This window comes from Aphanizomenon flos-aquae FACHB-1287 (assembly GCF_014698755.1).
GTDB lineage: Bacteria > Cyanobacteriota > Cyanobacteriia > Cyanobacteriales > Nostocaceae > Dolichospermum > Dolichospermum flosaquae.
Genome location: NZ_JACJTO010000038.1, coordinates 1 through 43,182, shown reverse-complemented (window position 1 = coordinate 43,182; position 43,182 = coordinate 1). Strand labels below are relative to the sequence as shown.

The window sequence follows — 43,182 nt, the reverse complement described above, 5'->3', positions numbered from 1 at the left end:
GGTTAATGCTATTACTGATGAAAATGCTCTCAATTGGTTTAATCATTGTGGATTGTTTTTTGACCCTATTTAGATAGCTATTCTTGTACTGGACTTGATATCAAACTGCTGTAAGTATTGAGAAATTTATGAATATTCAACGTTGGATAGGAAGACGAGAGCCTAATTGGCAGCGGTTAGATGCTTTATTAAAGAAAGTAGAACAAAAACGGTTAAAATCCCTGGGTTCTACGGAAATTAGGGAATTAGCGAGTTTATATCGGTCTGTGGCCGCCGATTTAGCTAGGGCACGGACTCAACAAGTAGGTAAAACTCTGATTCAAAGTTTACAATCTTTGACGACTCGCGCCTATACACAAATTTACCAGGGTTCGCGGCGACAGGAATGGCAAGCAGCTAAGAAATTTTACCTGTGGGGATTTCCTCAAGTTGTACAGCAAACCTTCCTGTACATTGCCACAGCCACTGCTATGTTTATTTTTGGAGGCTTAATTGCTTGGTGGTATGCTTGGCAAGATCCGAGTTTTATGTCGTTGTTAGTACCGGCAGAATTAATTTCTCTGGTGAGAGATAAGCATGAATTATGGATGGGTTCGATTGTGGGAATTGAACCGTTAGCTTCTAGTAATATTATGATGAATAATATTCTTGTGTCTTTTGGGGCTGTGGCTGGGGGAATTACGGCGGGTTTATATACGATTTATTTATTAGTATTTAATGGGTTGTTAATTGGTGCTATTGGTGCTTTGGTAGGACAAAATAATCTAGCTTATCCATTTTGGGCCTTTGTATTTCCCCATGGTGCTTTAGAATTACCTGCGATATTTTTGGCGGGTGGTTCAGGATTATTACTGGCAAGGGCAATTTTATTTCCGGGTCAATATCGCCGTCTGGATGCGTTAAAATTTTATGGTTCTTTGGCTGTACAATTGGTTTTTGGGATTGTACCAATGTTGATTTTTGCTGGTTTAATTGAGGGGTTTTTCTCTCCAAATCCAGTTATTCCAGACCCAATTAAATATTTAGCTGGTATGGGTTTATTTGTGCTTTTGGTGCGGTATTGTAGTCGGAAGTAGAACATAATAATTAACGTTATTATCGAAGGTAATAAACATGGTTTACAGTGATTTCAAATTAAGTGAAATTATTCAAAATTTTGGACTGACACTAAATGAAGTATCAGGATTATTTGGGGATATCTTAGAGGAAGAATGCAGCGATTTACTAACAACAATTCTCAAGGATAATATTGATTTAGCTGTGGCAATTAATACGGAAAAAGCCCGTTCTGAAATGATAATTAGCCCAATTTTACTGGAAGTCAGACGGAAATTAAATTATGAAATAAGTTTATTTTCCGGGATAGATTTTAATGTGGATAATCAACAAGGTTTAAATGGTTTTTACGATTTTCTGATTAGTCTTTCTAAAGAGCAGCTTTTTGTCCGCGCACCTGTAATTACATTAGTAGAAAGTAAAAATGAAAATCTGAAATCAGGTTTGGGTCAATGTATAGCAGAAATGCTGGCCGCTCAATTGTTTAATGAACAAAAACAAAATGCGATTAAAATTGTTTATGGTGCGGTAACTATCGGGACTATTTTGCAGTTTTTGAAGCTAGAAGATCAAGTTATTTCTATTGATTTAACCGAATATTATATCAAAGATGTGAAAAAGATTTTAGGGATTTTAATCAGTGCAATTAAGCAAAAATCAATATTTCAAACCTGATTTTAAGCCCAATTTTCAAAAATAAAGGCTGAATAAGTAGAACCCAAAGCTTAGGGGTATTGTGTATAAATCCTAACAATGTTTGAAAGTCTAACCGCAAAAAACTCTAATTATGATAATCTTACCTAATTTAACTAAATTAACGCCTTATCTGAGTTAGAGTAACAAAAAAGAAAGGGAAACCACAAGATCAAGGTAAAGACATTTTATGAAATTTATTATTCAATTATTTGATAATCCATTTTGGGCATTAGTAAGAAAAGAAATTAATCAAATTTTACGGAATAGACAATTAATTATTTTGTTAATAGTACCTCCAACAGTGCAATTATTATTTTATGGATTTGCACTTAATGCTGATGTCCAAAACTTGAAATTAGATGTGATTGATTATGCTCATGTTGCTGATAGTTGGGAACTAATTTCTGCAATGACTTCCAATCGAATTTTTACTTTAGAATCTGTACCAAATAGCGAAAAAGATTTAAGTCAACAAGTAGAAGAAGGAAAGTTAGATGTAGGGGTCATAATTCCTCCTGATTTTCCCCGTAAATTAGCACAGAAATCGGCAGAAATTCAAGTTTTTATTGATGCAGTAAATGCTAATACAGCGGGTATTGCAGCTAATTATATGAATCAAATTGTTCAACAATATAATCTCAGTTTAGAACCAGGTAAACGTATTTCTCCCGTATCACCTCAAGTCGTATTTCTCTATAATCCTGGACTTATAAGTAGTTGGTTTTTTGTACCAGGAGTCATGGGTTTAGTATTAACATTAATCGGGACATTAGTTTCCGCAGTCACTGTTGTGCGAGAGAAAGATACAGGAACTTTAGAACAATTGTTAATGACTCCAACGGAAAATTGGCAAATATTGTTATCAAAAATTGTCCCTACTCTTTTATCTGAATCTGTGCGCCACGAAAAAAATTTCCCGCTTTATGTAAAAAACACAAGTAGTACATCCGCTTTCTACATAATAACCAAAATTTAGTAACCTACTATACGAACTATTATCAAAAATTGGATTAAGTTATCAATATCGCAACTGTTACACCACCGACAAAGAAATTACTATCAGTTATTTCCTCAAAGTGGAAAACACAGAAGCGATAAGAACACGGATACACAATTAATTAAGTCCTGTTCCCTAAAAAAAGATCATGACAGAAACAGCAACTACCACAGACAAACTGAATAAATTCGAGAAATTCAAAGCCGAAAAAGACGGACTCGCAGTTAAAAACGAAATTGAGAATTTTACCCAAATTGGTTGGGAAGCAATGGACGAAAATGACCTTAACCATCGCCTAAAATGGTTAGGAGTGTTTTTCCGTCCAGTGACCCCCGGTAAATTCATGATGCGAATGCGAATACCTAATGGTATTCTCACTAGCAATCAATTGTCAGTTTTAGCACAAGTAGTACAGTGTTACGGTGACGACGGCAGCGCCGATATTACCACTAGACAGAATATACAACTACGCGGGATCAATTTTTCAGATATTCCCGATATCTTTAATAAATTTCACAAAGTTGGATTGACCACTATCCAATCTGGGATGGATAACATACGCAATATTACGGGTGATCCTGTAGCAGGTTTGGATGCAGATGAGTTTTATGATACCAGAGAATTAGTCCAGCAAATCCAAGATATGCTGACTAACAATGGTGAAGGTAATCCAGAATTTAGTAATCTTCCCCGAAAGTTTAATATTGCAATTACTGGGGGAAGAGATAATTCAGTTCATGCAGAAATTAACGATTTAGCCTTTATTCCCGCTTTTTTGACAACTCAAGAGCAAATCCCAGTTTTTGGTTTTAACGTCATTGTCGGTGGTTTATTTTCTGCTAAACGTTGCGAAGCGGCCATTCCTTTAAATGTTTGGGTATTACCGGCTGATGTTGTATCATTATCCAAAGTCATTGTTGAGATATTCCGAGATCATGGTTTACGCGCAAACAGACAAAAAGCCCGGTTAATGTGGTTACTTGATGAATGGGGGATAGAAAAATTCCGTTTAGAAGTAGAAAAGCGATTTGGAAAATCATTATTACCCGCAGCAGCGAAAGATGAAATTAACTGGGAAAAACGGAATCATCTGGGGATATATAAACAAAAACAAGTGGGCTTAAACTATGCGGGTTTAAATATTCCTGTGGGAAGATTATCCGCTAATGATATGTCAGAAATTGCGCGGTTAGCAGAAGTTTACGGAAGTGGAGAAATCCGGTTTACCGTCGAACAAAATGTTATTATCCCCAACATTCCCGATAGTAGTTTAACAACATTTTTCACAGAAAGGATATTAGAGAAATTTGCAGTTAACCCTGGCTTATTAATGGGATCATTGGTATCATGTACTGGGGCACAATTTTGTAATTTTGCCTTAATAGAAACCAAAAATCGCGCCTTAGCAATGATTAAATCATTGGAATCTGAATTAACTTTATCACGTCCAGTGCGAATTCATTGGACAGGATGCCCAAATTCCTGTGGACAACCCCAAGTAGCAGATATTGGCTTAATGGGAACTAAAGTCCGTAAAAATGGGCAAATGTTAGAAGGTGTGGATATTTATATGGGTGGAACAGTGGGGAAAGATGCACATTTAGGAACTTGTGTTCAAAAAGGTATTCCTTGCGAAGACTTACAACCCATATTAAGAGATTTACTTATTGACAACTTTGGTGCAAAAATTAAAGAACAGGCTTTGATTCCTCTTTAAATTAATTAATTTAATCGCCAAAATCCAGAGATAACTGCAAACCCAAATTAAAACTGATTAAGAGTTTCCCATGAGCAATATTTCTCGCAGAAAATTTATTATTACCTCAAGTGTAGTAGCAGTAACTTCTATCTTGGCACACGGCTGTTCATCTAGTAAATCTGATTCAGCAAAAACAGATAGTGCTACTTCTTCCAATAGTAAACTAGCTAATAATTCCCCAAAAGTTGAAACAACCACAGCCAAATTAGGATTTATTGCTTTAACAGATTCCGCACCTTTAATTATTGCTAAAGAAAAAGGTTTCTTTACTAAATATGGTATGACTGATGTGGAAATCAGCAAACAAAAATCCTGGCCAGTCACCCGCGATAACTTAAAAATTGGCTCATCTGGTGGTGGTATTGATGGCGCACATATTCTTAGCCCTATGCCCTATTTGTTGACCATAAATGATAAAGTACCAATGTATCTGTTAGCGCGGTTAAATATCAATGGTCAAGCAATTTCAGTTGCTGAAAAATTCAAAGATTTGAAAATTGGTTTACAAAGTAAATTACTAAAAGAGTCTGTCACTAAAGCCAAAGCCGATAAAAAATCTCTAAAAGTTGCTATGACTTTTCCCGGTGGTACTCATGATTTATGGATGCGTTATTGGTTAGCAGCAGGGGGTATTAATCCAGATCAAGATGTAATTTTACAAGCAGTACCACCACCACAAATGGTAGCAAATATGAAAGTTGGAACTGTTGATGCTTTTTGTGTAGGAGAACCGTGGAATGCTCAATTGGTAAGTCAAAAATTAGGTTATACAGCTTTATCTACAGGTGAACTATGGAATGACCATCCAGAAAAAGCCTTTGCTATGCGTCAAGATTGGGTTGATAAAAATCCCAATGCTACCCAAGCATTATTAATGGCAATTATGGAAGCACAACAATGGTGTGATCAGGCAGAAAACAAAGAAGAAATGTGTAAAATCTGCGCTGATAGGAAATACTTTAATGTGGCCGTAGCTGATATTTTAGAACGGGCTAAAGGTAATATTGATTATGGTGATGGACGTAAAGAGCAAAACTTTGCATATCGTATGAAATATTGGGAAGATAATGCTTCTTATCCCTATAAAAGTCATGATACTTGGTTCTTAACTGAAGAAATTCGGTGGGGTTATTTACCTAAAGATACAAAAGTGAAAGAAATTGTTGATCAGGTCAATAGAGAAGATCTATGGAAACAAGCTGCTAAGGCTTTGGGTGTGGCTGCTGCGGAAATTCCAGCAAGTTCTTCTCGCGGTGTGGAAACATTTTTTGATGGGGTTAAATTTGACTCTGAAAAACCAGAGGAATATCTAAAGAGTTTGCAAATTAAGAAGGTGTAATTTACATTTAGTTAAATTTGGTTAAAATTGGGTTAAGCGAAATTGCAACCCAACAAAATTTACTAAATTAATTAGATTTTCGAGTCTCACACAGAGGCGCTAAGAAGAGAAGAAAAAGAGATTTTTAATAACTTACTCAGGAGAAAAAAATGGCTGCTATTGTTGGAAGTCGTAGAGTTAGTAGTAAACAGCAGAAGGTAATTAATAAGTTTTTGATTAAGAAGGTTATACCACCGCTGTTTGGATTATTTGTTTTTTTGATGTTGTGGGAATTACTTTGTTTAATTCCTAGTTTTCAATTACCAGGACCGATAGAAACAATTCGGGAAACTTGGGACCCTTTTGTTATTCATCCTTTTTTCGATAATGGTGACAGTGATAAGGGTTTAGGCTGGCAAATATTGACCAGTTTAGGACGAGTTGCTTTAGGTTTTTCTTTAGCAGCAGTTGTCGGGGTTGTTTTAGGAATATTAATTGGTTCTAATACTTTTCTTTATAATGCTGTAGATCCGATTTTTCAGGTGTTAAGAACTATCCCTCCCTTAGCTTGGTTACCAATTTCTTTGGCGGCTTTTCAACAAGCTAATCCTTCGGCAATTTTCGTGATTTTTATTACTTCAATTTGGCCGATTGTCATTAATACGACTGTGGGAGTACAAAATATTCCTCAAGATTATGTAAATGTGGCTCGTGTTTTGCGTGTGCAGAAGGGTAATTATTTCTTGAAGATTGTGTTTCCGGCAACTGTGCCTTATATTTTTACCGGTTTAAGAATTGGTATAGGTTTATCTTGGTTAGCAATTGTCGCAGCGGAAATGTTAGTTGGTGGTGTGGGTATTGGTTCATTTATTTGGGATGCCTATAATACGACTACTGAAACTAATATGAGTGAGATTATTATTGCCTTGGTATATGTCGGTTTAGTGGGATTAGTTTTAGATAGAATGGTGGCTTTTGTTGCTGATAAAGTTGTCACAACAGAACAAAAATAATTCTGAGTTTGTCGTAATTTATGAGATTGCTAATTATCCATTACCATCATGAATACTTTTTTAGAAATTGATCATGTAGACCGAATATTTGACCTCCCCAATGGTGGTAAATATATTGCTTTAAAAAATATTGAATTGAAAATTTCTGAAGGTGAATTTGTTTCTTTAATTGGACATTCTGGTTGTGGTAAATCCACCTTACTAAATATTATTGCTGGCTTAGATCAAGCTAGTATTGGTGGTGTAACTTTGGCAGGTCGGGAAGTGAGAGAACCAGGTCCCGATAGGATGGTGGTTTTTCAAAATTACTCCTTACTTCCTTGGCTAACTGTCAGGGAAAACATCGCATTGGCTGTAGATGAAGTCCATCAAAATCTACCTAAAGGAGAACGTCGGGGAATAATAGAAGAACATATTGATATGGTGGGGTTACGACGGGCAATTAATAAGCGTCCTAGTGAATTGTCCGGGGGAATGAAACAACGAGTTGCGATCGCTCGTGCCTTAGCTACCCGTCCCAAGTTATTATTGTTAGATGAACCTTTTGGTGCTTTAGATGCCTTGACAAGAGGCAATTTACAAGAGCAATTAATGATAATATGTAATCAACACAGAATTACCTGTGTAATGGTGACCCATGACGTTGATGAAGCTTTATTATTGAGCGATCGCATTGTCATGTTAACCAATGGACCAGAAGCACACATTGGCCAAATTATTGAAGTACCTATTCCCCGTCCCCGTCACCGTTTAGAAGTAGTTAACAATCCTTTTTACTATAACTTACGCAATGAAATAATTTACTTTCTCAATCAACAAAAACAAGCAAAAAAACGCCAGAAACAACCTACCGCACCTGCTATTATTTCTAATAACAACTTAGAAAAAGTTCATTTGGAAATTGGCTATATTCCCTTGACTCAAGCTGCACCTTTAATAATTGCCAAAGAAAAAGGTTTCTTTGCCAAATATGGTTTAGAAGTCAACCTAAACAGCCAAACTAGCTGGAAAGACATAGCCAAAGGTGTAGTAACTGGTAGACTTGATGCAGCCCAAATGGTTGCAGGTATGCCCCTAGCCCTGACATTAGGTGCAGGAGGTAAAAATCCGGTGTCAATGGTAACAGCCATGACCCTTTCCCGCAACGGTAGCGCCATTACTTTTAGCCAAGAATTGTTCAACGCTGGAGTCAGAAACTTAACAGACTTTCAGGCCATTATTAACGCTGACTTAGACAAAACCTATACTCTGGGAATTGTCCATCCCGCATCCATGCAAAACCTATTATTGCGCTACTGGTTAGCAGAGTCTGGGATTCAACCTGATGTAGATGTCAGCTTGATAGTAATTCCACCACAAAATATGGTAACTTCTCTCCAAGAAGGAAAAATTGATGGTTACTGTGCGGGTGAACCTTGGAACTCTCACGCAGTTGATCAAAATTTAGGTTTTATGATTGCTATCACCTCAGAACTTTGGTATGGACATCCAGACAAAGTATTAGGAGTGCGAGAGGATTGGTCCGAGGAAAATCCGCAAACACATCTAGCATTAGTCAAAGCACTATTAGCAGCCTGTGAATATTGCGACGACATTCGCCACCAAGAAGAAGTTCTCAAATTAATTTCTCAACCTCAATATCTTGGTAGTAATTCTGTTTATCTGCGTCCTGATTTAATAGATAATTACAAGCATGGTAATTACAAACAACCCCAAACTTCCCATCAGTTTTATTTCGACAAAGCCAATTATCCCAACCGGAATGAAATGCTATGGATTCTAACCCAACTAGCCCGTTGGGGTTTAGTAGCTTTCCCCAAAAACTGGGTAGAAGTAATTGATCGGGTTTGTCGTCCAGATGTGTTTGGTGCAGCCGCGAGAGAAATGAACATTTTAGATATTGGTAGAGAAGAAACAATTCAATTATTTGATGGCAAGATATTTAATCCTTCAGAACCAGTTGAGTATCTAAAAAATTTAGCAATTAAATACCCAGTTCGCATCGAAGAAGTATTTATCTAGTAAAATCAGGTTTTCCCCAGCCCATAGCCGAGTTGTAATAATTTAGGAATATATCATCATGACAACAGTAAACTTTAATCAAAAAAGCCAAAATCAACAATTACAAGCCCATAAAAAAGAAGACTTTTTAGTAATTGAAGATGTTAATAAAATTTACAACACTGGCGAAGGTATCTACACCGTTTTAGATAACATTAACCTCAAAGTTAGTGAAGGTGAATTTATTTGTTTAATTGGACATTCTGGCTGCGGCAAATCAACACTCCTGAACATAGTTTCTGGATTTAATAAACCCACCAGCGGCGTAGTATGGTTACAAGGTCAACCCATCAAAGAACCAGGACCAGACCGAATGATGGTATTTCAAAACTATTGTTTATTACCTTGGTTAAATGTTTTTGATAATGTTTATTTAGGCGTTGATTCTGTATTTCCGCACAAAAGCAAATCCGAAAAACGGGCAATAGTCAGAGAACATTTAGCAATGGTAGGACTAACAGAAGCAGCCCAAAAGAAACCCAGTCAAATATCTGGAGGAATGAAACAAAGAGTAGCTATAGCCCGTGCCTTAGCTATCCGTCCCCAACTCCTGATTTTAGATGAACCATTCGGTGCTTTAGATGCCATCACAAAAGAAGAATTACAAGAAGAACTTCTGCAAATTTGGTCAGAACATCAAATCACAGTTTTGATGATTACCCATGATATTGATGAAGCACTTTTCCTAGCAGATAAATTAGTGATGATGACAAATGGACCAGCAGCAAATATTGGCGAAATATTAGAAATACCCTTTTCTCGTCCTCGTAACCGTCGCCGAATTATGGAAAATCCAGAATATTACAACCTACGAAACTATGCCTTAGACTTCCTCTATCGTCGCTGCGCTCATATTGATGAATAATTAGCATAATTTGTCATTTAAAAACCCATAACAAACAGGTGGTTTTTGCCCATGTCTTCCTCTGTATTTGACAATGAAATTGAACAAGTAAAAATTAACCATCAACCAATTTTAATAGCAAAAGAATAAATATCTCACACAGAGGCGCAAAACTAAGAACATAAAGAAAGTAAAAACATCCTGAAAACATTTCTACTCTCTGTGCCTCTGCGTCTCTGCGTGCAATAAAAAATCCTAAAATCATGAAAGAATTTACCAAAACACTTTGTCCTTATTGCGGTGTTGGTTGCGGTTTAGAAGTTTCTCCACCAGCCCAACATGGAAAAGCCACAAATCGAGATAATCAAGGAATTCCCATTTGGCGAGTTAGAGGTGATAAAACCCACCCTTCCAGCCAGGGAATGGTATGTGTTAAAGGTGCAACTATTGCTGAATCCTTGGATAAAAATAGATTGTATCATCCTATGGTACGAGATTCTTTAAATGAAGAATTTCGCCGCGTAAGTTGGAATGAAGCTTTTGATATTATTACCCAACGGATTCAAATATTACGATTAAATCAAGCTACAGATTCTATCTGTATGTACGGTTCTGGACAATTTCAAACTGAAGATTATTATATTGCTCAAAAGTTACTCAAAGGTTGTTTAGGAACTAATAATTTCGATGCTAATTCCCGGTTGTGTATGTCTAGTGCGGTATCTGGGTACATTCAAAGTTTTGGCTCTGATGGTCCTCCTTGTTGTTACGATGATTTGGAATTAACTGATTGTGCTTTTTTAATTGGTACAAATACAGCAGAATGTCATCCAATTATTTTCAATCGCTTGGAGAAATATCATAGAAAAAATCATCGTGTTAAAATAATTGTGGTTGATCCTCGGCGCACTCCTACCGCAGAAGCAGCCGATTTACATTTAGCTATTCGTCCAGGTACAGATATTGATTTGTTAAATGGTATTGCCCATTTATTAATGAAATGGAACTACATAGATCCGGTTTTTATTGATGATTGTACTAGCAATTTTCCAGCTTATGCGGAAGTAATTCGTCATTATTCTCCGGAGGTTGTTGCTAGTCGTTGTGGTATTAGTATTGAAGATTTAGAAACTGCTGCTAAATATTGGGGGAAATCAAAATCTGTACTTTCTTTATGGTCAATGGGTGTTAATCAATCTTCAGAAGGTACGGCTAAAGTTAGAACTATTATTAATTTGCATTTAATGACCGCACAAATTGGTAAACCTGGTGCGGGTCCTTTTTCTTTGACTGGTCAACCTAATGCTATGGGTGGTAGAGAAGCGGGAGGTTTATCACATTTATTACCCGGTTATCGGTTAGTAAAAAATCCACAGCACCGCGCAGAAGTTGAGGCTTTTTGGGGTTTAGAAACAGGTCAAATTTCCCCTGTTCCGGGTTTGACTGCTTGGGAAATGATCACTGGCTTGGAAACTGGAAATGTGGGTTTATTGTGGATTGCTGCTACTAATCCTGCTGTGAGTATGCCAGATTTAGAACGCACTAAAAAAGCTTTATTAAAATCTCCTTTTACTATCTATCAAGATGCTTATTATCCTACCGAAACATCGGCTTATGCTCATGTTTTATTACCTGCGTCCCAATGGGGTGAAAAAGCTGGAATTATGACTAATTCAGAAAGAAGAGTAACTTTCTGTTCGGCTTTTCGTGAACCTCCCTCAGAAGCAAAAGCTGATTGGGAAATCTTCGCAGAAGTAGGTAAAAGATTGGGTTTTGCTGATAAGTTTAATTTCCAAAATTCGGCGGAAGTTTATCAAGAATTTGTCCAGTTAACTCGTCAGCGTCCTTGCGATATGTCTGGTTTAAGTCATGGGTTTTTAGCTGCACAAGGTCCCACTCATTGGCCTTATCCACAGGGTAGTAATTCAGAAACTAAGCGTCTATATACTAATTTACACTTTCATACAATTGATGGACGCGCTAAATTTGGCGCTTATTATTCTCAAGGACTCGCTGAACCACCTGATCCCAACTATCCTTTTATATTAACTACTGGGAGATTATATGGTCATTGGCACACACAAACACGCACTGGTAGAATTGAGAAAATTCGCAAACTGCACCCCCAACCATTTATCGAAATTCATCCCCGTGATGCTGCTAGTTTAGGTATTATTAATAATCAGTGGTTGGAAGTGCGATCGCGTCGTGGTACAACTAAGTTCCCTGCTAAGGTTACAAAAGCTATCACCCCTGGTACTGTCTTTGTCCATATCCACTGGGGTAAACTATGGGCTGATGATGCAGAAGCTAATACTCTTACCCATTCAGCAGCTTGTCCTGATTCTTTACAGCCAGAATTAAAAGCTTGTGCTGTGCAATTAATCCCCATTGCTATAGAACCTACTCTGAAAAATTATCAACTTCAAGCATCTATATGATCATCACTGGATTATTAAAGTCTTTGTAGCAAATTATCAAGTTGTTGCAGTTTAGCTGCTAATACACCACTGTTAATAAGTTCAGTAGCTTTGTCTATACCAGCTTGCATATCTGAACAAACTCCACTGCGCCATAAATAAAAACCACCATTCCAGAGGGCTGTCTGTCTTAATTCGTTCGCTTTTCCTGTTAAAATCCCCTGCATATCTGTAATAAGTTCTTCTGTGGTCGTCAGCGGCACATTTTTGGTTGTGAAGCCATATTCACGGGGTGGAAGTTGTAACCGGGTTAATGTTTCTGGCTTTGATGAAGATAAGCCAATAATGGCTGTGCGATCGCGTGGTAAATCACAACTACCTTCTAACCCTTTAATAAAAGTATATTTCTTGACTTCCCTTAAACCCAAAGCTACCTGAAACATTATTTCTGTGGGGGGATGAACAAAACCGGCAATAATATGAGCATCACCAGCATAAGGACACCAGATTAACTCCATTGTCGCTAATGGTGGACGTTTACCTAATTGCTCACGATATTCCCACAAAGTTTCATTTAAAGGAAAATGTTTAGTTGTATAAATAAAGCCAATTCCAGTTTCTTCAAAAACTTGCTGGGTTTGCTCTAATGATAAACTAGTCCAATTAATTCCTAAACCTTGCCAAATCTCAATTAAGGGTAAACCATATTTTGTCGGTAAGCGATTTCCCCCGTGCATAATTACAGCTTGTCCTGCAGCAGCTAATAATAAAGCTGTAATTATATTAATTGGTGCTGTACGAGTTCTACCATCATAAGGTACACCTAAAACAATCACTGGTTGAGCTATTGGTGACAATTTAGGACCTAATTCATCATAACTGTCTAACATCCCTGCTAATTCTTCGCCTGTGGGTCGTTTAATTCGGTGAGCAATTAAAAATGCCCCAATTTGCGCTGGTGTTGCTTCACCTAACAACATCATTTTTGTTCCAGTAGCAGCTTCAGCACGAGTTAAATTTTCTGATGTGTGATTTCCACTGCCTATTTTTTGGATAAATTCTTTAAATTTATTAGTCATTTGTTATTGGTTCGTTATCAATTATTATTGTTTTGCCATCAGATGTTATTGGTTTGTCATCAATTATTATTGTTTTGCTATCGTTTGCTATTTATTGACAAAACAATGTAATAGTATGCAGTCTACATCTCTTTTATTTTGGGAATGTTATCTTTGACAAGTTGCCAAAAATATTGTATAGGAGGAATATGGAGACGATCTTGAGTTGTTACCATCACTACTTGACGAGTCCAACTGGAAGCACCAGCTAAATCACTAGTTTCAGCTAAGGGACGAATTGCTAAAGTGGGATCATATCTAGCCTCCATTAATGCTGACTGGGGAAGTAATGCAATCAGTTCTTCTTGACGAACTACTCCCCGAAAGCCATCTAGAGTGTTTAGTTCTAAAGCTGCTTTTAGTGTAACTTTCATATATTCAAATTTATCTTCAATTAAACGTCGCATTCCATAACCATCCTTAAATACTACTTGAGGATAACGAATTAACTCCAACCAAGGGATAGATTCATATTCAGCTAGGGGATGATTTGCCGCGATAAGGACTTCTATAGGTTCTTCATACAGTAATTCTATAACCATTTCTTTGCTGAGGCTTGCAAAACGATTGTGCATAACAATTGCTAAATCTACTAAACCATCTTTAAGAACTTTGAGAGAACGATCACTTCCTAATGATGTAACTCGCAATTGTACCGCTGGATAATGGTGACAAAATTTTTGTAATACTGGTGGTAAGTAATAAGCACAAACTGAATGAATTGCAGCAATACAAAGTTCTGGTTGTTTTCCCCCCATTAGATCTGCTAATTCCTGTGTAGCAAACTCCCATTCTTGACAGATTTTATGCACACGAGGAAGTAACTTTTCACCTGCTAAAGTCAATTTAGCATGGGTACTGCGATTGAATAATTCTACCTCCAAATCTGCTTCTAATGCCTGAATTTGCCTACTAATAGTTGATTGAGTCACACCACATTGTTTTGCTGCTTGTTGAAAGCTGCCAGTTTGCGCGATAGACAAAAAGGCTTGTAACTGCTCTAGACGCATTTTGATATAGCCTGAGTATAAATTTATAGCTCTTATTAATTTAACGGGTTATGTGTATAATTTTAATTTAATTTAATTAATTTTCCAGGATTTAATTTACATAACCACATTAGCAAAAATACTTGATCGATAATATTGATAATATAGTTAATTGTCAAGAGTTAGCATCTTATCTAACCAAGTAAACGCTGTAGCAGGAAATAAGGAAGACAGAGAAGAATATTCTTCCTGCTGAATCCTGATTCCTGCTATACGAAAGCCTGGAAAGTATTAAATTGTTTGGACTAAGACTGAAGCGCCCTCAATTTTAACCTGGTAAGTTTTCAGGGGTTTTTTAGCAGGACTTTGCTTGATTTTGCCATCACGGGTAAATTCTGCACCATGACAGGGACAGACAAATTTATTTTCTTTTGCTTTCCAGTCAATGGTACAACCTTCATGGGTACAGGTAGGATTAACCGCAATCAAATTTTTTGTATCTTTAGATGTACCAATGACTAATACCGCGCCAATAGGGGAATTTTCCGCCAATAGTTGACCATTTTTGTTTAATTGTGCCACAGTACCCACTTTTTGCCAGGGTTTGGTAGTAGGTCCAGGTTTAGCTGATGTTTTGCTTTCGGGAGAACAGGCCGCAATTGCGACAGGTAAGGAACTAGCTAAACAACCTAATCCTACCCAATTTATAAAGTCACGACGTTTCATATTTCCTAATGATCAATATGTGATTTTTTACTAGAATCTATTATTACAGGCAAAGATGGATAATTTGACATACTCACTGACCTGAAGGTGCGGTGATTCTTGACACTTCAATGAAACACGCCACAAGTGGTCTTATCGTCTCTCCATGTCCGTTTAAAGTCTCCCAATGCCTTATGGCGACTATGACCAAATTTTAACATAAAGCCGTCCTTCTAGGACGGGGCTTGTGTCCCGTCTTTTCGGTCATTATTTAATTATTGATTGGTGGTGATAGAATCAAGGGCGCAGACCCTGCGCCCCTACAGTTTTTGTGAATTTAAATTATAGAGACATTGACTCCGTTAGGAATGTGCTATCATGACTCTGTATAACTAACAGTAGTTAAACCGCATAAATTCATGGATATTGCTGTAATTGTTAAGTTTCTCGCTCCCTGTTTGCCTTTTTTGCTGACTATGGGTAATAAAGCCGCAGAAGGTGCATCTCAAAAAGTCGGTGAGGATGTTTGGAATAGTGCTAAAGTGATTTGGGCTAAGTTATGGCCGAAGGTAGAAGCTAAGGAAGCAGCAAAAGAAGCAGCGGAGGATGTAGCTAAAAATCCCGATGATGAAGATTTACAAGTAAGTTTGCGGGTACAATTGAAGAAGATTTTGGAAGCAGATACAGAACTTGCAGAGGAAATTGCCAAGATTTTGGAAGAACAAAAATCTGATGGTGGTTCTTCTGTTGTCAATGCTCAATCTTATGATGAGAGTACACAGATTATTACAGGACGTGATGTTGTGAGCCCAACCTATGATATGAGGAGAATTAATAACCCAAAGTAATTAATATCTATGGTGGTGACATTACTGAAATACATAAGATAGCAGCACTCATAGAAAGCAGCACCAAATCAGAATCACCGGGGATTCTCAAAGCGGGAAACCCTAATAAAAGTTTGGCTAATTGGCAAGGAAGAACAGCAGAAATTGCCAATTTAAAACAATGGTTAAATAATCCAAATATTCCTCTAATTGGTATTGAAGGTATTGGTGGTATAGGCAAATCTATGTTATCAGCCTATATTTATGAAAATGAAACAATAGCAGGTTTTACAAAACGTTTTTGGGCTGATGTGAGTTCTGGGGCAATTTTTACTGATGTAGCTACTCAAGTTTTACAAGATTTTGGTTTTCGAGTCCCAGAACAAGAAACACAATTAGTACAAACTTTGGTGAAATGTTTGCAGTCAGGTGAATATTTATTGATTATTGATAACTTAGAAAGTCTTTTAAAAACAGATGGAATTTGGGGAAGTCAATTCTATGAAGACTTTTTTAAAACTTGGGTAGAATGTGGAGGTAAAAGTAAAGTAATTGTCACCACGAGAGAAAGACCAGAATTACCGAAAAGATGGGAATGGCTACCCTTATCAGGTTTAAAAATAGAAGATGGCATCAAACTATTAACAGCTTTAGGTATTCAAGGAAATTTAGAGGAATTTGTCAAATTAGTAGACGGTTATCCCTTGCTGTTGAGATTTGTAGCAGATTTATTAATAGAAGAATATCCCCAAGACCCGAATTTAAAAAGATTGGAAAATTTAGGTTTGGGAAATTTGCAGCAATTATTAACAGATAAAAAAGTGGTTGGCCAGCACCGTCTGGAAAATGTGGGGATGGTGTTAGTATTAGATGCCAGTTTTGAGCGTTTGAATGAGTTGCAAAAGTCTCTATTACAAAATATTAGTGTTTATCGTGGGGTCGTAAATGCTAAAGCCGCAATGGCTGTATGTTTAGGAAGTTCAGAAGCAGAGATTGAGAGAGAATTAAGAAATCTTGTCAAGCGTTCTTTTTTATCAGAAAAATTGATTGATGATGGCAGATGGTTTGAGTTTCAGCCTGTGGTGTTGGAATATGTGCGATATAAAGCAGGTGATCAGAGGTCAGCACATCAACAAGCTATTAATTATTATCAGTCAATTGCTAAACAACAACCTTGGCAAACTAAAGATGATATTCAGGAATATTTAGAAATCTTTTATCATTTTTACCAATTAGCAGATTATGATTCAGCATTTGAGGCGATTTGGCATTGCAATGATTTTTTGACTTTGGGGGGTTATTATGCCAACCAAGTGGAATTATATGGGCAGTTGGTAAGTAAATGGTCGAAAACGAATGATAAAGAAAATTGGCATTATACAGCTTCTCTGATTTCATTAGGCAATGCTTACGACTCCCTGGGACAGTACGAAAGGGCGATCGCATTCTTCCAGCAGTCTTTGGATATATTTAAGGAGATAGGGGATATTCAGGGGGAAAGTATTTCCTTAATCGGTTTAGGCAATGCTTACAACTCCCTGGGACAGTACGAAAGGGCGATCGCATTCTTCCAGCAGTCTTTGGATATAAAAAAGGAGATAGGGGATATTCAGGGGGAAAGTAATTCCTTAATCGGTTTAGGCAATGCTTACAACTCCCTGGGACAGTACCAAAGGGCGATCGCTTTCTACCAGCAGTCTTTGGATATAAAAAAGGAGATAGGGGATATTCGGGGAGAAGCAAATGCTTGGTTTAATTTAGGTCTGTCCTTAGAAAAAGTGGATAGGGAACAAGATGCACTGGGGGCTTATCGCAATGCCCGTGAACTATTTCAGACAATGGGACTTGATACCAATGTGCAAAATTGTAACAATGCAATTGAGGGTCTTTCTCAACCACAAAAGCCTGTAGTTTCTCCGCGTGGGTTTTGGGGTTGGTTGCGGCAGTTGTGGCGTTGGGTACGGGGTTGGTTTCGGCGATAAGGGGCTTCCAGGTAAAAAATATTCAATTAATTTTTGTGGGGTAGGCATCTTACCTGCCCTCCCTATCGGACGGGCTAGAAGCCCATCCCACAAGATTTGATACAGCAGTTTCCTGGAAGTTCTTAAATACAATTTGTTAAGTTATCATTAATCTAATTTGTTAATATTTAACGGCAGAAGTTAAAATTGTCCGTTCTCAAATTCATAACAGAAAACAACAAATATTTACCTATGTGTTATAATCCTTCTAATCTGTGTTAACAGGAGGATCACAATGAGCTTAGTCATTTCTGAAGATATTGTTCAAGCCAGTGGATTATCAGAAAAAGAATTAGTTTTAGAATTGATTATCCTTTTATTTCAAAGGAAAAAAATTAGTATCAGTAAAGCATCTCAACTGGCTAAAATGCCTTTACTACAATTTCAAAATGAATTAGCTATGAGAAACATTAATATTCATTATGATGAAACTGATTTAGAGGTTGATTTAAAAAACTTGGGAATCATCTAAAATTTATGATCATAGTTAGCAATACTTCACCTATTACTAATCTATCAGCTATAGGAAAAATCCAATTATTAGAACAACTTTATGGAGAAATTATCATATCATCAGCCGTTTTTCAAGAATTAACACAATGGGGAGATTCAATACCAGGAGCAAAAGAAGTCAAAACTTATGACTGGATTATTGTAAAACCTGTTAATAATGTTAGTTTAGTACAATCTTTAAAAAACAAATTGGATGAAGGAGAATCTTCAGTAATAGCTTTAGCATTAGAATTAAATGCAGATTGGCTAATTATAGATGAACAATTAGGCAGACAAACAGCAACAGAATATAACTTGAAGATAACAGGTATTTTAGGAATTTTAATTGAGGCAAAACGTCAGAAATTAATTCCATTAGTTAAACCTATTCTTGATGATTTAATCAATACAGCTAAATTTTGGGTTAATCCTTCTCTTTATAATCGTCTTTTATCAATTGTTGGTGAATGATAATAGGTAACAGGTCAAAACCAATTACCCATTACCAATTACCGATTACCTATTAGCCAAATATTGATACATCTCCCATCTAGCATTAACTTCCATTTGCGCTTGTTCTAGCAACAATTTCGCCACCTCCGGTTTACTCTTCGTCAACATTTTAAAGCGGTTCTCCTGATACATTGACTTTTCCACCGATTCAGAAGGTGCTTTCATATCCAATTGTAGGGGATTTTTACCCTGGTCTTGTAATGCAGGATTATAGCGATATAATAACCATCTTCCTGAGTCTACTAACGCCTTTTGTTGTTGTAAACCAGTGGTCATATCAATCCCGTGAGCAATACAATGACTATAGGCAATTATGATTGATGGACCATCAAAAGCTTCTGCTTCTAAAAATGCTTTGAGTGTATGTTCATCTCGCGCACCTAAAGCGACGCTGGCAACATAAACATTACCATAAGTCATGGCCATTAAACCTAAATCTTTCTTGGGTGCAGGTTTACCTCCAGTCGCATATTTAGCTACTGCGGCTTTGGGAGTAGCTTTAGAAGATTGTCCTCCGGTATTAGAATAAACTTCTGTGTCCATGACCAAAATATTCACATTGCGACCTGTGGAAATTATATGATCAATTCCTCCGAAATCTATATCATACGCCCAACCATCACCCCCAACTATCCACACACTTTTCTTAACTAAATAATCAGCTAAGGATTTTAGATTTTGGATTTTCGTCTTTTCTAGAGAGGTTTTGTTGTTCGGTTGTAGAGATGTTTCATTTAATTGTAGAGACGTTCCATGGAACGTCTCTACATTGTTCAATATTTGATCTAATTTGTGTTTGAGGATGACAATTCTTTCCCGCTGGTCCCAAATATCAGCTTCGGTTTTTTGTTCGGCTTTGAGAATGGCATTAACTAAATTATCGCCAATTTCATTACTTAATTGTGATAATAATTCTGCTGCAAATTCCGCTTGTTTGTCTATGGATAAACGATAACCAAAACCAAATTCGGCGTTATCTTCAAATAAACTATTAGACCAGGCCGGACCTCTTCCTTGATCATTTTGACTCCAGGGAGTTGTGGGGAGATTTCCTCCGTAAATGGAAGAACAACCGGTGGCGTTGGCAATGAGTGAGCGATCGCCAAATAATTGTGTTAATAATTTAAGGTAGGGGGTTTCTCCACAACCGGCACAAGCACCAGAAAATTCAAATAATGGTTCTTGTAATTGTTGTTGTCGAATTTGGTTTACTTGCAAGGTTTTCCGGTCAGGATTTGGTAAGCTTAAAAAGAAATGCCAATTTTCCCGTTCTTGTTCTCGCAAGGGTAATTGTGGACTCATATTAATGGCTTTGCGGGTGGGTTCGGCTTTGTTTTTGGCAGGACAGACGCTAACACAAATTTCGCAGCCTGTACAGTCTTCTGGAGCTACCTGAATGGTGAATTTCTGGTTAGCAAAGCTCTTATCTTTGGCGTTAGTTGATTTAAAAGCTATGGGTGCGTTGACTAATTCACTGGGTTGATACACTTTAGCACGAATGGCCGCATGAGGGCAAACCATCACACATTTACCACATTGAACGCAGATATCACTATCCCAAACAGGGATTTCTTCAGCAACGTTGCGTTTTTCCCATTTTGCAGTTCCAGTGGGAAAAGTTCCGTCAGCAGGTAAGGCACTCACGGGTAAATTATCGCCTTCCCAAACCATAATTTTATCAAGAACATTCTCGACAAATTTGGGTTTGTTAATTGCTAATTGGCGATTTTCTTTATTACCTATTTGTATGAGAGGAATTTCGATTTCATGGAGATTTTCTAAGGTGTTGTCTACAGCTTTTAAATTCTTATGGACAACTTCTGTACCTTTTTTACCATAGGTTTTTTCTATGGCTTGTTTGATTTTAGCAATTGCTTCTTTTTCTGGCAATACTCCGGCTAAAGCAAAGAAACAGACCTGCATAATAGTGTTAATTCTATTTCCCATACCACTATTTTTAGCTACTTGACTGGCATTAATAGTGTAAACTTTGAGATTTTTAATGAGAATTTGCTGTTGAACTTTTAGTGGTAGATTTTCCCAAACTGTATCAGCATCATAAGGACTATTTAACAATAAAATCGCCCCCGGTGCAGCAGCTTTTAAAATATCAATACTTTCCACAAATCCCCAATGGTGACAACCGATAAAATTAGCTTTGTCTATGAGGTAGGTTGAACGAATTTTTTCAGGTCCAAAACGCAGGTGAGAAACTGTCATTGAGCCGGATTTTTTGGAATCATAAACAAAGTAACCTTGAGCGTTATTTTCTGTACCTTCACCGATAATTTTGATAGAGTTTTTATTTGCACCTACTGTACCGTCTGAACCCAAACCATAGAACATTGCTCGAACTACATAATCTGGTTCTGTAGAGAAATTAGCATCAAAATTTAAAGAGGTGAAACTCACATCATCATTAATCCCAATTGTGAAATGATTTTTGGGTTTAATTTGAGTAAGATTATCAAAAACACTCTTGACCATTGCGGGAGTAAATTCTTTAGAAGAAAGTCCATATCTCCCTCCAACAATTTTTGGAAATGTGGTTTTTTTCCAGCCTTCATAAATAGCCGTCACCACATCTAAATATAATGGTTCTCCCGCACTTCCAGCTTCTTTAGTTCTATCCAAAACCGCAATAGATTTGACACTATTAGGTAATGCTTCTATAAATCTAGCAATATCAAAAGGGCGGAAAAGTCGCACTTTGATAACTCCAACTTTTTCCCCTTGATTATTTAAATAATCTACAGTTTCATGGACAGTTTCACAACCAGAACCCATGATAATAATTACTCTTTCTGCGTTTGGTACACCATGATATTCATAAAGTTTGTAATATCTACCTGTACGTTTCCCAAATTTGTCCATAATCTTTTCAACAATATCAGCACAAACATGATAATAAGGGTTTGCACCTTCACGAGATTGGAAATAAACATCAGGATTTTGTGCCGTTCCTCGTAATACTGGATGATCTGGAGTTAAACATCTTTGACGATGTGCTAATATTGATTTTAAAGGAATAAATTCCTGTAAATTTTCATCTGTTAATAATTCAACTTTCTGCACTTCATGGGAAGTTCTAAACCCATCAAAAAAGTGCAAAAATGGTACTCTTGTTTCTAAAGTTGCTGCATGAGAAATCAATGTAAAATCATGACTTTCTTGAACAGAAGCTGAACATAAAAAAGCGAAACCTGTCGCTCTAGCAGCCATAACATCACTATGATCACCGAAAATAGATAACGCATGGGTAGCTAAAGAACGAGCAGAAACATGAAGGACAAAACTAGTTAATTCTCCCGCAATTTTGTATAAGTTAGGAATCATTAATAATAATCCCTGGGAAGCGGTGAAAGTTGTACTTAATGCCCCCGTTTGTAATGCTCCATGAACAGCAGCCGCAGCCCCTCCTTCGCTTTGCATTTGGGTGACACTGGGAACTGTACCCCATAAATTAGGTTTATTTTCCGACATCCAACTATCAGCCCATTCACCCATATTTGAAGATGGTGTGATAGGATAAATAGCAATAACTTCGTTTAATTTGTAAGCTATACGGGCAACGGCTTCATTACCATCAATTGTGGCATAATATTTGTTCATGATTTTTCTTCCTGTGTCTTTTGTGGTTGTTTCAACTGTATGCAAAGAAACCAAAAAGATAAGCATTAGAAATAGCTAAAGTTAGGAAGTCAATTTGTAATATTTTCTACAGTTTTATTCATTGTTAATTATTCTGACTTCTAACCAATATTTTAATTATAGCAGGTGGTAAATATACTATTTCTATTAATAGTCTACTCAATATTTGTCATCTTGGATTCATCAAGGTTTGATGATTTTTATGGTGTAGAAGTGGGGGAGGTTTTTTCATTCTGGAGAAAATACTCATTTTATCCTGATACAACAATCCCTATATTTTCATCATAATCTCCTATCCAAACATCAATTTCTCCAATTTTAGTATAATTAGTAAATTTCTCAGGAATATTAACAGTAAATTGTTGTAATTTTCGCCAATCTGATTCTGTTATATATTCTTGATTTTGCATTTCTGCAATTAATTTTTCACTATTTCCCCATTTAACAACTACAGATATTTGATGTTCATCATCTATTACCTTCACTGATTTAGCAACTTCAGGAAAATCATAGTTTTCTCTTAATTTTTGAATATCCACACCCCCATCATGATTTTGATGAAATAAAGTACCAAAATATATTTTAATTATCGGTAAAATATCACCATTTAAATCATATTTTGCTAATATTTTTTTAGTTAAGTTAATAGGTTGAATATACCCCGGTGGGTTGGGAGATGACATATTAAAAATTATCACATTACCTTGATCTTTTTTTCCTTCTCTATTACATCTTCCCGCAGCTTGTATAATCGAATCTAAAGGTGCAACTTGACGATAAACAATAGGAAAATCCACATCAATACCAGCTTCTATAACTTGGGTACTCACTAGAAAACAGGGTTTTTCATCTTTTAATAATTGTCGCACGGTTCTAAGAATTTGGGAACGATGCACAGGACACATTCTAGAACTAAGATGAAAACACATTTCTGGAAATTGTCTAGATAATATTTCATATCCTTCTCTCGCTAACTTCGTGGTATTGACAATAATTAATCCTTGATTTAATCCAGAATCTTGAATATTAGAAACTAAATTCTCCCATTCCCAAATCTCAGGAATATATTCATATTTAACACGGTTAAGTTGTTTAAATAATCGAGTAGTTTCATCTTCTGGAATAATATCTACAACCTTAACTAAATCATGATCATCAAGATTATCAAATGCTGGTTGGGTAGCACTCATCAAAACTATTGTACATCCCCAATCTGTAACTAATGTATTTAATATATTTAAAATAGGACGGATTAAATGAGTAGGAATAGATTGGGATTCATCTAACAATATAACCTTGTTAATTAAACCTTGTAATTTTCGACATTTAGAAGGATGATCAGCAAATAAACTTTCATAAAATTGCACTCCACTAGTAACAATTACGGGTTTATCCCATCTTTCAGTATTGAGTTTATATTCCTTGACTTCTGCTAATTTTGGTTCATATCCTGAATGATGTTCTAATACTGATTTTTCTCCAAATAGTTGACGATAAACTTCCGCTGTTTGTTCAATAATACTTTTTAGTGGTCCCACATAAACTATACCGGACATTTGATGTTTTTGACTGTGTAAATAAGCAAAATTAGCACTAGAAATAGTTTTACCAATTCCACAAGGTCCCGTTAATCTAAAAATTCCTTTTGGTAATTCACTGGATTTTTTACAATATTCTGCAAAAGTTTTTCTCGCTTCACTAATTGTATTTTGCGGATTTGATAATTTTAAATAATTATTGAAAGTAAAAGTATATGTAAAATCCTCCTGATTTATAGAACTTTCAAAGTTTTTAGCGTCTAATCTATCACTATCAACTAAGACAGAAAATAACATTCTAATGGCAAATTCTCGACGTAATTTAGGTAAATTAATATCTGGTAATTGTTCAGGAATAAAAACGGCTATTTCCTGTTTAGCTATTTCTAAACATTCCTCTAACCCTACTGCTAATCTCTTATATTCATCTCCTCTGATTTTTGAACGTTTAGATAAACCAGAATGATGACCACCAATAATATAAGCCATTGCCGGTGGTTCTTTTGTTCCCATTTGTAATGCTAAAACTGCACCCTGGGGAGAGTGGACAACTCTTTTCCCTTTATTTTTGAGATATTCCTGCCATTTTTGCTGATATTTACCCAAATCATGCCATAAACCGGCATACCTAGCTACAGCTTGGAACTGCTGCGGTACAGCACTTGCAGACCTTTCTGCAACACTCTGTAAATGTTCTGATAACAGTTGTTCTTTACAATTCGTAGTAATTCTTGCTAAGTAACTCATTATGTGTTAACTTTTAATTGAAAAAATTTAGTCTAGACTATGCAGATTAAGTTATGGGGTGAGTGGGCATTATTTACAAGACCAGAATTTAAGGCTGAACCGCACAGCTACCAAGTAATGCCCTTTACTGCGGCTATTGGTGTACTGGAATCTATTTTCTGGAAACCAGAGATTAAATACAAAATCAATCACATTATAGTCTTGAATCCGATTAGTACATTTACAATACAGCGTAACATGGTGCAGTCCAAACAAATCTATGGAAATGTTAAAAAATGGATAAAAAATGATGGTATAGGCGGATACACAGCCGTAGGAGATCGCGCTCAAAGGAATCATGTCATATTGCGTGATATAGCCTATATCATTGATTTCAACTTTGATTTACAAACAGAGGAAGATTTATCTAATAAATATGCGGCTCAAATAAAGCGCAGAATTGAGAAAGGACAATGTTTTAAACAGCCCTATTTTGGCTGTCGAGAATACATTGCTTATTTTGGTTTTCCCCTCCCAGAAGATCAACCCGCACCAGAGTTAAAAGGAGAAATTGATTTAGGATTAATGCCTAAACAAATGCACTTTATTCCTGATAAAAAAGGGGCTATTTCTTGGCGCACTGCGGAGGGATTTGTCAAGGGTAATGTTGTTACTGAATTTGCTCACTTTGTCATGAGAGATGGGCTAGTATGTTACAGGAATTAAATCAACTAGGAATTGCTTTAGAACAGGATGATAAACTCACACCAACAGGTTTTAGTGAATGTATTTGTCATTGGCAAATTGATTTAAGTTTAGAGACTTTTATGGTATTAGAAACACCAGGAAAAAGTGATAAAAGTAAACCTAAATTCGGCAAAAAAATACTAGTCCCTGATTTGCGCCGTAATGGTGATGAAACCCTATTAATTGATGATGGGGGAGAATATGTTTTTGGGGCTGGAGACAGAGGTGAAAAACGTCATGATTTGTATCTACAACTTCTAGGAAGATGTTTGCAAGAAACTAATCATGAAGCTGTAAAAGCTGTTTATGATTTTGTCACTAATACAACTGTGGAAAAAATCACAGCAGAGTTAGTAATAGCCTATCCTCCAGCAGCAAATATAGAATGGTATCGGGATAGATTTGTATTCATGTTTAATGGTGGACAAATCACTAAAATTCCCGCAATTAAAAAATGGTGGTCTAATTATTATGCTAGTAAACAAGATACCATTGATGGCACAAGTGTTGAATCCTGCAATAAAACTTTACAATCTTTGCGTTTTACCCAGGTAAAATCCATTGTCTATTGAGAATAGAGTCATTAATTGATCAAATTTGGTATCACCAATACCAATGCACAACTTGGACACAATCCTCAAAATCTTAACATTCAACACTTCTGCATTGATGGTGTTTGTTTATTAACAGGTGAAAAGACCCCAACAATGGGGCGAAAAATGCCTATGATGGTTAAAGGTGTTCCCGGTTCTATGGCTTATGGAGCGGCTATTAGTAGTTTTGATAAAGTTGCTTATCAGTCTTATGGATGGGATGGAAATATTAACGCCCCCATTGGTTTTACCAGTGCTGTGAGATTTCATAAAGCTTTGGATTTTTTACTAAATTCTCACACAAACCACTATAAATTAGGGGGTCAGGTTTTTGTCTATTGGGGTGAAGAAGAAGGAGAAGGAATTAATCCTGAAATTTGGGAAAATCCCTCTTTTGAATCTATCTTTGCTAGTCCCCATAGTCCTAAAAAATTTAATTTGGAGGATATCAAATCTAGCAAGTTTTATTTAGCGGTTCTTAAAGGTAATAAAGGGAGAATCTCTGTTAGTAGTTGGAGTGAAATTACCACCCAAAAAATTAAAGATTCTCTTCAACAGTTTATACAATGTCAGCAAGTTAATAATTTGTCACCTGTTCCTATTTGGATGTTGTGTAATACTGCTTTTTTAAACCATAGTAAGGAAAACACCGACAGGATAGCGACAGCTTTAATTAAAGCCGCTTTTTTGGGTGAAAAATTACCTGACGAATACGCTTACAGAATCATTGATAGGATATGTAGTGAAAAATCTTTTCATCCTTTCCCGTCTCAATCTAGAAAACATTTCTACTTTCCTAGACTACAAGGTTTATTACTTTATTTAGCAACCAATAACATGAAGTATCCCACAGATCATCCTGGCTTGAATACCGCTTACACATTAGGAAGAATTGCATTTTTAATGCACCAATCTCAAGTTAATGCTCAAAGTATGACTGAAGATAATACTAATGTCATGCGTAGTCTCAAGGCTTTATCTTCCACTCCTACTCAAGTTTTCGCTCGGCTTTGTCATGGTTGTACTCATTATCATTTAGAAGCCGAAAAGAGTAAATATATTAAGCTATTACTAGCTGAAGAATTTGAGAATTTTGATATTTCTGTGCTACCAGAAGTTCTAGATTTAAAATCTCAAGCTCTGTTTTTTCAAGGTTGGTGGCAAAAAAGAGCCGAATTTTTTAAACCTAAAGATAAATCTGAACAATAAAAATGGCTAATTATGGACATAAATCAATGACATGAAATTTTTTTGAAGATGATAAAAAATAATTTTTTATCTCTTTAAAGTCTAGAATTTCCAAATCTCTACTTTCTCAACTTGCTAAAAACCTAAAAAAATCACAGGAACAAAAATCATGACTTTACATTTAGACCCCACCAAAAAACACGATGCAATTTTATTATTTGACTGTCTTGATGGTAATCCTAATGGTGATCCAGATGCAGGAAATCAACCGAGAATTGACCCCCAAACTAATCAAGGTTTAGTAACAGATGCTTGTTTAAAACGCAAGGTCAGAAACTATGTAGAAATGGTTGGTAAGGATGAAACCACACCAGAAAAATATAAAATATTTGTGGAAGAAGGAAGTGTTTTAAATGAGAAAATTCGCCGAGGTTATGTAGGTGTAGGTTTACCAGAAAAAGAAGGAACTCCAGAACAACAATTAGAAGTTGGAAAATGGATGCAACAAAACTTTTATGATTTAAGAATGTTTGGAGGAGTGTTGTCTACTGGTTTAAAAGCTGGTCAAGTTTGGGGACCTATGCAAATTAGTTTTTCTCGTAGTATTGACCCTGTTTTTCCTCAATCTGTAAGCATTACCCGCTGTGCTGCTACTAGCGAAAAAGAAGGTAAGGACAATAAAACTATGGGGAGAAAGGAGGTTTTACCCTATGGTTTGTATAAATCTCATGTTTTTTATAATCCCCATTTGGCGGAAAAATCTGGTTGTGTGACTGAACGTGATTTAGAATTGTTTTGGGAAGCTTTAATTAAGGCTTGGGAGTTTGACCGCTCTTCTGCACGGGGTTTTATGGCTTGTCGTGGATTATATGTATTTAGTCATGCCAGTAAATATGGTAATGCTCCTGTACATAAGTTGTTTGATAAGCTGCAAATTAAGTCTAATGTTGATGTACCCCGTAGTTTTGCTGATTATCAGGTGGTGCTTGATGATGAATTTAAACTACCTGATGGTGTGATTTTGACAAGGTTGGATTAAAAATGCGCGGATGGTTAGGTGTTAAGTCGGAATGAGTATGATTAAGCTGGAAACTCTTGCAATGTATGGATTTCAGGACATGGGTAATTTAAAATGCCCGCGCACCTTATGCTGTAAGGGTTACAGCGTTTTTTGCTCTTGCTCTTGGGACTGGAATGGGGTATTATCTGAACACCCGCGCAAATCATTCTGGAAATCTCCTATTTCCAAGGGTTTCCCCGGCCCGCTGTGACAATTACTATTTAAGGTAATTGAGGATTGAAACCCTGCTTGGAAAAATAAATTTCCTTTTGATATGATTTGTGACAATTACTATTTAAGGTAATTGAGGATTGAAACAAAAAAGGAATTCTCGATAATCAGAAGCTAAAAGCGTGACAATTACTATTTAAGGTAATTGAGGATTGAAACACAATATGGTGGCATGTCTTCCATTTGTTGTGCAGGTGACAATTACTATTTAAGGTAATTGAGGATTGAAACTGTCCACAAAACCCCACAAATTCTTCAATCCCAAAGTGACAATTACTATTTAAGGTAATTGAGGATTGAAACTACAGCCAAATTATTTGTTAGAACTGCATAATGGAGTGACAATTACTATTTAAGGTAATTGAGGATTGAAACTATTAAAGTCAACAGCAGATAACAAAGAAATTTGTGACAATTACTATTTAAGGTAATTGAGGATTGAAACGGAGGCTAAGATGCACTGCCAAGCACTAAACAGGAAGTGACAATTACTATTTAAGGTAATTGAGGATTGAAACACTTGATGGACTCTGAGAAATTTAGAATAGGATGTGACAATTACTATTTAAGGTAATTGAGGATTGAAACTAATTAAGGATGCGATCGCCTCTATCCAAGAGGCTTTGTGACAATTACTATTTAAGGTAATTGAGGATTGAAACATTTCTTTAGAATTTATGGTACAGGATTAGCTAATAGTGACAATTACTATTTAAGGTAATTGAGGATTGAAACCGAAAAACCAGCTAAGTACAGGGTCAAGCAGGGGAGTGACAATTACTATTTAAGGTAATTGAGGATTGAAACAATTGACTGAACTTTGTAGCTTTCTGAATTTTCAGCAGGTGACAATTACTATTTAAGGTAATTGAGGATTGAAACGGCCGAAAATTATAGCAGATATTAGAAGAATGAATAAAAAGTGACAATTACTATTTAAGGTAATTGAGGATTGAAACGTCCCGTGAGCAATTCCCGCGTCTTTTGAGAGTAGTGACAATTACTATTTAAGGTAATTGAGGATTGAAACCAAAGCTTCATTTAAATTCCTTAGGCTTTGCTCACCGCAAGTGACAATTACTATTTAAGGTAATTGAGGATTGAAACTTGCTACAGGCTTCCTTATGTTGGGTGTGGTTCTTTGTGACAATTACTATTTAAGGTAATTGAGGATTGAAACCTTATTTAAGTAATGAGTATATTGGCCATTTTTGTGACAATTACTATTTAAGGTAATTGAGGATTGAAACACAGGTAAGTCTGCACCACCTTCTGGTGGGAGTGACAATTACTATTTAAGGTAATTGAGGATTGAAACGCAATATTATCCAGAGATCCAGCAAGAAATGAAAAGTGACAATTACTATTTAAGGTAATTGAGGATTGAAACATCAAAAATCAAATCCAAGCTTGCTTACGGGCGATTGCAAGTGACAATTACTATTTAAGGTAATTGAGGATTGAAACGGCAAACCTAATAATTTATGCGGGTAAAAACGTGACAATTACTATTTAAGGTAATTGAGGATTGAAACATAGTCCCTATTAGAGAGGATTGGGAGATGTATAGTGACAATTACTATTTAAGGTAATTGAGGATTGAAACGGTAGCATAAATTTCTAGACCTCTATAAGAACCAGTGACAATTACTATTTAAGGTAATTGAGGATTGAAACAGAGAACAAAACGATATTATGAAAGCAGCGAAGGAATGTGACAATTACTATTTAAGGTAATTGAGGATTGAAACCTACGGTGAATTTTTGGGGTAAAGACAGAGAGATTTGTGACAATTACTATTTAAGGTAATTGAGGATTGAAACCGACATATGAAAAGTATTTTACTTTGCATATCTCAAGTGACAATTACTATTTAAGGTAATTGAGGATTGAAACTCGAACAAGATAAATATGCTTCTTGGATTTCAAATCGTGACAATTACTATTTAAGGTAATTGAGGATTGAAACTTACTTTTTTTTCTAATTCTGCTGCATTCGCCTGTGACAATTACTATTTAAGGTAATTGAGGATTGAAACACAAGAAAATGTAAAGGAGAAAAGCGATTCTGTTGTTGGTGACAATTACTATTTAAGGTAATTGAGGATTGAAACTAAACTGCCTGAAAATACTTATCATTTTAGTAGGCGTGACAATTACTATTTAAGGTAATTGAGGATTGAAACCTGCTATTTTTGTTGCTTCTAAGGCTGAAGATAAAGTGACAATTACTATTTAAGGTAATTGAGGATTGAAACTTACCAGAGATTGGGAAGAAAACTTCTGATTTAAGGTGACAATTACTATTTAAGGTAATTGAGGATTGAAACAGTGCGGAGATTAACGCTACCATGACCCGGCTGGGGTGACAATTACTATTTAAGGTAATTGAGGATTGAAACGGGATACACCCTTATTAGGAGCGCTTACCACTGGGGTGACAATTACTATTTAAGGTAATTGAGGATTGAAACGGCATTTAGACCTGAAGAAATGACAGAAGAACATGTGACAATTACTATTTAAGGTAATTGAGGATTGAAACCAAATCTGAAAATTTTCAGGGGTGAAAAAATAGTGACAATTACTATTTAAGGTAATTGAGGATTGAAACTTTTCTCGAAAAGATGGTAAAAGAATGAAAATGGAAGTGACAATTACTATTTAAGGTAATTGAGGATTGAAACAAGAGGGTGGCAAGATGGCATGGATACCTGCAAAGTGACAATTACTATTTAAGGTAATTGAGGATTGAAACGAATAAAGTTCGAGGGCAAGGTTAGAGCCCAAAGGTGACAATTACTATTTAAGGTAATTGAGGATTGAAACGAAAAATGAGATTTACTACTACCAGGTTTACCGTATACTGGTGACAATTACTATTTAAGGTAATTGAGGATTGAAACCAATATACCGACAGACTAAATTTTTAGAGAGCCAATCGTGACAATTACTATTTAAGGTAATTGAGGATTGAAACGTTAAATACGCGATCGCTAATTATGACTCTGAAAGTGACAATTACTATTTAAGGTAATTGAGGATTGAAACAGATTGTGATTGAACAAATTACCGCAGATGTTTCTAGTGACAATTACTATTTAAGGTAATTGAGGATTGAAACTTGAATTTCGCTACTGAAGCTATTAACAAACATTTTGGTGTGACAATTACTATTTAAGGTAATTGAGGATTGAAACGTAATTATCTTTTTTCTGTTTATATTTTTGTACCATTGTGACAATTACTATTTAAGGTAATTGAGGATTGAAACCGGCATCGAAAGCAATATCTTATTTGTGTGGCGCAAGTGACAATTACTATTTAAGGTAATTGAGGATTGAAACTTCCGTCACCGTCAAAGTCGCCACCGCAGTCCTGAGAACCAGTGACAATTACTATTTAAGGTAATTGAGGATTGAAACTTAATTCTTCTACGCAAGAGCGATCGCGCATTAACCAGGTGACAATTACTATTTAAGGTAATTGAGGATTGAAACAATTCAAAGGATGATCTAATTTCTGGCAAAAGGCGTGACAATTACTATTTAAGGTAATTGAGGATTGAAACGAAAGATGGACCAGCTTCGCTGCCGGGATCTTTAAGTGACAATTACTATTTAAGGTAATTGAGGATTGAAACTTTTTGTTTCTTTTTACCATTTTAAATCTTTTCTTCCGGTGACAATTACTATTTAAGGTAATTGAGGATTGAAACTTCTACTAATCCAGAAGAAAATAAAATGTTCCGCGGTGACAATTACTATTTAAGGTAATTGAGGATTGAAACAAGTAAATCAAGTTTTTTAAGTTTAGGAGTAATTGTGACAATTACTATTTAAGGTAATTGAGGATTGAAACAACTTGTTATGCTAACCGATATGCCACTTTTGTGACAATTACTATTTAAGGTAATTGAGGATTGAAACATAGTTTTTATGATATTATGGAAAAAATCCCAAGTGACAATTACTATTTAAGGTAATTGAGGATTGAAACATTGAGGATTTAAATATTGAGGATTGAAACGAATTACAATAAATCAAATCAAGCAGATTGTGACAATTACTAATTAAGATAATTGAGGATTCAAACAAAATCATGTTTTATCTAAATACCCCCGTCCCTGACAATGATCATACCCCACCAACTCGACGGGGAAAGCATAAAATATTCATTGGAATGGCTCCCGGAGTCGGGAAAACATACAGAATGCTAGAAGAAGCACACCAACTTAAACAAGAAGGTATTGATATTGTAATTGGTGTTTTAGAAACCCATGGACGTAAAGGTACGGCCACAAAAGCCATAGGATTAGAGATAATTCCTAAAAAAACCATTGTTCACAAAAATATCAACCTTCAAGAAATGGACACCGAAGGAATTTTAAAACGCTCCCCTCAACTGGTTTTAATTGATGAATTAGCCCATACAAATACCCCCGGTTCACTTAGAGAAAAACGCTATCAAGATGTAGAATTAATTTTAGCAGCCAGTATAGATGTTTACTCTACAGTCAACATTCAACATTTAGAAAGTTTGAACGATTTAGTAGCAGGAATTACAGGTATCGTAGTCCGAGAACGAATTCCAGATCGTTTACTAGATGAAGCTGATGCTGTTGTTGTAGTTGATGTTACTCCAGAAACCTTAGAAGAACGATTACGAGAAGGTAAAATTTATACACCTGATAAAATTCAACAATCTTTAGACAACTTTTTTCAGCGTCGTAATCTCATCGCTTTGCGGGAATTAGCATTAAGAGAAGTCGCAGATACCCTAGAAGAAGAAGCCAATACCACCCCCTCTCCTGGGCAAAATTGGAATGTTCATGAACGAGTTTTGATATGTATATCTACTTATCCAAATTCGATTCAATTATTACGACGTGGGGCACGAATCGCCAACTATATGAACGCTAAATTATATACTGTATTCATTGCTGACCCTGAACGATTTCTCAATAAACAAGAAACTTTACATATTCATACCTGTGAGAAATTATGCCAAGAATTTGGCGGTGAATTTATTATTATTAAAAATAACAAGATTCCTCAAGCGATCGCTGAAGTAGCTGCTACCCATCATATCACCCAAATAGTTATTGGTGAAAGTCATCAACCCCGATGGAAAACATTTTTTAAACGCTCTTTTACACAACGGTTACTAGAGTTAATCAGAAATCAAAACATAGATTTACATATTATCGCCACAGAGAAATAAATTTTAATATTTGTTAATCTATCTTAAATGAGAGGTAATTTTTTTGTCTTTTGTCTATTCTAAATAGCAAACCTAAATATTAAGGATGCTTTTACCAAAAATTAACCTAAAAAATCAGATATAGTCATTATCATCAGTTAGCAATCTAACATCGAGGTATATATGTTTAACAAAATTTTAGCAGCAGTAGATCGCTCGGACATGAGTATAAAAGTTTTTGAACAAGCCCTATCTTTAGCTAAAATCACATCAGCCAACCTAATGTTACTGCATATTCTATCACAAGAAGAAGAAGGCAGTCCAGAGGCGCTAATTTACCCGAATATTGACTACTATCCTGGTTGGAACGAGCAGAGCTTTAAATTATACCAAGAACATTGGGATAAATTTAAAAATGAAGGACTACAGATGTTACAATCATGGAGCGCTCAAGCTAATACATCCGGTGTAAATACGGAATTTACTCAAAATACTGGTAGTCCAGGACGGATGATTTGTGAATTAGCTACCAGTTGGGACGCTGACTTGATTATCATGGGACGACGGGGACGCTCAGGACTAGCGGAATTTTTTCTTGGTAGTGTGAGTAACTACGTTTTACATCATGCACCTTGTTCTGTACAAATTGCACATCTTCCCATGAGTTCTCAAGCAGCAGAGGTAACTTCCAAAACCACCACCTTTAGTAACTAGATTTCAGGTAAGAGGTAAAAATATTTACCAATTACCTATCCGCATCAAGTGGAAAAAATATGAAAACATCAATTCCACCTTCTTCAACCCATCTCATTGAAGATAAGCGTTTAAAAATGTTAGACGCAACCATTAAACGTCATCAATATCAACAAGATGCACTTATTGAAATTCTACATCGAGCTTGTGAACTATTTGGTTATTTAGAACTGGATTTATTGCTTTATATTGCCCATAGCCTAAAATTACCACCAAGTCGGGTTTATGGAGTAGCCACATTCTATCATTTATTTTCCCTAGCTCCAAAAGGGGTACATAATTGTGTGGTTTGTACGGGTACAGCTTGTTATGTTAAAGGCGCTCAGACCATCTTAACCAACGTAGAACAATTTACGCAAATTCACGCAGGGGAAACCACCCCAAATGGTCAAATTTCCCTAATGACAGCCAGGTGTTTGGGTGCTTGTGGAATTGCCCCAGCGGTAGTATTTGATGGCACGGTTTTAGGTAATCAGACCCCGGACTCAGTTTGCGAAAAAGTGAGAGCATGGTGGCAAAATGGAACTAAATGAATTATTAGAAATTGCCCAAAAAGAACATTCACAACGGAAAACTGTAGAAATTCGGTGTTGTATAGCTGCCGGTTGTCTATCTTCTCATGGACAAGCTGTCAAAGATAATTTAGAGGCCTCTGTCAAAACTGCGGAGTTACAAAATACCGTACAAGTTACTGGTGTGGGTTGTATGCGTCTTTGTTGTCAAGGAACATTGGTACAGGTAGAAAACTTGGCAAATCCTCCCGCCTCAAAATTGTATCAAAAAGTTATCCCCGAAAATGCAGCAGCAATTGTGGCAGGGATTCATGGAGAAACCACGAATTTACAAGAGAGTGATTTAAATCAGCCATTTTTTAGCCGTCAATTGCCAATTGTGCTGGAAAACAGCGGTAAAATTGACCCCGAACGGATTCAAGCTTACATTGGCGCTAATGGTTATCAAGCCCTTTACCAAGTGCTGCGGGAAATGAAACCCAGTCAGGTAGTAGAAACCATGACCAAAAGCGGTTTAAGGGGACGTGGTGGCGCTGGTTATCCCACAGGTTTAAAATGGGGAACTGTGGCAAAATCCCCAGGGTCGAAAAAATTTGTTATTTGTAATGCTGATGAAGGTGATCCCGGTGCATTTATGGATAGGAGTGTATTAGAAAGTGATCCCCATCGAGTTTTAGAAGGGATGGCGATCGCTGCCTATGCCATTGGTGCAAATCAAGGCTATATTTATGTTAGGGCAGAATATCCCATTGCTATTAAACGCCTAGAAATAGCAATTCATCAAGCTCAACACTTAGGACTTATCGGGTCACAAATTTTTGATTCTCCCTTTGATTTTAAAGTAGAAATCCGCATTGGTGCAGGTGCTTATGTCTGCGGTGAAGAAACGGCTTTAATGGCTTCTATTGAAGGTAAACGCGGTGTCCCCCATCCCCGTCCGCCATACCCTGCTGAGTGCGGTTTATGGGGCTATCCAACGTTAATTAACAATGTGGAAACCTTTGCTAATATCGCGCCGATTATTCGTCAAGGTGCTGAGTGGTTTGCAAATATTGGTATTGGTAAAAGCAAAGGTACAAAGGTATTTGCATTAGCTGGAAATATCTGCAACACGGGTTTAATAGAAGTGCCTATGGGAACATCTTTACAAGCAATTATTGAGGAAATCGGCGGAGGTGTTCCCGACAATGGTATTGCTAAAGCAGTACAAACTGGTGGCCCTTCAGGAGGATGTATTCCCGCGTCGGCTTTTGCTACACCTGTAGATTATGAATCCTTAACCGCTTTAGGTTCAATGATGGGTTCAGGTGGAATGATTGTTATGGATCAAACTACAAATATGGTAGATGTTGCTCGTTTTTTCATGGAATTTTGCATGGATGAATCTTGCGGTAAGTGCATTCCCTGTCGAGTGGGAACTGTGCAATTATACGGGTTATTAACAAAGATTAGTCAGGGAGAAGGTTCACTAGCTGATTTGAATTTGTTGGAGGAACTTTGCGATATGGTCAAAAATACAAGTTTATGTGGTTTAGGACAATCTGCACCAAATCCAGTTTTTAGCACTTTGCGATATTTTCGAGATGAATATTTGTCACTTGTTAGTTGTTAGTTGTTAGTGGTCAGTGGTCAGTGGTCAGTTGTTAGTGGTCACTTGTTAGTTGTTAGTTGTTAGTTACGAATTACCAATATTTTTATGACTGTAAAAACCTTAACAATAAATGGCGAACTTGTGAGCGCTCGTGAGGATGAAACCTTATTAGACGCAGCCCAAGATGCTGGTATTCATATTCCTACATTATGTCATTTAGAAGGTATAGGAGATGTGGGTGCTTGTCGTTTATGTTTGGTAGAAATTGCAGGTAATAATAAATTACAACCTGCTTGTATAACGAAAGTAATAGAAGGAATGGAAGTAAATACAAATAGCGATCGCTTACAAAAATACCGTCGTACAATTATAGAAATGTTATTTGCCGAAGGTAATCATATTTGCTCAGTTTGTGTTGCTAATAATAACTGTGAATTACAAGATTTAGCCATAGAAATGGGCATGGATCATCTACGATTAGAATATCAATTTCCTCACCGAACTGTTGATACTTCTCATCATCTTTTTGGCATAGATCATAATCGTTGTGTGCTTTGTACTCGTTGTGTGCGGGTATGTGATGAAATCGAAGGTGCTCATACTTGGGATATAGCAGAAAGAGGATCAAAATCTCATATTATTACTGATTTAAATCAGCCTTGGGGAACTTCTCAAAGCTGTACTTCTTGCGGTAAATGTGTTAATGCCTGTCCTACAGGGGCGTTATTTGATAAAGGTTCAAGCGTGGGTGAAATGAAACATGATCGCAGTAAAATTGAATTTTTAGTAACTGCAAGAAATAAAAAGCAATGGAATTTTTAATATCTAGTATCTCACACAAAAGCGCGAAGGGAGAAATACATGAATTTTAAATATCTAAAAATCTAAAAAAATGACTAAAATTAAATTAGCAACGGCGTGGTTAGGTGGTTGTTCTGGTTGTCATATGTCCTTTCTTGATTTGGATGAATGGTTAATCAATTTAGCAACACAAGTAGATATAGTTTATAGTCCCATTGTTGATATTAAAGAATATCCAGAAGGTGTAGATATAGTATTAGTTGAAGGAGCTATAGCTAACGAAGAACATTTAGAATTAATTTACAAAATCAGAAACCGAACTAAAACAATAATTGCCTTTGGTGATTGTGCTATTATTGGTAATGTTACCGCCTTAAGAAATCTTGCCGGTGGTGCAGAACCAGCTTTACAATTAGCTTATATCCAAGAAGCGAATTTTAATCAACAAATTCCTAATTCACCCGGTATTGTTCCTCCTTTGCTAAATAAAGTTGTCCCCATACATAAAGTAGTACCAGTTGATATTTATTTACCTGGTTGTCCTCCTTTAGCACCTCAAATTCGTGCTATAATTGAAGCATTATTAAAAGGAAAAAAACCAGAAATTGTCGGACGAGAAATGATTAAATTTGGTTAATGCCATTGTCAATTATTTGAAGGTGAATTATGTTAACAGCAGCAGATGTAATGACTAAAGATGTAGCAATGATTCGCAGTTCAGCCACAGTCAAAGAAGCAGTTGATTTAATGCGAATTAGAGACTGGAGAGCATTAATTATAGATCGTCGTCATGAACAAGATGCTTATGGAATTATCACAGAAAGCGACATTGTTTATAAGGTAATTTCCTACAGCAAAGACCCGAATAAAGTCCGTGTTTATGAAATTATGACTAAACCTTGTATTGTCGTTAATCCAGAATTAGGTTTAGAATATGTAGCCAGATTATTTGCTAACCATTATCTGCGACGTGCACCTGTAATTAGTGGTAAACTATTAGGAATTATTTCACTTACCGACATCTTAGCCAGAAGTAGTTGTTTAGAACAACCGCGCTCATTGTTATTAGAACAAGAATTACAAGATGAAATTAAAAAAGCTCGCATTGTTTGTGTAGAAAAAGGTATCAATTCCACCGAATGTGCAGCCGCTTGGGATGTGGTAGAAGAAATTCAAGCTGAAATTGCTCACCAACTCGCTGAAAAACCTCTTAAAACTGCCTTTGAAGATTACTGTGATGAATATCCAGAATTAGCAGAATCTAGAATTTATGATTTGTAATTAATATCCGTAGGTTGGGTAGAACAAAGTGAAACCCAACAAAATCTTTGATAATGTTGCGGAAATGTTGGGTTTCCTTATGTCAACCGAACCTACAATTTTATATAATTACCAATCATCGATTAATTATGAAAACAATCATTATTGACCCCGTTACTCGCATTGAAGGCCACGCGAAAATTAGCATTTATTTAGATGATGAAGGTCAAGTAAATGATGCTCGATTTCATGTTACAGAATTTCGTGGTTTTGAAAAATTTTGTGTTGGTCGTCCTTTCTCAGAAATGCCAGGAATTACCGCCAGAATTTGCGGTATTTGTCCAGTAAGTCACCTATTGGCTTCAGCCAAAACAGGAGATGGGATTTTAGCCGTCAAAATTCCCAAAATAGCCACTCAATTACGCCGTTTAATGAATTTAGGTCAAATCATCCAATCTCATGCCCTCAGCTTCTTTTACCTCAGTGCTCCTGACCTATTATTAGGCATGGATAGCGAACCCGAAAAACGGAATATTTTTGGTTTAATTGCTGCTGAACCAGAATTAGCCAGAGGTGGCATTCGTTTACGGCAATTTGGACAAGAAATCATTGAATTATTAGGAGGGAAAAAAATCCATCCTTCCTGGGCTATTCCTGGTGGGGTAAGTCACTCTTTAACCGAAGAAAATCGCACCCATATTCAGCAAGGGATTCCTGAAGCGAAAGCTACCGTAATTAATGCTATAGAATTATTTAAAAACTTATTAAAAACACACCAAAAAGAAATTAAAACCTTTGGTAATTTCCCTAGTTTATTTATGGGTTTAGTCAGTTCAGAAGGTTTATGGGAAACTTATGATGGACATATTCGATTTGTTGATAGTATAGGAAATATTGTTGCTGATAAACTTGACCCCAATAATTATCATGAATTTATCGGTGAAGCGGTGCAAGCAGACTCTTATTTAAAATCACCTTATTATCTTCCTTTAGGTTATCCTGATAGTAGTGATCATTGTCGTTTAGATAGTGGAATGTATCGCGTTGGACCCTTGGCAAGATTGAATATTTGTAGTCAGATTGGAACAACTTTAGCAGATACAGAATTAAAAGAATTTCGTAGTTATGAAAACGGTACTATTAAATCATCATTTTTTTATCACTATGCCCGGTTAATTGAAATTTTAGCAGCAATTGAACATATAGAAATTATCCTTGATGATCCAGATATTTTATCAACTCGTATCTGTGCTGAAGCTGGTATTAATTGTCTAGAATCTGTGGGTGTAAGTGAAGCCCCAAGGGGGACATTATTTCATCATTATCAAGTAGATGAAAATGGGCTAATCTTAAAAGTAAATTTGATTATTGCCACGGGTCAAAATAACTTAGCAATGAATCGTACTGTTGCCCAAATTGCCCGTCATTTTATCCAAGGTGATGATATTAAAGAAGGAATATTAAACCGAGTTGAAGCCGGAATTAGGGCTTTTGATCCTTGTTTAAGTTGTTCGACCCATGCCATGGGACAAATGCCTTTATTAATAGAAGTAGTAAATAACAATGGTGCTGTAGTTAATCAAATTTGCCGTAATTAAGTTAATTATTTAGATCCCCGACTTCTGGAAACTTGTATTTATATGATATAATTTAAGCTAAACTCATATTACCCAAATTTTATGACTCTTGCTACTGCTAAACGCTTTACCATAACTGAATATCACCGTCTAGCAGATCTTGACTTCTTCACAGAAGATGACAGAGTTGAACTAATTAAAGGTGAAATTATCAAAATGGCTGCAAAAGGTAAAGCACATTCTGTTTGTAATACTCGTTTATATAGAGAGTTATTCAAGTTACTAGAAGAAAAGGCTACTATCCGTGGACAAGAACCTATTATTATTAATGATAGCGAACCAGAACCAGATTTAACAATTGTTAAAAATACACCTGATGATTATTTTCTAAATCATCCCATACCATCTGATATTTTCTTAATTATTGAAGTAGCTGATTCATCTTTAAAATATGACCAAGAAGTAAAATTATTCCTATATTCAGAAGCTGGTATTTCTGATTATTGGATCTTCAATTTAATGGACTATTATTTAGAATGCTACAGTGACCCATATCAAGATTTACAAGGTAAATTCGGCTATCGTCACAAATCAATTATCCTCCCTAATGAGTCTGTCAAATTGCCATTTTTCCCGGAATTAATTTTAGATTTAACTAAAGTATTTCCAGGGAAAAATTAAGTTATAAAATTAAAACTTGCAAAAATTGGGAAAATATGTTATTCTAGTTGTCAAGTGATAAAATGGGCCGGTTATAACAATTTATAATATTGTCAGTATAAATAATAAGCGGCTATAGCAGCCGCACCAGTATCTATACTGAGTTTTCACTCATGTTTACACCTGCTACAATGGGGTCAAAATTTGCAGGAAACCGGGTATTATGATCACAATCTGCTTTTTCTAAATGCGTCCCCTGTAAATTAGCTGTACGTAAATTTGCAGAAAATAACATTGCTCCGCGCAAATCTGCATTTTCTAAATTAGCTTCACTTAAATCAGCAAAACTCAAATCACATCCTCGCAGATTTGCACCGTTCAGGTTGGCTTTACTCAAATCAGCATAACTGAAATCAGAGCCTTTCAAGTCAAAATTTTGTAGATTAGCTTCTCCTAATTCTGCTTTTTCAAAGTCTCTTTTTCCGACTGCATATTCTTCTAGAATCGTAGCAGCACTATTAATTGACTGTTGAAAATTAACTTCAGGCATAAAGCAGCCTCACAATTTATCTAAATTTTTTACGAAATTCCCAATTTTATCTACATTCATATTATAACGAATATGCAAAAAATACAGGCTATGTTTACATAAGTTTATTTTCAGTTTAATCTTAAATTTTGGTTTATGCTCATACAAATTAATTCATATTCATACTAATTACCAAATTACAATTATGCCTTTTGATGGAACTTTGTTAATAAAAAACTTTTTATAATTACACAAATAGCCAAACTGATCTAAAAATATAGGATGGTAAAATAAATTCTCAATGTACAAAAGATAAAGATATTTAATACCAAGAAAATAGAAAAATGAGTTAGATAAATGTCATTAATTGACATTGAATCAGGAGAATTAAATAATTATGTATAAACCATTTCGCACAGCCGCAGTATTAGGTGCAGGAATAATGGGAGCGCAAATAGCCGCTCATCTGGCAAATGTAGGACTAGACGTATTATTACTCGACCGTCCATCTGAAGGAAAAAATAAAAATGCGCGAGGAGAACAACTTTTTAAAACTGCTCTTAAATTGAAGCCCACTCCATTTTTTACCGAAAAAATACCCCGCAGAATTACGTTAGGAAATTTTGATGAAGATCTACACAAACTTGCAGAAGTAGATTGGATTATTGAATCTGTAATTGAGGATTTACAAATCAAACAAGAACTCATAAAACAGGTAGAAAAAGTAGCACGAGAAGATGCCATAATCTCCACCAATACCAGTGGTTTGTCCTTAAAAAAAATTATCGCAGGACGCTCGGACTCCTTCCGACGGCGATTTCTGGGAACTCACTTTTTCAACCCACCTCGCTACATGAAATTACTGGAATTAATTCCCACCAAAGATACAGATCCTCAAGTCCTAGAACGCATTAAGTGGTTTGGTAGAGTTCACTTAGGTAAAGGTATTATCATTGCCAAAGACACACCAAATTTTGTAGGTAACCGCATTGGAAATTATGACCTAATGCCCGGTATTTTGCACGGGCTTACCAAACAAGATTACACAATTGAAGAAGTTGATTTTTTGACAGGTCCTTTAGTTGGACGACCCAAATCTGCTACTTTTCGTACGGCTGACTTAGTGGGTCTGGACACTGTAACCCGTATATTAGATAATGTTTATGAAGCCATTCCAGAAGATGAAAGCCGGGAAATTTTTCGCACCCCCCCAGTGCTTCGCAAATTAGTGGAAAAGGGAGCATTAGGAGTCAAATCCAGTGGTGGTTTTTATCAAAAACAAGGCAATAAAATTTGTGTTATCAATCCTACCACCTTAGAATACGAACCGCCTAAACCATTAAATCTGGGCGAAGAGGTAGAAAAGATTGCCAAGATTGTCGATGTAAAAGAGCGTCTTCGCGCCCTTTACCAGGAACAAGGACGGGCTGGATCATTCTTCCGCCAAACCATAATAGAAATGTTAGCTTATAGCGCCCGCCGCATTCCCGAAATTGCCGAAAATCCTGCCGATATTGATCGCTGCTTAAGGTGGGGCTGGAATTGGGAATTAGGATTGTTTGAAATTTGGGATACCCTTGGGGTTGAATCAGTAGTTACTGATATGAAAACCGCTGGAATTACAGCAGTTTGAGATCAAAAGCGGTACAAAGATGGTAAACTTTAAAGATGGAAAAAAAAGAAAATAATTGAGATATATATGGCAGCAGCATATTCGACTGATATAAGACAAA

At 36.2% G+C, this 43,182-nt stretch carries 33 protein-coding genes and 1 CRISPR repeat array; of the genes, 27 read left to right on the top strand and 6 right to left on the bottom strand.

The features are described 5' to 3' along the window. The first annotated feature begins 128 nt into the window (after positions 1 to 128). From H6G44_RS16110 to H6G44_RS16070, 9 genes are all read left to right on the top strand, one after another. On the top strand, positions 129 to 1,076 hold the full coding sequence (locus H6G44_RS16110; protein ID WP_190387526.1) for a stage II sporulation protein M: 948 nt from the start codon (positions 129 to 131) through the stop codon (positions 1,074 to 1,076). A 37-nt stretch (positions 1,077 to 1,113) separates the two neighbouring features. Next, on the top strand, positions 1,114 to 1,731 hold the full coding sequence (locus H6G44_RS16105; protein ID WP_190387527.1) for a hypothetical protein: 618 nt from the start codon (positions 1,114 to 1,116) through the stop codon (positions 1,729 to 1,731). A gap of 208 nt (positions 1,732 to 1,939) precedes the next feature. After that, positions 1,940 to 2,728: an ABC transporter permease gene (locus H6G44_RS16100; protein ID WP_242031772.1), complete on the top strand. Its 789-nt coding sequence runs from the start codon at positions 1,940 to 1,942 to the stop codon at positions 2,726 to 2,728. A 169-nt stretch (positions 2,729 to 2,897) separates the two neighbouring features. Next, the gene (locus tag H6G44_RS16095) at positions 2,898 to 4,466 is read left to right on the top strand and encodes a ferredoxin--nitrite reductase (RefSeq protein WP_190387528.1); all 1,569 of its coding nucleotides are present in this window, start codon (positions 2,898 to 2,900) and stop codon (positions 4,464 to 4,466) included. 70 nt (positions 4,467 to 4,536) lie between these two features. After that, on the top strand, positions 4,537 to 5,847 hold the full coding sequence (locus H6G44_RS16090) for a CmpA/NrtA family ABC transporter substrate-binding protein (protein ID WP_190387529.1): 1,311 nt from the start codon (positions 4,537 to 4,539) through the stop codon (positions 5,845 to 5,847). 149 nt (positions 5,848 to 5,996) lie between these two features. Continuing rightward, positions 5,997 to 6,839 (top strand): nitrate ABC transporter permease, encoded by an 843-nt coding sequence (ntrB, locus tag H6G44_RS16085; protein WP_190387530.1) that lies wholly within the window; start codon positions 5,997 to 5,999, stop codon positions 6,837 to 6,839. 48 nt (positions 6,840 to 6,887) lie between these two features. Next, positions 6,888 to 8,861, top strand: a complete 1,974-nt coding sequence (locus tag H6G44_RS16080; RefSeq protein ID WP_190387531.1) for an ABC transporter ATP-binding/substrate-binding protein — start codon at positions 6,888 to 6,890, stop codon at positions 8,859 to 8,861. Positions 8,862 to 8,919: 58 nt separating this feature from the next. After that, positions 8,920 to 9,765 (top strand): nitrate ABC transporter ATP-binding protein, encoded by an 846-nt coding sequence (locus H6G44_RS16075; protein ID WP_190387532.1) that lies wholly within the window; start codon positions 8,920 to 8,922, stop codon positions 9,763 to 9,765. A gap of 242 nt (positions 9,766 to 10,007) precedes the next feature. Next, positions 10,008 to 12,185 (top strand): molybdopterin oxidoreductase family protein, encoded by a 2,178-nt coding sequence (locus H6G44_RS16070; protein ID WP_190387533.1) that lies wholly within the window; start codon positions 10,008 to 10,010, stop codon positions 12,183 to 12,185. 14 nt (positions 12,186 to 12,199) lie between these two features. Here H6G44_RS16070 and H6G44_RS16065 read toward each other — a convergent pair whose 3' ends face one another. The 3 genes from H6G44_RS16065 to H6G44_RS16055 all read right to left on the bottom strand — a co-directional run bounded on the left by H6G44_RS16065 (position 12,200) and on the right by H6G44_RS16055 (position 14,997). Continuing rightward, entirely contained in the window at positions 12,200 to 13,243 is a 1,044-nt protein-coding gene (locus H6G44_RS16065; protein ID WP_190387534.1) for an anthranilate phosphoribosyltransferase family protein, read from the bottom strand. A 122-nt stretch (positions 13,244 to 13,365) separates the two neighbouring features. Beyond that, complete coding sequence (locus H6G44_RS16060; protein ID WP_190387535.1) at positions 13,366 to 14,292, bottom strand: LysR family transcriptional regulator; 927 nt, start codon at positions 14,290 to 14,292, stop codon at positions 13,366 to 13,368. Between the two features lie 270 nt (positions 14,293 to 14,562). Then, a complete protein-coding gene (locus H6G44_RS16055; protein WP_190387536.1) occupies positions 14,563 to 14,997 on the bottom strand; it encodes a QcrA and Rieske domain-containing protein in 435 nt (144 codons plus the stop codon). 398 nt (positions 14,998 to 15,395) lie between these two features. Here H6G44_RS16055 and H6G44_RS16050 point away from each other — a divergent pair, with 398 nt between their 5' ends. The 4 genes from H6G44_RS16050 to H6G44_RS16035 all read left to right on the top strand — a co-directional run bounded on the left by H6G44_RS16050 (position 15,396) and on the right by H6G44_RS16035 (position 18,787). Next, a complete protein-coding gene (locus tag H6G44_RS16050) occupies positions 15,396 to 15,824 on the top strand; it encodes a hypothetical protein (protein WP_190387537.1) in 429 nt (142 codons plus the stop codon). 113 nt (positions 15,825 to 15,937) lie between these two features. Beyond that, entirely contained in the window at positions 15,938 to 17,785 is a 1,848-nt protein-coding gene (locus H6G44_RS16045) for a tetratricopeptide repeat protein (protein ID WP_190387538.1), read from the top strand. Positions 17,786 to 18,059: 274 nt separating this feature from the next. Further along, complete coding sequence (locus tag H6G44_RS16040) at positions 18,060 to 18,296, top strand: UPF0175 family protein (RefSeq protein WP_190387539.1); 237 nt, start codon at positions 18,060 to 18,062, stop codon at positions 18,294 to 18,296. Between the two features lie 5 nt (positions 18,297 to 18,301). Beyond that, positions 18,302 to 18,787, top strand: a complete 486-nt coding sequence (locus H6G44_RS16035) for a DUF3368 domain-containing protein (RefSeq protein ID WP_190387540.1) — start codon at positions 18,302 to 18,304, stop codon at positions 18,785 to 18,787. A 45-nt stretch (positions 18,788 to 18,832) separates the two neighbouring features. Here H6G44_RS16035 and nifJ read toward each other — a convergent pair whose 3' ends face one another. Both nifJ and cas3 read right to left on the bottom strand, forming a co-directional pair. Continuing rightward, entirely contained in the window at positions 18,833 to 22,441 is a 3,609-nt protein-coding gene (gene nifJ / locus H6G44_RS16030) for a pyruvate:ferredoxin (flavodoxin) oxidoreductase (RefSeq protein WP_190387541.1), read from the bottom strand. Positions 22,442 to 22,731: 290 nt separating this feature from the next. Beyond that, positions 22,732 to 24,765 carry a CRISPR-associated helicase Cas3' gene (gene cas3, locus H6G44_RS16025; protein WP_190387542.1) on the bottom strand — a complete coding sequence of 678 codons (2,034 nt, stop codon included), beginning with the start codon at positions 24,763 to 24,765 and terminating at the stop codon, positions 22,732 to 22,734. A 39-nt stretch (positions 24,766 to 24,804) separates the two neighbouring features. On the opposite strand from cas3, the gene cas5c reads away from it, so the two are divergent. The 13 genes from cas5c (at position 24,805) to H6G44_RS15960 (ending at position 40,941) form a co-directional block, all read left to right on the top strand. Continuing rightward, complete coding sequence (gene cas5c / locus H6G44_RS16020) at positions 24,805 to 25,470, top strand: type I-C CRISPR-associated protein Cas5c (RefSeq protein ID WP_190387543.1); 666 nt, start codon at positions 24,805 to 24,807, stop codon at positions 25,468 to 25,470. Continuing rightward, the gene (locus H6G44_RS16015) at positions 25,455 to 26,063 is read left to right on the top strand and encodes a type I-C CRISPR-associated protein Cas8c/Csd1 (RefSeq protein ID WP_190387544.1); all 609 of its coding nucleotides are present in this window, start codon (positions 25,455 to 25,457) and stop codon (positions 26,061 to 26,063) included. The genes cas5c and H6G44_RS16015 overlap by 16 nt, the downstream gene beginning before the upstream one ends. Positions 26,064 to 26,078: 15 nt before the next feature. Next, complete coding sequence (locus H6G44_RS16010; protein ID WP_190387545.1) at positions 26,079 to 27,293, top strand: type I-C CRISPR-associated protein Cas8c/Csd1; 1,215 nt, start codon at positions 26,079 to 26,081, stop codon at positions 27,291 to 27,293. A 148-nt stretch (positions 27,294 to 27,441) separates the two neighbouring features. Further along, complete coding sequence (gene cas7c / locus H6G44_RS16005) at positions 27,442 to 28,311, top strand: type I-C CRISPR-associated protein Cas7/Csd2 (RefSeq protein ID WP_190387546.1); 870 nt, start codon at positions 27,442 to 27,444, stop codon at positions 28,309 to 28,311. Between the two features lie 228 nt (positions 28,312 to 28,539). After that, a CRISPR array of direct repeats spans positions 28,540 to 32,659; the repeat unit is 37 nt; unit sequence GTGACAATTACTATTTAAGGTAATTGAGGATTGAAAC. A gap of 6 nt (positions 32,660 to 32,665) precedes the next feature. Continuing rightward, on the top strand, positions 32,666 to 33,787 hold the full coding sequence (locus H6G44_RS16000; protein ID WP_190387547.1) for a sensor histidine kinase KdpD: 1,122 nt from the start codon (positions 32,666 to 32,668) through the stop codon (positions 33,785 to 33,787). Between the two features lie 162 nt (positions 33,788 to 33,949). Then, a complete protein-coding gene (locus tag H6G44_RS15995) occupies positions 33,950 to 34,480 on the top strand; it encodes a universal stress protein (RefSeq protein WP_190387548.1) in 531 nt (176 codons plus the stop codon). Between the two features lie 59 nt (positions 34,481 to 34,539). After that, entirely contained in the window at positions 34,540 to 35,052 is a 513-nt protein-coding gene (gene hoxE / locus H6G44_RS15990) for a bidirectional hydrogenase complex protein HoxE (protein WP_190387549.1), read from the top strand. Next, complete coding sequence (locus tag H6G44_RS15985) at positions 35,039 to 36,643, top strand: NuoF family protein (protein WP_190387550.1); 1,605 nt, start codon at positions 35,039 to 35,041, stop codon at positions 36,641 to 36,643. Before hoxE ends, H6G44_RS15985 begins: the two co-directional genes overlap by 14 nt. 84 nt (positions 36,644 to 36,727) lie before the next feature. Next, on the top strand, positions 36,728 to 37,444 hold the full coding sequence (gene hoxU / locus H6G44_RS15980; RefSeq protein ID WP_190387551.1) for a bidirectional hydrogenase complex protein HoxU: 717 nt from the start codon (positions 36,728 to 36,730) through the stop codon (positions 37,442 to 37,444). Between the two features lie 70 nt (positions 37,445 to 37,514). Next, on the top strand, positions 37,515 to 38,060 hold the full coding sequence (locus H6G44_RS15975; RefSeq protein WP_190387552.1) for an NADH-quinone oxidoreductase subunit B family protein: 546 nt from the start codon (positions 37,515 to 37,517) through the stop codon (positions 38,058 to 38,060). 29 nt (positions 38,061 to 38,089) lie between these two features. Further along, on the top strand, positions 38,090 to 38,704 hold the full coding sequence (locus tag H6G44_RS15970) for a CP12 domain-containing protein (RefSeq protein WP_190387553.1): 615 nt from the start codon (positions 38,090 to 38,092) through the stop codon (positions 38,702 to 38,704). A gap of 128 nt (positions 38,705 to 38,832) precedes the next feature. Beyond that, a complete protein-coding gene (locus H6G44_RS15965; protein ID WP_190387554.1) occupies positions 38,833 to 40,281 on the top strand; it encodes a Ni/Fe hydrogenase subunit alpha in 1,449 nt (482 codons plus the stop codon). An 81-nt stretch (positions 40,282 to 40,362) separates the two neighbouring features. Continuing rightward, positions 40,363 to 40,941, top strand: coding sequence for a Uma2 family endonuclease (locus tag H6G44_RS15960; RefSeq protein WP_190387555.1), 579 nt, complete (start codon positions 40,363 to 40,365; stop codon positions 40,939 to 40,941). A gap of 133 nt (positions 40,942 to 41,074) precedes the next feature. On the opposite strand, the gene H6G44_RS15955 is transcribed toward H6G44_RS15960, so the two are convergent. Beyond that, entirely contained in the window at positions 41,075 to 41,470 is a 396-nt protein-coding gene (locus H6G44_RS15955; RefSeq protein WP_190387556.1) for a pentapeptide repeat-containing protein, read from the bottom strand. A gap of 376 nt (positions 41,471 to 41,846) precedes the next feature. On the opposite strand from H6G44_RS15955, the gene H6G44_RS15950 reads away from it, so the two are divergent. After that, on the top strand, positions 41,847 to 43,082 hold the full coding sequence (locus H6G44_RS15950) for a 3-hydroxyacyl-CoA dehydrogenase family protein (protein ID WP_190387557.1): 1,236 nt from the start codon (positions 41,847 to 41,849) through the stop codon (positions 43,080 to 43,082). The last annotated feature ends 100 nt before the right edge of the window (positions 43,083 to 43,182 follow it).

Bases quoted from the DNA above. Each gene is read 5' to 3' on its own strand.
- H6G44_RS16110 (WP_190387526.1), top strand. From the start codon at position 129: ATGAATATTCAACGTTGGATAGGAAGACGAGAGCCTAATTGGCAGCGG.
- H6G44_RS16105 (WP_190387527.1), top strand. From the start codon at position 1,114: ATGGTTTACAGTGATTTCAAATTAAGTGAAATTATTCAAAATTTTGGA.
- H6G44_RS16100 (WP_242031772.1), top strand. From the start codon at position 1,940: ATGAAATTTATTATTCAATTATTTGATAATCCATTTTGGGCATTAGTA.
- H6G44_RS16095 (WP_190387528.1), top strand. From the start codon at position 2,898: ATGACAGAAACAGCAACTACCACAGACAAACTGAATAAATTCGAGAAA.
- H6G44_RS16090 (WP_190387529.1), top strand. From the start codon at position 4,537: ATGAGCAATATTTCTCGCAGAAAATTTATTATTACCTCAAGTGTAGTA.
- ntrB (WP_190387530.1), top strand. From the start codon at position 5,997: ATGGCTGCTATTGTTGGAAGTCGTAGAGTTAGTAGTAAACAGCAGAAG.
- H6G44_RS16080 (WP_190387531.1), top strand. From the start codon at position 6,888: ATGAATACTTTTTTAGAAATTGATCATGTAGACCGAATATTTGACCTC.
- H6G44_RS16075 (WP_190387532.1), top strand. From the start codon at position 8,920: ATGACAACAGTAAACTTTAATCAAAAAAGCCAAAATCAACAATTACAA.
- H6G44_RS16070 (WP_190387533.1), top strand. From the start codon at position 10,008: ATGAAAGAATTTACCAAAACACTTTGTCCTTATTGCGGTGTTGGTTGC.
- H6G44_RS16065 (WP_190387534.1), bottom strand. From the start codon at position 13,243: ATGACTAATAAATTTAAAGAATTTATCCAAAAAATAGGCAGTGGAAAT.
- H6G44_RS16060 (WP_190387535.1), bottom strand. From the start codon at position 14,292: ATGCGTCTAGAGCAGTTACAAGCCTTTTTGTCTATCGCGCAAACTGGC.
- H6G44_RS16055 (WP_190387536.1), bottom strand. From the start codon at position 14,997: ATGAAACGTCGTGACTTTATAAATTGGGTAGGATTAGGTTGTTTAGCT.
- H6G44_RS16050 (WP_190387537.1), top strand. From the start codon at position 15,396: ATGGATATTGCTGTAATTGTTAAGTTTCTCGCTCCCTGTTTGCCTTTT.
- H6G44_RS16040 (WP_190387539.1), top strand. From the start codon at position 18,060: ATGAGCTTAGTCATTTCTGAAGATATTGTTCAAGCCAGTGGATTATCA.
- H6G44_RS16035 (WP_190387540.1), top strand. From the start codon at position 18,302: ATGATCATAGTTAGCAATACTTCACCTATTACTAATCTATCAGCTATA.
- nifJ (WP_190387541.1), bottom strand. From the start codon at position 22,441: ATGAACAAATATTATGCCACAATTGATGGTAATGAAGCCGTTGCCCGT.
- cas3 (WP_190387542.1), bottom strand. From the start codon at position 24,765: ATGAGTTACTTAGCAAGAATTACTACGAATTGTAAAGAACAACTGTTA.
- cas5c (WP_190387543.1), top strand. From the start codon at position 24,805: ATGCAGATTAAGTTATGGGGTGAGTGGGCATTATTTACAAGACCAGAA.
- H6G44_RS16015 (WP_190387544.1), top strand. From the start codon at position 25,455: ATGTTACAGGAATTAAATCAACTAGGAATTGCTTTAGAACAGGATGAT.
- cas7c (WP_190387546.1), top strand. From the start codon at position 27,442: ATGACTTTACATTTAGACCCCACCAAAAAACACGATGCAATTTTATTA.
- H6G44_RS16000 (WP_190387547.1), top strand. From the start codon at position 32,666: ATGTTTTATCTAAATACCCCCGTCCCTGACAATGATCATACCCCACCA.
- H6G44_RS15995 (WP_190387548.1), top strand. From the start codon at position 33,950: ATGTTTAACAAAATTTTAGCAGCAGTAGATCGCTCGGACATGAGTATA.
- hoxE (WP_190387549.1), top strand. From the start codon at position 34,540: ATGAAAACATCAATTCCACCTTCTTCAACCCATCTCATTGAAGATAAG.
- H6G44_RS15985 (WP_190387550.1), top strand. From the start codon at position 35,039: ATGGAACTAAATGAATTATTAGAAATTGCCCAAAAAGAACATTCACAA.
- hoxU (WP_190387551.1), top strand. From the start codon at position 36,728: ATGACTGTAAAAACCTTAACAATAAATGGCGAACTTGTGAGCGCTCGT.
- H6G44_RS15975 (WP_190387552.1), top strand. From the start codon at position 37,515: ATGACTAAAATTAAATTAGCAACGGCGTGGTTAGGTGGTTGTTCTGGT.
- H6G44_RS15970 (WP_190387553.1), top strand. From the start codon at position 38,090: ATGTTAACAGCAGCAGATGTAATGACTAAAGATGTAGCAATGATTCGC.
- H6G44_RS15965 (WP_190387554.1), top strand. From the start codon at position 38,833: ATGAAAACAATCATTATTGACCCCGTTACTCGCATTGAAGGCCACGCG.
- H6G44_RS15960 (WP_190387555.1), top strand. From the start codon at position 40,363: ATGACTCTTGCTACTGCTAAACGCTTTACCATAACTGAATATCACCGT.
- H6G44_RS15955 (WP_190387556.1), bottom strand. From the start codon at position 41,470: ATGCCTGAAGTTAATTTTCAACAGTCAATTAATAGTGCTGCTACGATT.
- H6G44_RS15950 (WP_190387557.1), top strand. From the start codon at position 41,847: ATGTATAAACCATTTCGCACAGCCGCAGTATTAGGTGCAGGAATAATG.